Origin of the sequence: Microcoleus sp. B3-D7 (assembly GCF_036705305.1) — a bacterium.
Lineage (GTDB): Bacteria > Cyanobacteriota > Cyanobacteriia > Cyanobacteriales > Microcoleaceae > Microcoleus.
Genome location: NZ_JAUBUE010000028.1, coordinates 1 through 57671, shown reverse-complemented (window position 1 = coordinate 57671; position 57671 = coordinate 1). Strand labels below are relative to the sequence as shown.

Here is a 57671-nt window from a genome sequence, read left to right as displayed (position 1 = left end):
TCCCAACTCCCGGCAATGGCTGGAAGTTGGGTTTGCTTTTTTCAGCAGTGGGTTTGCTGACGGTGTTATTCTCAACTAAGCACTACTTTGGCGTCCGTCACGATATCGATTACGATACTTATGAACCTACCGATCGCTGGGTAATTCTTTTCAGCCTCGCGATCGCCATCCTAGGGGCTGGGGTAATTTATTATATGTTCACCGTTCCTTCTAGCTCATTTGGTTTGATGGCACCTGAATAATGGTGGCGGTTTAATATGAATATTAAAGAGTTCGACCGCGTGCAATTATCGTTCAAACCGATGCAAGTAGATGATGAGAAACCAAAGCAGCAAAATCTGTCGCGGGCGATCGATCGATCGGCAAATGAGCGCACCTTCTTAGCCTGGATGCGGGCCGCGATCGCCCTCATGGCTTTTGGCGTCGTCATCATCCGACTTCGCGTCGTGCAAATGCCCGTAGATTACCGTCAGGCGATGGGGTGGAAGTTGGGTTTAATCTTCTCTCTAATAGGTTGGGTGACAGTCTTAATCTCAACTGTGCATTACTTCACCGTTCGCCACCAAATTGACCACGATACCTACAATCCCCCAGACGCCATGGTTTTATTTTTCAGTTTCGCTGTGGGCTTATTGGGAATTGGAGTAATTTATTCGATTTTGGCAATCGCCCTGAGCCCAAGTAGTTCTGTCATACCCGATTGATTGTCAACAGGAGTTAATTATGAACAGCGATACAGTTGCCACGATCGCTTCCATTATCATCTTAGGTGCTGCTATCTGGGCAGCATTCGTAGTGCTGGAGACTGTCGCGAAAATAGTCCCTAAATTGCTGGGCGTGACAGTCGCGATCGGGCTTTTGCTCGTTTACCTGCAATATTACTGGGGCATCGATACTGCATATCTTTGGCAAACTGTCAAGCATTTGCCTGAAACTTTCAATTTCTCGATCGGCGCTTAAGTCATCACCAGCCAGCATTCTCAACAAGCTCTCCCGGATAGATATTTTTGTACCGGGAAAAAACTAGATTTAGCCGATTGCCCCGGAAATACGGTAACTTTATCGACTTACTAGACATAACTGATTTGGGCTGTTAAACTACGGTAAGTCGATCGAGTAATGAGCTATTAACGTGGAAAACGCTAAAAAAGTCATTGAAGAGTACCAGCTTGCAGGACAACTGACCCAACAGTTGCCAGAAGCTAAGGGCTTTAACGAAGTCTGGTTTAAAAAGATCCGAGGCGGGTTGCTTCTGGCAATTGGATATTTGCTATCACCCCTGTGTTGGTGGAACGACATATTTTTCAATCTGCCAATTGCCTACGCCTTTGGGTATATCTGTAGTTGGCTTTCCCCAGACTTACTATTTCCTTGCACGATTGTCGGCTACTGGCTTTCCAATATTGTGGGAATTCTGTTGATGCAGCTAGGAACTTTAGATGTTTTTACAGACAAACCCAAGGACAAAAACCTCAAAAAAGAGTTATTGACGGGTTTAGTATCATCAACCGCCTTCACTCTTGTCATTGTGGCATTGATTCATTTTAATGTTCTCGAAACTCCCGATTTCTTTGCCGGCCAGCAGTCGGTTAACCTCAGCTCTGCTTTACCTGTGACGCTCGTCACTTCAAGGTAGAACGCCGAATATACACCCCATAAATGAATCCAGGGTTTTTCATCAGTTACACAGGTACATATAAGAAAATCAGGGAGCTTTGACACTACAATTTCTGTAGTCTTGTTTATTTGCATTTACTTACTTTTACCAATAATATTGTTCCTGAAAACGCGGCTAGTCAAAAGCCTTGAAAAGACAAATTTTTGGTAAGACTTATTGAAATGCAAGTGAGATTTAGCCTGTGTAGCTGTGTTGTTGTAGCCGCCCAAGTTATCTATTTGTTGGTTGGCAGCGCTTAAATACACAGTTTTTGGGCATAACAGTGAACTACTTATTACTATCATTTCTCAGCTTTTTTGTGGGCATTATCGTTGGTTTGACCGGAGTTGGCGGAGCCTCGCTCATCACCCCAATGTTAATTTTTGTTTTCCATATTCCAGCATCAATTGCTATTAGTTCGGATGTCGTAGCTGCTACACTGATGAAAGTTGTTGGTGGCTTCAAACACTGGCAGCAAAAGACCCTCGACTTGCAAATAGTTAAGTGGTTGGCTTTGGGCAGCGTGCCCGGTTCGCTGACTGGCGTGTGGATTTTACACTGCATCAAATCCAGCGGCAGTCAGGACTTAGACAGCATATTGCTGCGTGTTCTTGGAGTAGGGATCGCCCTAATTGTCGCTTTATCGCTGACCCAATTAGTGGTCAAAACATTTTTCCCTAAGTTTAAATTGCCTGCAACCCCAAAATGGGACTTAAATACTAATTATGGCCGTATTTGTACTGTGAGTGCGGCAGCAATTTTAGGCTGCATAGTGGGAATCACTAGCGTGTCTTCCGGTTCGATGTTTGCACTGTTGCTGATTGCTTTTTTCCGCCTGGATACTTCTAAATTGGTGGGTACAGATATTTCCCAGGCGGCAATTTTGTTGATGTTTACATCTCTGGGACACCTCAGCCTCGGAACAGTAGACTGGAGTTTAGTATTGCCAATTTGGTTGGGTTCGGTGCCGGGAGTTTTGGTAGGTGCTAAATTCTGCCAAATTATGCCTCAACGCCCGCTAAAGTTTGTTATTTACGGAATGTTGGCGATGGCTAGTTGGAAGTTGTATCAAGTCTGAAAAGTAGGCTAAGGTCAGCAGTATTGCTGTCAACAAATATGCGCTTTCGGTGCAGTCCGGCAGGGGTTTAAACCCCTGCCTCAAAGCTGAAGTACTCTGAAGAGGACTATTAACTCATTAGTCCTCTGAAGAGGACTTTCGCTTTGAGCCAGGGAATTAATTCCCTGGCGGTCTTTCGGGTTAAGCTGATAGCAATGTCGCTGTAATGAAGCTCGCCCCTACTACTATTTAATAATTGCTGACTAATGATTCGAGTTCGCGGATCGTCGGCAATTCTAAATCTTTGAACAAGGCTGTACTGAGGTAGCGTTCGCCATAAGAAGGCTGCACAAAAACTATCAATTTTCCAGCATTTTCGGGACGCTTGCCGACTTGAATTGCGGCACACAAAGCGGCGCCGGCAGAAATTCCTGACAACAATCCTTCTTCTCTGGCAAGTCGGCGGCTGTAAGCGATCGCATCTGCGTCGCTAACTGCGAGCACCTCATCAATTAACTCTGGTTTCAACACTTCCGGGATGAATCCTGCACCAATCCCTTGAATTTTGTGAGCACCAGATTTGCCTCCCGAAAGCACGGGGCTGCTTGCGGGTTCAACTGCAATTACCCTAAAACTAGACTTTCGCGGTTTAATTACTTCAGCAACTCCAGTAATCGTACCGCCGGTGCCAACTCCAGCAACTAAAAAATCTACTTTACCCTCTGTATCTTCCCAAATTTCCTCGGCCGTTGTTTCCCGGTGAATTTTCGGATTAGCGGGGTTGCGAAACTGTTGCAGCATGAAAGCGTCGGGGGTTTCTTCTACAATTTCTTCCGCACGGGCGATCGCGCTTAACATCCCTTCATGTCCCGGAGTTAATTCCAACTGAGCTCCGTAAGCTTTCAGCATCGATCGGCGTTCCGTACTCATCGTATCCGGCATCGTTAAAATCAGACTGTACCCTTTCGCCGCTGCGATCATTGCCAAAGCAATTCCAGTATTGCCTGAAGTCGGTTCAACTAAAATAGTTTTACCCGGTTGAATTAACCCCGCATCTTCTGCCGCCTGAATCATGCTCGCTGCAATCCGATCTTTCACCGAAGCAGCCGGATTCATCCCTTCCAATTTGGCCACAATTTGAGCAACTACTCCTTCGGATTGGGGAATTTTATTGAGCTGAACTAAAGGAGTTCTGCCAATTATTCCTGTAACATCCTTAGCAATTCTCATGGCTTAATTTCTCTCCATTTAAATGTAGTACATGGGATGTGCTTGTTTGCGAACATCCCGCTGTTCGCACAAATCTTGTAATGTATATTTCCCCAAAACAGACCAAGATGCCTGTTGAGCTTCCTGCCATATTTCTAGCACCGCAGTTTTTTCTATTGTTACAGATTCCGAAACTTTTTGGGTCGGACCGCTGCCGTCGCCTTCGAGTGTCGAAAACACCTCTAGCAAAGTAATCTGCCAGGGCTCTTTCGCCAGCAAATAACCGCCTTTAGCACCCCGCAGACTCTGGACAATACTTGCACGCCGCAGCACGGCAAGAATTTGGTCTAAATAGCGTTCCGGTATCTCTTGAGAAGCAGTAAGTTCGCTTACTGTTAGGGGCGAATCCTTCGGGTGGTGGCTCGCCAGTTCCAAGAGGGCTAACAGGGCATATTGTACTCTAGAAGATAGTTCCACATTCCCCACTGGCGATCGAGTTTAAATTGTACATTATATAATAGTACATAATTCCGGTAGGTATACAGGTGTTAGTATATTTTTATTACAAAAACGGTTGGAGAAATCCCGTGAGCAACGTAAATGTAGGTTTAAGCTGTCGGCATTGTCGGTATTACGAGCAGCACGGGCACAGGGGCGGAAACTGCCTGATGCTCGGCGTGGGGGTACAGGGTGGGTGGAAAGCTTGCCCATTCTTGGTTCCACCCTTTGCACCGTCTTGGGAAGACCCAGAAGCGGGTAGAGCAGGAGAGTCTCAAATGTTGCAGGGAGCGAGTATATTAAAGGCAATACCGCCGCCTTAAAGTAACTATTAAGTAGGTAGGTGGATATATGCTGTCTCATCGTTAAGTTTATTCATACTCACCTACTTAAGGGTAGTCAACAGGTGCGAGATATCGCATCTGTCGGCAGTGAGAAGAAAGAAATCAACCCAAAGAAAAAAGCAAGTGCGATCGTCGCCTTTGCTTTTGAACTTATTGACGAGTCGATGAGAAAACTTAATTAACGCCAATTCGATACAAATTATCTGTTGTCTAGAAAACTCTGAATTGGCTCTAATATCGCATTGTCACCAAATAAATTCTTTTGCACCGCATTCCTATCACCTACATCGGCGCTCGTAAAATATTAACAGTTAATAACCTTTTATATTTCGTAGTGCCACACCTCAGAAGGTTGCAGAATAATCCGGTGGAGTGGCAGACGATCGATCAAGCCTTGCTGCTCAAAATGACCCAGGGTGCGAGTGACAGTTACGCGACTTGTACCGATGATTTCTGCAATGTCCTGATGCGTTAAAATCATATCGATCAGATGTCCTCGCTCTACCTCAGAACCAAACCTCTTAGCCAGCCAAGTTAATAGTTGATAGAGCATAAAATCAACTCTTTTGTAACCTCGCATTACCATAAAGTCTTCAGCCTGCTGAATGTGATTGAGCAAAATATCTCTATTTAGCCAGCGATCGCCCGATAGTAAAATTGCCTCGACTTTAGTGAGGCATTCAATTTGAAAAGGATCGCATTTTGATATCGCTTTGCCGATCGTATCACCAGGCCCCCACAATCCCAAGGTGATAATTGTGCCATCTTCAAGCCACGTTACAGTTCGCACTACTCCACTTTCAATTCGCCACAGAGCATTGCTTCTGTTGGGCAAGTGCGAGCGGCGAGAAAATATATGTCTGCTGGTTTCATCAAAAGTTTTAGTGGAAAGAGAAGCAATAGTCATAGCGAGTTACTTAAGGAACCAAAGTTAGTCTGTACAATGGCAGCAGGATAGTGTTGCGGGGAAAAATCTATATAAATTGAAGCTTTACTAGATTCCTGCACCGTCTAAAAACTGTGTAATAAATAAATCAGAAGACAGGAATAATTCATTTTTTTCTTTTTCTGCTTGCTCTAATTGAGTTGCTTTGTTCGGAGAGAGTTGAGATTTCAAAAAAGCAACTTGATCTTCTAAATCCTTAATTCTATCGAACAAAGCTCGAATAGCTTGAGCTTCCAAATCCGGTAGACCTTGAGAATTTTGAGCATCTTCCACCTGCTTTTTCCGAGAGATAATGCGGCCGGGAATTCCCACAACAGTGCAATCGCTAGGGACATCCCGCAGCACCACCGAACCCGCACCAATCCGAGCATTATTGCCAATTTGAATATTGCCTAAAACTTTAGCACCCGCTCCCACCACTACATTTTCTCCCAGCGTCGGATGCCGTTTTCCTATTTCTTTACCCGTGCCGCCAATGGTCGCTCCTTGATAAATTACAGCATAATCTCCAACGATCGCAGTTTCGCCAATTACCACCCCCATGCCGTGGTCGATAAACACGCCCCTACCAATTTTCGCGCCTGGGTGGATCTCAATACCTGTTAAAAAGCGGCTCAGTTGGGAAATCAAGCGCGGTACAAACGGCAGGCCAGCGGAATAAAGCCAGTTTGCTGTCCGGTGCAAAAAAAGTGCTTGCAGTCCGGGATAGCAAAATAATACTTCCAGCCAGTTGCGGGCCGCGGGGTCGCGTTCGTAAATAATTTGCAAGTCACTGAACATATTTACTCTCGCCGTGTTTGGGTTATACAGTATCGGCAGTGCCAACGGTTTAAGCTGCATAAAGCAGTATTGATTGTGGCATTATTACATATAATACTATAATCCGACCGAATTACAGTAGTTAATGAGAAAAAAATTTTTCTTCCCCAGCCCTTTCTAAGCTGCCTCGGATATTTTCCTCGAAACAAACGGTACAGCTTGTCTGACTTCTTGCCGCAGCGGAATCTCGATCGAGAATTCCGTCCCCAATCCCGGCGTCGAATCGCAGCGCAGCGCACCCTTGTGCTTTTCTACGACAATTTTATAGCTGATGGACAGTCCCAATCCTGTCCCTTTTCCGACCGGTTTCGTCGTAAAGAAGGGGTCGAACAGCCGTTTTTTGACATTTTCTGCCATACCGGGGCCGTTGTCAGATATCCGCACAATTATTTTGTCAGGAGTTGAATATTCTGTGGTTATGGCGATCGCGATCGGATTGGCTTTCGCTGCTTTGGGCCCGCGATCGAGGTTGTAACTCTCAAGGGCGTCGATCGCATTAGCCAGAATATTCATAAACACCTGATTTAATTGTCCGGCATAGCACTCTACTAAAGGTAAATTGCCGTAGTTTTTAACAATCTCGATCGGCGGGCGATCGCCTGTAGCTTTCAGGCGACTTTGCAGAATTAGCAGAGTGCTGTCAATGCCTTCATGGATGTTGACAGGTTTCATTTCGCTTTCATCTAAGCGAGAAAAATTCCGCAAAGATTGGACTATTTGAACAATGCGATCTGCTCCTATTTTCATTGAGGACAGCAGTTGCGGCAAATCTTTCCTGAGAAAGTCAAAGTCAGCCTTTTCTAAATACTCTAAAATTTCCGCCGGAGGGGATAAATAGTGTTTTTGGTAGAGTTTTACCAACTCCAACAAATCGCTAGTATATGCGCTGGCGTGGTGGATATTGCCGTAAATAAAACTAATAGGATTGTTCACTTCGTGGGCGACACCAGCGACTAATAAACCCAAACTAGACATTTTTTCCTGCTGAATCAGTTGACTTTGAGTTTGCTGCAACTCTTGCAAAGTTTGTTCTAGCCGTTGAGATTTAGCCGTGCGTTCTGCTGCTATTTTTTCAATTAGAGCGGTATAATTCCACAAGCTCATTAGATAAAGTGTCGCCGCCAAAGTTAAGATTGTCCCAAAAATTAAAACAGTCAAAGAACGCCAAAATCTTAGAGGATTAATGTACTCTGGCGTTAGCCGCAGTTGCAGCAACCACCTGCGATTTTCAATATTGAGAATGCGGGTGCAACTGCTGCCATCCGGGCAGTAAGCTCTTTCCCCAATTTGGAGTTGATTTTTAATGTTTTCGTCGGTGACGATCCTTTTAGTCTTTGCTTCGTAAAAAGCGAGAAATCTTTCTGCTTCAGGAGCCATAGCATCTTGAAGATACACATTAACAAAGTTGAGTTCAGTTTCCTGTAAAGCTGACTTAACAATAGCATCGACGAGCAAAATTCCCAAAGCAAAACCTTTCAAATTTTCTGGATTTCTAGCAGGTAATTTTTGTGACCATTCGGCAGTATCGCCAGCAGAAATTTGACTAAAAATTGGCAGAAATACGAAGACGCTTGGTTGATTTTGTGAAGACAATTTTTGGCGGTCAGTCGCGATAATTTCTTGTCTTTTGACGGCTTTTTCTAACGCTAGCCGGTTGGCAGTCAAATCTAAACCTAAATCTATTTCATCAGTCAGGAATTGCGGAGAGTCAGAAACACTGGGCAGCCACGCGATCGCCTTCAGGCTCGGATGGCGGTAGAGGGCAGAACCCACAAATGTCTCCATTTCTGGTTTTTTAACGCCGTCAAATACGCTGTAAAATGCTCCTGCAGCACGAATTATTTCTAAATTGCCGCTAACATCTCTCTGAATGTCTGTAGCTATTTTGTCCAGTCGGTCTTGCAGTTCGGCTTGCATGGATTTGTATTCCCAATTGTACGCAACTGAAGAGGCGATCGCAGACAGTCCAAATCCTGCACAAAGTGTTAATCCTGCCTGGAGGTAACGGCGATAACTAAGTAAAGTGCTAGTTGCTAAATTCTTGAATTTGTTAGCAGTCATATTCTTCACCTATCTTTTTTCTAGTTCTTCCAGCCTCTGCCTGGGGTTTCTCGTTTTTCTCGTTCTCAGGCTTTGCCTGGGAATGAATTTCAGGAGGCTTGGCCTCCGGTTTGGAGCCACGAGACAGCATTACCAGGCACGAGCCTGGTAACGATGTGGGAGCAGTGTTTTGTAGAAGCGCCCGGATAGTATTTTGAGTAAGAAGCAGTCGCTGATTTAAATTGAATAAGCAGGAAAAGTCATGGCGTGTTTGGGCTTGACGTAAACCTGCTGATCTCGCGTTAACTGTAGAGAATCGAAGCGCTCGCGACTGACGTAAGCTGTTACTACCTGCTCGGATTCTAACACTAACTCGGTTTGTATTTCCCGCCCTAAATGAATGATGCGGCTGACTTTTGCTAATGAAAAACCCGACTCCGGCTTAGTTTTAATTTCCACGTCGTGGGGGCGCAAAAACACTAATTCTGAATGAGCGGCACCATTATGGCGAGGCGTTGGGGCGTGGCTGGCAAACAAACCCGCAGCATTAGAGAGTACATTGACAGGCCCAATAAAACTCATCACAAAAGCTGACGCCGGTTTGTCGTAAATTTCAGCAGGAGTGCCAACTTGTTCGACTCTACCTTTGTTCATGACCACAATTTCATCGGCTACTTCCATAGCTTCTTCTTGGTCGTGAGTCACAAAAACTGTGGTGATGTTAACTTCTTTGTGAAGGTTGTGCAGCCACGATCGCAATTCTTTGCGGACTTTAGCATCTAATGCTCCAAAAGGTTCGTCTAGCAGCAGCACTTTTGGTTGAACTGCGAGAGCTCTCGCCAAAGCAACCCGCTGCCGCTGGCCGCCGGAAAGTTGCGAAGGATAGCGATCGCCCAAACCTGTCAACTGCACTAAATCCAAAAGTTCCTCAACCCGCCTGCTAATTGAACCTTTAGGAACTTTGCGAATTTCCATCGCAAAGGCAATATTTTTCCGAATACTCATGTGTTTAAATAAAGCGTAGTGCTGAAACACAAAACCGATATGCCGTTCCTGCACCGACTGATGAGTAGCATTTTCACCGATCAGGTAAATCTCACCGCTGTCCGGCGGTTCTAGCCCCGCGATCATCCTCAGCAGAGTCGATTTCCCGGAACCGGAAGGCCCCAACAGCGCGACTAAAGAGCCCCTTTTAATTTCCAAATTCACGTTGTCAATTGCGTGGAATGAGCCGAAGTGTTTCGATACGTTCCGAATTGTAATGCTCATGAGTTTATTTACCTATTTTTGGAGTTCCAAAAGTAAACTCCGCTTATCTGACAGATTTACAGTAGTATATCCTGAAAATAATATTTTGCAAGGTCTGTAACTTTTTGTATAGGATCTCGATGCCCTCCTGATGGGGACTGCGTTTCAAAGTTGAGGCTGGCGGGCCGTCCGAGTTAAGCCGTCAGCGTTTCGAGATGTGGCTGTAGCGGTAAATGCGATCGTTCCAGAATAAGCAATGCTGAAATTACGCAGAAACCGGGTTTGATGGACGAAAATACTGCATCAAAACCTTTAAAACCTTTAATCCGCGTAAAAAACCCGGTTTCTTTGCTGTCGCTCTATATTTTACGTCTGCCGACAATTCCCCGACTCCCGGCGATATTGAAGATTTCAGGTAGGAATTGCTCAATCTGAGGTGCGATCGCCCACAATTTATATGACAATAGTTAGTTCATAAGCATACAGGCTTCAGCTTTGACAAACTACCACAATAGTAAATTCTAACCAGAACACCACTATGGGAAAACCAACAGGCTTTATCGAATTCTTGCGCGAATTGCCCTCTGAACTCTCACCAGTCGAGAGAGTCCACAACTGGGACGAATTTCACCTACCGATGGAGGAGGATAAACTCCGCACCCAAGGCGCGCGCTGCATGGATTGCGGCATTCCGTTTTGCCACACGGGCACAATTATCAGTGGCATGGCAAGCGGCTGCCCCATTAACAACCTCATCCCCGAATGGAACGACCTCGTATATCGCGGACTCTGGAAAGAAGCCCTAGACAGACTCCACAAAACCAACAATTTCCCCGAATTCACCGGCCGCGTCTGTCCCGCACCCTGCGAAGGCGCTTGCGTGCTCGGCATCAACAACCCGCCGGTCACGATTAAAAATATCGAAGCCGCAATTATCGATAAAGGCTGGGATGAAGGCTGGATTACCGCCGAACCACCCGCCAAACGCACCGGCAAAAAAATCGCCGTTATCGGTTCGGGGCCTGCAGGTTTGTCCGCCGCCGCGCAACTCAACAAAGCCGGTCATTGGGTAACAGTATACGAAAGAGCCGATCGACCAGGCGGCCTGCTAATGTATGGCATCCCCAACATGAAGCTAGACAAAGAACAAGTCGTGATGCGCCGCCTCAAAGTCCTCGAAGACGAAGGCGTGACATTCGTCTGCAACACCGAAGTCGGCAAAGACTTACCAGCCGAACAACTGCTAAAAGAATACGACTCCGTTGTGCTCTGTACCGGCGCCACCAAACCCCGCGACTTGGACATCCCCGGCCGGGAATTAAAAGGCATCCACTTCGCAATGGACTTCCTGACAGCGAACACCAAAGCACTTTTAGACAAGAGCACCAACGATAACTTCATCTCCGCCGAAGGCAAAGATATCGTGATCATCGGCGGCGGCGACACCGGCACCGACTGCGTGGGTACATCCATCCGCCACGGCTGCAAAAGCCTGGTACAGCTAGAAATCCTGCCGAAACCGCCCTCTGAACGGGCGGCCAACAATCCCTGGCCGGAATGGCCGAAAGTCTACCGCCTCGACTACGGCCAAGAAGAAGCCGCAGCCAAATTCGGCGACGACCCGCGCGGCTATCTCACCACGGCGACCAAGTTCGAGGGCGACGAAAACGGCAATGTCAAAGCTGTGCACACCGTTGAGGTGGAGTGGACGAAAAACGAGAAAGGCCAGTTTATTCCGAAGCACATCCCGGGTACGGAAAAAGTGTTGCCGGCACAGCTTGTGTTGCTAGCGATGGGCTTCCTCGGCCCGGAACAGCCCTTGCTGGATGCGCTGGGATTGGAACGGGACGCGCGCAGCAATGTGAAAGCCGAGCACGAAAAATATACAACCAGCATTCCAGGAGTTTTCGCGGCTGGTGACTGTCGCCGGGGACAGAGTTTGGTTGTTTGGGCGATTAATGAAGGGCGCGGCGTGGCCCGGGAGTGCGACCTTTATCTGATGGGGAGCACTGATTTGCCTTAGCCCAAGCGGGAGCGGGTTTATTAGATTGTTGGTTTCTAACATAAATGGTTGGTAAAACCCGCCCCTACGATCCGCTGTAGGGGCGGGTTTTACCAACAATATTTGATGAATACAAACAATCTATAAAAACCCGCCCCCACCCAACCAATAACCCAGATTAACCTGATGTTTGATCGCATAAAAAAATGTAGATTCGGATTTACCGTTGGGCGGGGCGGGTTTATTATATTGTTTTTTTAGGCATAGAGGGTTGGTGAAACCCGCCCCTACAAATCCATCGACATAATATTACAGGACGATCGACTGTATATAAGATTTACCATTCCATTCGATCGCCAATGGACTAGATTCATTAATTTTGACTGAAGTATGAGGATACAATTCATCTTTTCCCCACAACAAAGGATTATTAATGATATATTCGCGAATGGCCAATAATGATTCTTCATTGCGGATGATATGTTCGTAATAACCGCGCTGCCATACCGATACGCCACTCACATATCGAATTTGGTTAATTCGCCGTGCTGAAGATGTTTTCAAACCCCGCACAATTTCCGACAAAGGATGGATTTTTGATTTTATCAGCCCCAATTTATGTGATTCTGTATAATTTGTTTCTGAGCTGCCTTTCAAAACAATAATTCCATGAAGGTGATTTGGCATCACAATAAAATTGTCTAATTCTACGTTTTGGTAACGTTTGGGAAGAAGACTCCAATTGAATAAAACAGTTTTACCATAGGGACTCAATTGCATTTTATCATTAATAACTTCGCCGAATAAACATTCGCGCTGCCAACTGCAAATAGTGATAAAATAAGCGCCGGGAGTCCTATAATCATATCCTGGTAGGCGAATTGAGCGGCGGTGGTGTTTGTTGCGATCGTATTTCATAATTTTGTCCCCATAAAACATTTGTTCGTTGGGCGGGGGCGGGTTTATTAGATTGTTGGTTTCCGCCATAGATGGTTGGTGAAACCCGCCCCTACCAGTTATCGTAGGGGCGGGTTTTACCAACCATATTTGAGGCTGACTAACAATCTATATAAACCCGCCCCCACCCAACCAATAACCCTCAACCAAAATTCAACGGATCGACATCAATAGTTAAACTAACAGAACGCGGCGTGCGATCGCGCAACCCGATCAAATCCGACAAATCCACCGACTCATCCAAAGGCAACTTCAGCAAAATCTGCCACCGATACCGATTTGCCACCCGCATAATCGCCGCAGGTGCAGGCCCCAACAACTCACACCCCGGTACAGACAATCGCTCCATATACTCCTGACAAACAGACGCCAATTGTACCGCCGTGACCGCCACTTCTGCTGCATCTACACTGCTCAACCGCAACAAAATCAGCCGCCCCGAAGGAGGATAATTCAGCGCCGCTCTTTCTGCTAATTCGGTTTCCACAAAATCTGCATATTCGTGCCGCCTAACGGCTTGAATTACCCGGTGTTCGGGAGTGTAAGTTTGAATAATTACCCGCCCCGGATCGTCGCCTCTGCCTGCACGGCCCGCGACTTGAGTTAATGTTTGAAAAGCTCGTTCGCTTGCCCGATAATCCGATAAGTTCAGCAACCCGTCAGCAGACACAACTCCCACCAATGTGACTCCAGCTAAATCTAACCCTTTGGTCAGCATTTGCGTACCCAACAAAATATCAGCTTCCCCATTAGCAAATTGCGTTAACAATCGGCGGTGATCGCCCTTATTTCTAGTCGTATCGCTGTCAAATCGGATTGCCCGCAATTCGGGAAACAATCTCGTTAATTCCTGTTCGACTCGCTGAGTACCGCTGCCAAAGTTTTTAAAGTAAGGAGAACTGCATTCCGGGCAGTTTTGGGGGTGTCGTTCCGTGTGGTTGCAGTAGTGACAGCGCAATATTTCTGCGGTTGCTTCGCCGACGTGGTGATAAGAAAGCGAAACATCGCAGTTCGGGCATTCCATCACATAGCCGCAACTCCGACAAGAGACAAAGGTACTGTGTCCTCTTCTGTGAATAAACAGGATACCTTGCTGTTGTCTTGCTCGCAATTGTTCCAGCGCATTTTGCAGGGAAGCGCTGAAAATTGAGCGGTTCCCTTGCCGCAATTCTTGGCGCATATCGACTATTTCCACAGGCGGCATCGGGCGCGAATAAATGCGATCGGGCAATGATAAATAATGGATATTTGGTAACGAGTAATAATCTCTTCGCGTCCCGACAAAAGTCTCTAAAGCTGGCGTTGCGGAACCTAAAATTAAGGGACAATTTTCTAATTCGGCGCGCCATTTGGCAACGGTGCGGGCGTGGTAGCAGGGGGCTGGTTGGTCTTGTTTGAAACTGCTGTCGTGTTCTTCATCGAGGATAATTAAGCCGAGGTGAGGTAAAGGAGCAAAAATGGCCGATCGCGTGCCAATGACAATTTGCGGGGTTCCAGTCAGCATCTGACGCCATGTATCGTAACGTTCGCCGTCGGATAGGGCGCTGTGGTACACGCAAATTTGCTCGCCAAAACGGGCCCGGAATCTGTCTGTAAGTTGCGGTGTGAGACCGATTTCGGGAACGAGTACGAGGGCGGATTTGCCGCTGGCTAAGATGGGGGCGATCGCCTGCAAATACACTTCGGTTTTCCCGGAACCTGTAACGCCGTGCAGCAGCACTTGACGAAATCCCGAAAAAGAGTTAATAAACGCTAAGGCTTGAGCTTGAAAATGAGTTAAAGTTTTTGGTGCATCGGGCAATTGAGAAATTCCGCGATCGCGCCTGAGAACTTCCCTTTGATCGATGACAACGCTACCTTTTTGTTCCAAATTTTTGACAACAGAAGAACTCGCGCTGCAAATTCTCAGCAAATCGTTCATCCACATTTCACCGCCACCGCGCCGCAAAACTTCCAATACTTCTTGTTGCCGCTTGGTTAAATCTGCGACAAACGCACTAGCAATTAATGTCACTGCCGGTTTGAGTTGTGGTTTGGGAGGATTGGGCGGTTCTAAATAACTTTCTACCCAACCGCGTTTCAATAAATCTTTCAATCCCCGATAACTTCCCTTAACTTGGCGCTGGAGGTATTGCCAAGTGTAATCGCCGTTTTTTTGAGCTTGCAGCAATTGCAAAATTTGACTCGCGGCGGGATTGAGAAATGTTTCGGCATTCGGAGAAATAGCACTTTTAATTAACCGAATTCGGCGCACGGAACGGCTTAACAAACCGGGTGGCAGCGAGGCTCTAATTACTTGAATTAAAGGTGTGCAATAATAGGTGGCAGTGCGTTCGAGCAATTCCCAGTAAGTCGGTGGGAAAAAGCCCGTACTGACAACATCTTCGACATCTTTAACCCGCGCCGGATCTAAGTCTGGCGGCAGTTTAGAAATGAACCGAATCGCGATCGCGCCTACCTGTTGACTTCCAAAGGGTACACTCAAAATATCCCCTGGTTGCACGGTAAGTTCCGCAGGTAAACGATAGGTAAATAACTTATTTTCCTCCCCAGACGAGTCCCCCGCAACCCTGAAAGGAGAGTCCACCAATACCTCGATCCACTCTGCCCGCACGGTGGGGCGCTGTGGCGGTTCGCTGCTGCCGTAGGATGCCCCGGCCTCTGCCGCTATAGGGGTTGACAAACCAAAAGTGACAGTAGACATAGGGTTGCACATCAAACTAGGAGGAGCCGCGGTCAAAGGGAGTTTTCATTATCCCTCAGTTTAGCTCGATCGATCGATCTTAGCTGCGGGAATTGGCGATCGGAATCTCGATCACCAATTCAGTCCCTTCTCCAATTGCGGAGATGCACTCCAACCTCCCGCCGTGTTTGTCCACAACGATCTGATAGCTAATTGACAATCCCAAACCCGTCCCGTGACCAACTGTTTTGGTGGTGAAAAACGGATCGAAAATTTTCGCTTTTACAGCTTCATTCATTCCCATGCCATTATCTTTGATGCTAATTCTTGCCCAATTTTCGGAAATAATAGAAGTAGTAATTTTCATCTGCATAGGGTTTGCTTCTATCTCGTCCAGTGAAGACTTTTGCTCTCGCTCCCGCAGGGCATCAACAGCATTATTAATGATGTTCATAAACACCTGATTTAATTGTCCCGCATAACACTCTACCTTGGGCAAAGCTCCATATTCCTTAATAAATTTTATAGCCGACTGACCTGATTTTTCTTTAGTTAAATGCTGCAAAATTAACAAAGTGCTGTCAATTCCTTCGTGAATGTTAACTGGTTTCTTTTCACCTTCATCTACCCGCGCAAAGTTGCGTAAAGTCAGCACTATTTCGCGGATGCGCTCGGAGCCAACTTTCATTGACGAAAGAGTTTTTAACAAATCTTCGCGCAGAAAGTCGATGTCAATTTTTTCCAGAAAAGCTTCAATCTCTGCATCTATTTCGGGATAACGATCCTGGTACATTGCGAGCAATTTTAAAATGTCGCCTGCGTAGTCATTGACATAGGTAATATTGCCGTAGATGAAGTTAACGGGATTGTTGATTTCGTGGGCAATACCAGCTACCAAAATGCCCAAAGCCGACATTTTTTCGGCTTCGATCAATTTGAGCTGCGTTGTTTGCTGATTTTCCAGAGCTTTTTCTAGTGTAGACATTCTTGCTTTTAAAATATTTTCGGAATCTCTAAATTCCTGCGTGAGCTTTTTTAGCAAAGATTCTTTTTTTTGATTAAGGGCTTGTAATTTGCTGCGTTCGGTTTCCGAATTTTCGAGTTTTTCCCGCAGGAGTCGATTTTCCTTTTCCAGCTCTTTGATTCTTTTTTCCCAGTCTCTTGGTTCCATCGGCTATTATTTTGAAACTCTAAATAGTGTCCGAACAGTTTTATTAGAAAATTTAGTTGCACCCTTTACCTAGTTACAATTTTGGAACACATCGCCTCGCCAATTGTGTCCGAAAATTTCAACAGTTCCTTTATTTTGGTCGATCTAAAAATCTTATCTAAGATACCTTCAGAATGTCAACATATTAATAACAAATCTGGTTAAAACCGATCGCTACTTTTATTCCGCGCTCTCGCATTTGCAGGGTTTTTATCCGATTATTGGTAAATAAGCAGGGCGATCGCAAACTTATAAAGGCGGGCCCAGCGCGAAAAATTGCCCGATGCAGACAACCTTTGTACAAAACCCGTCGGCAATGCAAAGCGAAAATATTAAATGTGAGTGCGATCGACCGGGGGCGACGGGAAAAGTGCGATCGGCTGGGCGCGCGATCGCGCACAAGCAATCTCAAGTAACAAGCTCATTGCTCTCTCCCAGAACGCAATCACACTATAGCATTGCTGAGAAATCTCGCTTTAATGTGTCGATCGTACTCACACACCCGCACCATTTTGTGCTAAGAACTACTACTTGTGACAACATCGACACAGCCGTTTATATTTGGAGAGTAATTGATGTCAGGTAGCGAAGTTCGTGCCGATTTTTGGATGAGCGAGTACATTACCCCTTGGGATATTTACGTTCACGGCGTCATCGCGGTGCTCGCTTACAAGAAAACAGCCTATCAAGAAATGTATGTCGTTCAGACCGGTACTTACGGCAAAGGCTTAGTTTTAGACGGTAAGTGGCAATCTTGTACAGGCGACGAGTTTCTGTACCACGAACCCCTGGTGCACCCAGCCATGATTTGTCACGGTTCACCCAAAAAAGTCCTCGTTCTCGGCGGCGGAGAAGGAGCTACAATTAGAGAAGTGCTGCGCTGGAAAACAGTTGAAAAAGTCGTGATGATCGACATTGACGGCGAAGTAGTAGAAGCTTGCCGCGAACACCTGCCCGAAATGCACCAAAATGCCTTTGATGACCCCCGATGCGAAGTAGTAATCGGCGATGCTTTGGACTATTTAGATAAAACTGACAATGATTGGGATATTGTCATTTCTGACTTGTCCGATCCCATTGAAGAAGGCCCATCTTTCCAGTTGTTTACCAAAGAGTATTTTGAGAAAGTTCGCAAGGTAATGTCGCCTAACGGATATTTCGTAGTGCAAGCGGGTCCAGTTTCTCCGGCAGAAATGAAAATGCACGCTCGCATTGTAAATACCCTGAAATCTGTTTTCCCCAACGTTCAATCCTGCACCAGCTTTATTTCTACTTACGGAGCTCCTTGGGGTTTTGCGGTAGCTTCAACTCAAGAAATAAATACGCGGCCCGAACCCGAAGTTACTGACAAATTACTCGCCGAGAAAACAACTGGCGGGTTGCGGATGTTGGATGGGATTACGCTGTTGGGATTGATGCAAGTTCCCGGTCACTTGCGGCAGGTAATCGCCGCTGAAACCGAAGTTTACACTATGGCAGCACCTCCTAAGTTTTTCGGGAAAGGCTCTGTCAGTCAGTGAAGTTAAATTGAAAGAGAAAACTTGTTGGGAGTAACTGAGATGAACAATTTAATTCGCATAGTCGCTGCCATTTTTCTTCCCCCTCTGGGCGTATTTTTGACTGTCGGCATCGGTACTGATTTTTGGATCAACCTGGTTCTCACGTTTTTGGGCTTTATTCCCGGCATCATTCACGCTGTTTGGGTGATTGCTAAGCACGATCGACCTTAACTTGAGATCAAATCCAGTTTTGGGATAATAAATAGGCAAGAGAAAATAAGTTTTCTTTTGCCTGTTTCCACCAATTAATCTGTATTAAATCTGCGTTCATCCGCGTTTATCTGCCGACATCTGCGGTTAAAAATAAATAAATCTAATTCTTATCAGAATTTGATTGCACCTCAATTTCTTCACAAACCAATTCAGCAATTTTTTTCGCCGCCCCCGATTCTCCTCGAACCGCACGCAAACGATCGCCCATTTGTGCTAATTTTTCAGGATGGCTCAAATAGTCGATCGCCAATTGAGCCACAGCATCGGGTTCCAGCTTCCCAATTAACTCCGGCACAATCTCTTCCTGTGCCCAAATATTCGGCCAAGCATAAAGCTTTCCCTTTCCCAATTGCCAGATTAGCCAATTAATCGCAGTCGCAAAAGCTGAACCGACTAACGGCAAATTTGCCAGCAATCCCGGCAATCCGTCCCAAGCTTTCATCGCATCCAATTGCTGCGTCGGAATCAAAACAATCATCGGTACGGCTAACGAACCCAATTCGGCAGTATTCGCTCCCACAGTAGTTAAACACAGGCTGCATTCTGATAGCAAATCGTAGGCGGGCGTCTGCGTCCAAAGTTCTACTTGCAAGTTATTTGCTGTCTGCAAAAACGGTCGTTCTGTTAAATGAAGTTCGGCGCTGGCGTTCTCAAATAAATGCAGGCAAGGATTTTGTTCAGGGTCGGCAAAACCTGCTAAAGTTTGCACATCTATGGTAGGAGCAACGGGAATTACAAAGCGAGTATCAGGGCGGAAGCGGTGGATGGATTGGGCGATCGACAAACATAACGGTACACCTAAAGCTAATTTGGCGGCTTTAGAACCGGGCAACAATCCAATTAATTCTATTTTCCGTAGGGGCGGTGCCCCCGTGCCCGCCCTGCCCGATTTCCCGTTCCCTACTTCCGCGATCAAATCTCCGACAACTGTAAATTTCTTAGCATATTTTTCGGGAATTTTAGCAAAAACTTCCGGTTTCATCGCCGCAAATTTATCAATCCAGCGATACCACCGCGCGTCCCATTCAGCATAAATAACAGTGCGATATTTGAGTCTTTTGCCAATCACAACCGTAAAAAATTGATCGCCGCCTAAAAACAAAACAACTCCTGTTTCGTGCCAATCCCAATTTTCAGCAGTTTTGCCAGATAATAGGAATGGAAAAAAATGCTCCGGCGCCTGCACTCTGTCCACTTCAGGGTAGGAACAGGCTATTTCTGCTTCTTTCCCGGTGGCGTGCGGACAGGGAGACAGCACCACAGAGATTCGCGCTTGAGTGCCCGCGTTTCCCAATTGCTGGCGCAAAGCTTGCACGGCGGGACGCACCCAAGTTGCCAATTCTCCGGGGCCGTTGGAGAGGATTAAAATATCGACTGTCATAGGATTTAATATTTGAGAGGATACAAGGGAGAATTTATGACAGATTTAATTAATGCCGTCAAGACGGGTGATGTTGCGGCTGTAGAAAGTGCGATCGAACAGCGTGCAGATATCAATGCCAAAGATGAGGAAGGTGCGACGGCTTTGACGACGGCGGCTGAGGCTGGCAATTCGGCGATCGTCAACAAATTGCTGGGGGCTGGTGCGGATGTCAACAGTCACGATAATGACGGGTGGACGCCGTTAATGAGTGCCGCTGCTGCCGGACATACGGAGATTGTACAGCTTTTGCTGGAGGCGGGGGCGGATGTGAATGCTAAAACTAATTTTGGTTTGACGGCTTTGATGAGTGCAGCAGGTAGCGGGCGCACTCAAGTTGTGGAATTTTTAATCGATAAAGGAGCTGATATCAAAGCTAAGGATAATAATACTTGGACTGCGTTAATTTGGGCGTCTTCGGAGGGGCACAAAGATGCGGTTGAGCTTTTGAAGCTAGCGCGCGATCGGGCTTAATTGTCGGGCTAAATTTTTGAGAAACCCGGTTGCTTGGTTCGTTCGGGTTTCTCATTAAGATTAATAGCTTTCTAGCCTAGCAAGAAAGGATTGATATTCCCAAAATCAGCGTTAGGAAATGTCAGTTGTCTCAAATTTAAGTCCGCACCTCCCTCAAGAATTGCAATTCTATCTCCTTGTAGTGAGATGACTAAATCTGCACCCACTGGAGATATTTGATGGTAATCCAGTTTTCCTGCTAGCTGAAGAGTATCTCCCCGATCGGGGTTGAAGTCACGAATGCGAGCCTCCCCCGGACCATAATACAATACATCACTTCTGTCAGTGTAGCTACCAGCGCTCGGTCGCGAAAGAATGTTATGAGCCAAAATAAAAGTATCAGCACCTTCGCTGCCAATCAAGGTATCAAATTCGTTGCTGCCGGAGCTCAAATAACGGCCCTCAAAGTCAACTCCAATAACTGTCGATTTTCCCTTGCCAAAAGCAGTCACAACATCATTCCCAGAAGTCCCGACAAAAGTTGCAGAGCGATTTGTTTCAAATTGCCCAACTTTTGTATACTGATCGAGACCTGAAGCAAAACTTCCTGCTTGAACAGCCGCATCAACATCGGGATTGTTTGCTAAATATCCAGCTTCCCAAAAGTTATCCAATACAGCAACTCGATCGAAAATCAAGAAATCAGGTTCCCGATTTTCTAGAAACGGCATATTCGCAACACCCTCGACTTCAGCAATCACTGGGACAACCCTAGAGCTTGGTAGTCCCTCAATCTGAAAATTTCCAGAAGCGTTAAACTGATAATTGTAGCCGCCTCGCGTTCCCGCTACGCGGATCTTATCGGCTTGCGGGTCAAAGTTTTTAATCGTAGCTGCGCCACTGGCGACGATATACGAGCTGTAGAATCGATTCCCCTTCACACCGAGAACGAAAGTATCACTACCTTGACCGCCAATGAGCGTATCGCGATCGTTACGAGCGGGTAAACTTTTTTCATAAACTCTATTTCCCGCTGCATCTAAAGATACTTCAACGCCAGTGATTTCAACTTTTCCTACACCAAATCCCGTTACAATGTCAGTGTCTTTAGTCCCGACAAATGTAGCCGATCGCGCTGGCTCAAATTGTCCAAATTTTCGGTAGTGTTCCCCACCTGTTTTGAAAACTCCCGCCTTGACTGCTGCTGCTACATCGGGGTTTTTCAGCAAGTATTCGGGTTCAAAAAAGGTGTTCGCATAAAGACCTTCTTGGGCTCCGAATTTGATAAAGTGTTCCAAGCCCGATTTGAAAGTGCCGTTCTGTACAAACGGCACAAGTACGGGGTATCGTTTTAAATAAAATGCTTCGTCATAGTCAGGCGATACTTGGGTTCGGCCTTCATCATAACCAAACTGGATAAAGTGGTCTAAACCAGAGGCAAAAGGCGCATTTGGATTGTTTGGGGTGCGAACCAAGCGAGCAATATCTGGATTTTGAGATAGATAGTTTTCTTCGTCAAAGTACCGCGATACTTTGGTCAGACCGCCGGCTTGACCGGACTTTTCAAAGTGTTCTCTGCCGGATTTTATAATTCCTGCATCAATAGCTGGTTTCACCCAAGGATATTGCGAAAGGTAGTATGTTTCGTCAAAAATGTCATAGTTAGTCATAAGTTTTTCTCCAAGCTTAGTCTGCTTACTTGTCGGTTAAACTTGATCCACTATAACTAACTCTACTAACTCAGTATGTCAAGTTAATTATTATTAAGCCTGTTTTATTATTTTTAAGGCAAACACAAAAGTACGATCGCCCTTTTTGCGAATGTGCGATCGTACTCCCCAGCAGCAATCAGGCAAATCCCCACTAGCTTAGAGATTTCTAGCCAAGTAGAGATAGAGAAACTCTAGATTCTGGTAATAGATTCAACTTGAGATTTCCGCCGCCTTCAATAACAGCGATCGTGTCAAAGCTACTAATTCCCGAACTTCCATCTGGAAAGTAGACGAACAAGCCGTTCGTTTGGATAGCTAAATCTCGATTGTTGTTGATGGGAAATATCAAGAATTTATCTAAAGAAGGTTGGATATCGCTTGTTGCTAGCTGAATGGTATCCTGACCTTGGGTAAAGTTCCGAATTGTAGCAAAACCCGGCCCGATATATAACTTTGTTGGGGAACTGTATAGCTTACCACCACCGCCTACTAAAAGGTCTCCGAGCATGAATTTATCGCGGCCGCTACCGCCAGTGAGAGTATCGAATTCATTACTGCCCTCACTTTCATAATTTCGGCCGGGGATGGAAAAGCCATCACTGTTTGCAACATAACCTACTTCAACTCCAATTAATTCGGTATTTCCCACCCCAGCACCGGTAATCATGTCATTTCCAGAAGTTCCGATAAAAGTCGCAGAGCGGTTGGGATCGGAAGTTCCGAAATTGAAGTAGTGTTCGCGACCGGTTTTCAAGGCTCCAGAGTTAACAAACGGCACAATATCGGGGTTTTTCAGTAAGTATTCCGTTTCAAAAAATGAAGTCCCAAACTGACCGTCTTTGATGCCGAATTCAATGAAATGCTGGTAGCCGTTTTTAAAAGTTCCATTCTGAATAAACGGCTGCAACTGTAGGTTATTTGCTAAATAAAAAGTTTCGTCATACTCAGGCGATACGCGAGTGCGACCTTCTTCGTAACCGTATTGGATAAAGTGGTCTAGGCCCGTCGCAAAAGGTGCATTTGGGTTGTTGGGGGTGCGGACTAAGGCAGCGATATCTGGGTTGCCAGCGAGGTAAGTAGCTTCGTCAAAATACCGCGATACTTTAGTTAAGCCGCCGGCTTGACCGAATTTTTCAAAGTGTTCTAATCCCGATTTGATGACTCCTGCATCAATGGCTGGTTTGACCCAAGGATATTGAGCAAGATAGTATTTTTCGTCAAAAATTGCGTAACTAGCCATGTTTTTAGACTGCGGCTTTAATGAGCTGTTTATGCAATTTATCAATCATCAAGAACTGACACAATACCCGATAGGGTGATTTTTCCCAAGTTCAGTAGGGTGCGTTATTAACGCACCTACCATGTTAATTGAGAAAGAGATAACCGAGGTTCCGGTTATTTAAGGAATAAGTAGAAAGTGTCGTTCCCGTTTTGCTGAATTGTAGACACGACTAAATCTCCTCCCCCCTCAATCCTACCAATTGTCTCAGATCCTGGGCTTAGGATTAACAGCTCGTTACCACCACCACTTGTTCTGTAGGTAGCGGGTGAGCCTGCCAACTGGATCTTGTCATTGTCTTTATCAAAGTTCCGAATTGTAACTATACCGGGGATACCCGCATAGAGGCTACGGGATGTGGGAGTACCGGAGGTAGCAGGAACTCCGAGTACGAATGTATCCTTCCCAGGGCCGCCGATGAGGACATCAGATTCATCACTTCCAAAGCTTTCATACTGCCGATTGCCTTGGAGATCGATACCTACTTCAACTCCAATCAGTTCGGTATTCCCCACACCAACGCCTGTGAGGATGTCATTTCCGGAAGTTCCGACAAAAGTAGCGGATCGGTTTGGCTCGTTTTTTCCGAAATTGAAGTAGTGTTCCCGACCGGTTTTCAAGGCTCCAGAGTTGACCAACGGCACAATGTCGGGGTTGTTCCTTAAGTATTCCGGTTCAAAAAATGAAGTCCCAAAACGACCGTCTTTGATTCCGAATTGAATGAAATGCTGGTAGCCTGATTTGAAAGTTCCATTCTGAACGAAAGATCGCAGTTCTGAGTTGTTTGCTAAATAAAAAGTTTCGTCATACTCAGGCGAGACGCGAGTGCGACCCTCTTCGTAACCGTATTGGATAAAGTGGTCTAGCCCTGTAGCAAAAGGGGCGTTTGGGTTGTTGGGGGTGCGGACTAAGGCAGCGATATCTGGGTTGCCAGCGAGGTAAGTAGCTTCGTCAAAATACCGCGATACTTTGGTTAAGCCCCCTGCTTCACCGAATTTTTGAAAGTGTTCTAGTCCCGATTTGATAACTCCTGCATCAATGGCTGGTTTGACCCAAGGATATTGAGCAAGGTAGTATTTTTCGTCAAAAATTGCGTAACTAGCCATGTTTTTATCTGGCGGTATTAATGAGCTTTTTACGCACTTTATCACTTATCTGGAACTGACACAATATTCGATCGGCTGATTTTTGCTAACAGTCAAATCTCACTTAATCTCTATGCTTTCTAGCCCAGGAAAGTGAGACCGACTGGAGGACTAAATGGATTTATCATCCCAATCGGTTGCAAAGTTAGATTTGATCCGCCCTGAATTATGGCAAGTGTATCTCCCGATTTTTGAATTAATAAGTCCGCCCCTGATGGAAATATATTCAGTTCATTAAAGCTTTCCACCAACTGAATAAAATCTTTTCCTTTTTCAAAATTGACAATCCTGGCCTCCCCACTGCCCGTATAGAAATCTACCCGGCTGATCAAACTACGTCGGTTGTTGGGAACAGCATCTCCGAGCACGAAGTAATCAATGCCAGAAGTGCCAATCAATGTATCGAATTCAGTGGTAGTCAGAAAAGGCTCTCTCGTGATGTCATCCAATTTCAAAGCGTCATACTTATTCTTATTAATGCCAAAAGGTGGATTTGGGCCGGCGAAAGCTACTTGCAGTCCGATAATTTGATTTTTTCCCGCTGTAAATCCCGTGACGATATCATTACCGTTGGTTCCTGTAAAAAATCCGTATCGATTTGACTCAAATTGCCCAAATTTTAGATAGTGTTCTCGACCAGTTTTTAAACTTCCAGCCTCCACAACTGCCGCCACATCTGGGTTATCTCCCAAGTAACGTGGTTCAAAGAAACTTGTCCCGTACCTACCTTCTGTTTTTCCGAATTGGATAAAGTGTTGAAAGCCGGATTTAAAAAGTCCGTTCTGCACGAAGGGAGTTATTTCCGGGTGGCGCTTTAAATAAAAAACTTCGTCGTAGTCAGGCGATACTCGCGTGCGGCCTTCTTCGTAACCAAACTGGATAAAGTGGTCTAAACCTGAAGCAAAGGGTCGGTTTTGGTTGTTGGCTGTGCGAACAAATGGTGCAATATCTTGATTTTGAGCTACATATGTATCTTCGTCAAAATATCGCGATATTTTTGTGAGGCCGGCGGCTTGACCAAATTTTTCAAAGTGTTCTCTTCCAGATTTGATGATTCCTATATCAATCGCTGGTTTCAGCCACGGATATGAAGCAAGGTAGTATTGTTCGTCAAAAATTGCGTAACTAGCCATGTTTTCCTCCTGCGGCTTTAATGAGGTATTTATGCAATTTCTCAATAATCCTGAACTGAGACAATACCCGATAGGGTGATTTTACCCAAAAGTCAAATCTCACTTAAGCTCTATGCTTTCTACCCGAGGAAAGTGAGACCGACTGGAGCGCTAAATGGATTTGTCATCCAAATCTGTGGCAGATTTAGAGTTGCTCGGCCCTGACTTGTGGCAATTGTATTTACCGATTGTTGAATTCATAAATCTCCACATGAGGGACTAACGCAAACCATACCTAGCTGCGATATTTCTACCCAAGGAAAGATCTGATAACACTCGATTCTGGTAATAGATTTAAATTGAGATTGCCGCCACCTTCAACAACAGCGATTGTGTCAAAGCGACTGGCTATGAAAACTCCATTTTCAACTGCGGGAAAGCCATTCGTTTGGATAGCTAAGTCTCGATTATTGTTGATTGGAAATACCAATAATTGATCTAAGGGAATCCCTATCTGGATGATATCCTGGCCTTGAGTAAAGTTCCGAACTGTAGCAAAACCTGCGCCAATGTAGAACTGTCTGGATGAGAGGGTTCCTCCCCTGAAGCCAACAATGTCACCAAGCACGAATTTATCGCGGCCGCTACCGCCAGTGAGAGTATCGAATTCATTGCTGCCGTCACTTTCATATCGTCGGAGACCGTTAGGGGCTTCTACGTCAACTCCAATTAATTCCACATTCCCCGCCCCGGAACCGGTGAGGATGTCATTGCCAGAAGTTCCCACAAAAGTCGCAGAGCGGCTTGGCTCAAATTGTCCAAACTTGAAGTAGTGTTCCCGACCAGTTTTCAAGGTTCCAGATTCGACAAACTGCCCAATGTCGGGGTTGTTCCCTAAGTATCCCTGTTCCAAGAAAGAAGTAGGCAACCGACCGTCTTTGGCACCGAATTGAATGAAATGCTGGTAGCCATTTTTAAAGGTTCCATTCTGAATAAACGGCTGCAAATCTTGGTTAGTTCCTACATAAAAACCTTCGTCATACTCAGGCGATACGCGAGTGCGACCCTCTTCGTAACCGTATTGGATAAAGTGGTCTAGTCCGGTCGCAAAAGGCGCGTTTGGATTGTTGGGAGTGCGGACAAATGGTTTAAGGTCTGAATTTGCCTCAAGGTAAGTATCTTCATCAAAATACCGGGATATTTTCGTGAGGCCGGCGGCTTGACCAAATTTTTCAAAGTGTTCTCTTCCAGATTTGATGATGCCTGCATCAATGGCTGGTTTCAGCCACGGATATTGCGAAAGGTAGTATTGTTCGTCGAAGATATCGTAATTCATAGTTTGCTGTTTAAAGTAAAGTGCTATCGTACTTTTTTATAGAACCATCGCCCACCGCCAATAAAAAATCATTAATCATCAGCATTAGCTAATGACTAATGACTAATGACTAATGACTAATGACCAATCAGCAATGACCAATGACCAATGACTATCCAATCAAGAAAGTACCATTACCGTTAGATTCTTGGAAAGTTAAACCCAAGCTTGCTCCTCCTTCAATCACGCCGAGCACATCTCCAAAACGCTGGATTGACAAATTGCTGCCAATGGGAATCAGATTGTAGCCGTTTAAAGAAGTTCCTTGCAGTTGGATAAAATCGCTTTCTATGTCGAAGTTGCGAATCGTAGCTTGACCGTTACCTAAATACAGCGGTGTCGGGGTGACATTCCCGGCTGTAGCAGGAACTCCGAGTACGAATGTATTGGTTCCCGGAGCACCAATCAAGACATCGAATTCATTGGTGCCAAAGCTTTCATACTGGCGGTTGCCTTGGGGATCTATACCTACTTCCACTCCCACAAGTTCGACATCGCCCACGCCAACACCAGTTAAAACATCGTTGGTACGGGTGCCGACAAAAGTCGCGTCGCGGGCCGGCTCAAATTGCCCGAAATTGAAAAAGTGTTCGCGGCCTGTTTTCAAGTTTCCAGAGTTGACAAACGGCACGATGTCGGGGTTTTCTTTTAAGTATTCCGGTTCAAAAAATGAAGTTCCGAAACGACCTTCTTTGGCCCCGAATTGAACGAAATGCTGGTACCCTGATTTGAAAGTTCCGTTCTGAATGAACGGTTGGAGTTCAGAGTTGTTTGCTAAATAAAAGGTTTCGTTGTATTCGGGTGATACTTGGGTGCGGCGCTGTCCTTCATCGTAACCGAACTGGATAAAGTGATCGAGGCCGGTCGCAAAAGGCGCGTTTGGGTTGACTGTGCGGACGAAAGGTGCGAGATCTGGATTCCCAGCAAGGTAAGCATTTTCGTCAAAATAACGCGATACATTAGTTAGACCGCCTTCTCGCCCGAATTTTTCAAAGTGTTCTCTTCCAGATGAAATGACTCTTGCGTCAATAGCTGGTTTGATCCAAGGATATGAGGCGAGGTAGAATTGTTCGTCGAAAATTGCGTAGTTAGCCATGTTTTTTCCTTCAAGTTTGGATGAGTTTGAGATTCTATAGCAATTAGTTTTCCTTGAACTCGATCGCCGATCAGGAATTTACACAAAACAGACGTTACGAAATGGTTTTAAATTCCTGGTAAAATGTCAATCTTGATGACGCAGCAATTATCGCAAGGCTACATTCTGCTTTCAGAAATTATGCCTTTTTCCCCTCAGTTAATTGCTCGATCGTCAGTTTGATCAATTCTACAAAACTTGGAACTTTTTTCAGGATTTTTTTCTCAATTGTTGGGTAATTTTTAATTATTTTTATCCAACTTATTAATCCTATACATATAATAAATAATATGTCAAGTAAATTTTTGTAAATAAAAACTGGAGTATTTGCTCAAGGAATTTATAAAAAAATGTAACGAAAATCTGACCTAAATTTGTCGAATTGTGTCATGTGCAGGCTCAAATCGCCTAATGGCAAGCGTTTTCTGGTAAAAATGCTTATGGGATAAAAAAATTCCCGATTCCCGAAAACAGCATCTTAAAGGAGCCTAACCGGATGTTCACTCACGTCAAGCCCACCATTCGCCACGTTGTGCCGGAAAACTTGCAGGGGCGATCGCTCATGAAGGTGGTCTATGTCGTACTGGAACCGCAGTATCAAAGCGCCCTGTCGGCAGCGGTTCGATCGATAAACCAGAAAAATCCGAATCTGGCAATAGAAATCAGTGGCTACCTAATCGAGGAACTCCGCAGCCCGGAAAATTACGAGGCCTTCAAGCGGGATGTGGCAGATGCCAATGTATTTATTGCTTCTCTAATTTTCATCGAAGATTTAGCCGAAAAAGTGGTAGCGGCAGTTGAACCGCTGCGCGACAGCTTGGATGTCGCGGTCGTCTTCCCATCGATGCCTGGGGTGATGCGACTCAATAAAATGGGCAGTTTCTCGATGGCACAGTTGGGACAAAGCAAAAGTGCGATCGGCGAATTCATGAAAAAACGGAAGGAAAAATCCGGGAGTTCCTTCCAAGACGGAATGCTGAAACTGCTGCAAACTCTGCCGAAAGTGCTGAAATATTTGCCCATCGACAAAGCCCAAGATGCCCGCAACTTCATGCTGAGTTTCCAGTATTGGCTGGGAGGTTCCCAAGAAAACTTGGAAAACTTCTTGCTGATGCTTTCACATAAATATGTATTCAAAGGCCAGGAACAGCTAACTTTTCAAGAGCCCGTTGTCTACCCGGATATGGGAATTTGGCATCCTTTGGCACCCTCGATGTTTGAGGATGTAAAAGGATACCTCACCTGGTACAACGCCCGCAAAGATATTTCTGCTGACCTCAAAGACCCCCTCGCACCTTGCATCGGCTTGGTGTTGCAGCGGACTCACTTAGTCACCGGAGATGACGCGCACTATGTAGCAATGGTGCAGGAATTGGAGGCAATGGGGGCGCGGGTGGTGCCGATTTTTGCCGGCGGTTTGGACTTCTCGAAACCAGTCGAAACTTTCTTCTTGGAAGTTGGGACCAAAGGTGTTGCGCCGCTGCCCATAGTTGATGCGGTGGTTTCTCTGACTGGTTTTGCTTTGGTGGGCGGCCCGGCTAAACAAGATCACCCGAAGGCGATCGAGACTTTGAAAAAATTAAATTGCCCTTACATGGTGGCTTTGCCACTGGTTTTCCAAACGACGGAAGAGTGGGAAAATAGCGATTTAGGCTTGCACCCGATTCAAGTTGCTTTGCAAATTGCCATTCCCGAGTTGGATGGCGCGATCGAACCGATTATTTTGTCGGGAAGAGATGGCGCAACTGGCAAGGCGATCGCCCTACAAGACCGGATCGAAGCAATTTCCCAGCGCGCTATGAAGTGGGCAATGCTGCGCCGCAAACCAAAATTAGATAAAAAAGTTGCGATCACAGTTTTCAGTTTCCCGCCAGACAAAGGCAACGTCGGAACAGCCGCTTATTTGGACGTTTTCGGCTCGATTTACCAAGTATTGAAAGCCTTAAAAGGCAACGGTTACGACTTGCCAGAATTGCCGGATTCCGCCGAAAAACTGATGCAAGAAGTCATCCACGACGCAACAGCCCAATACCAAAGTCCGGAATTAAATGTTGCTTACCGGATGTCGGTAGCTGAATACGAAGAATTCACTCCTTACTCGGAACGCTTGCAAGAAAATTGGGGCCCGCCTCCGGGACATTTGAACAGCGACGGACAAAATTTGCTGATTTTCGGCAAACATTTCGGCAATGTGTTTATCGGAGTGCAACCTACTTTTGGATATGAAGGCGATCCGATGCGGTTGTTATTCTCTCGTTCCGCCAGCCCGCACCACGGTTTTGCTGCTTACTATACATATTTAGAACGCATTTGGGGTGCGGATGCGGTGCTGCACTTTGGCACTCACGGTTCGCTAGAATTCATGCCCGGTAAGCAGATGGGAATGTCTGGGGATTGTTATCCCGACAGTTTGATCGGCAAGATTCCCAATATCTATTATTACGCTGCCAACAATCCCAGCGAGGCAACAATTGCCAAGCGCCGCAGTTATGCTGAAACAATCAGCTATCTGACTCCTCCGGCAGAAAATGCTGGTTTGTACAAAGGTTTGCAGGAACTCAGCGAGTTAATTGCTTCTTATCAAACTTTGAAAGAGACTGGGCGCGGTGTGCCGATTGTTGATGCGATCGTCGAAAAATGCCGTTTGGTAAATTTGGACAAGGATATCGCCTTACCTCCGGAACAAGAAAGAGGGGTTGTGGCGGGAATGACTTCGGAAGAACGGGACAATTTAGTTGGCTTGGTTTACCGCAAGTTGATGGAGATTGAGTCGCGGTTGTTACCTTGCGGTTTGCACGTTATTGGTAAGCCGCCGACTGCGGAAGAGGCGATCGCAACTTTGGTGAATATCGCCAATTTAGACCGCGAAGAAGACGGGCTGATCAGCTTGCCGCGGATTATTGCTAACAGTCTCGGACGCGATATCGGCGAAATTTACACTAACAGCGACAAAGGCATTTTAAGTGATGTCGAATTGCTGCAAAACATCACCTTGGCCTGTCGGGATGCCGTTGGCGCTTTAGTGAAGGAACAAACCGACGCTGAGGGCAGAGTTTCCCTTGTTTCTAAGTTGAATTTCTTCAACATGGGCAAGAAAACACCTTGGATTGATGCGCTGCACGCCGCCGGTTACAAAAAAATCGATTCTGAACCGATTAAACCGCTGTTTGAGTATCTGGAATTCTGCTTACAGCAAGTTTGTGCCGACAACGAATTAGGCGCTTTGTTGCGCGCCTTAGAAGGCGAGTATGTTCTGCCTGGCCCCGGTGGCGATCCGATTCGCAACCCGGATGTTTTGCCGACGGGCAAGAATATGCACGCTTTGGACCCGCAGTCAATCCCTACAACGGGGGCGGTTAAGTCTGCTAAGCTTGTAGTCGATCGGCTGTTAGAAAGACAGCGCGTTGATAACGGCGGAAATTACCCAGAAACGATCGCCGTTGTGTTGTGGGGAACCGACAACATCAAGACTTACGGCGAATCCCTCGCCCAAGTAATGTGGATGGTGGGAGTGAAGCCAGTTCCTGACGCATTGGGCCGGGTAAACAAACTCGAATTGCTTTCTTTAGAAGAGTTGGGACGCCCTCGGATAGACGTAGTAATTAACTGTTCGGGCGTATTCCGCGACTTGTTCATCAACCAAATGAATTTGTTAGATAAAGCCGTGAAAATGGCAGCGGAAGCCGACGAACCGTTAGAGATGAACTTCGTCCGCAAACACGCCTTGAAGCAAGCGGAAGAAATGGGAATCAACCTGCGGCAAGCAGCAACCCGGGTATTTTCTAATGCCTCTGGTTCCTATTCATCTAACGTCAACTTGGCGGTGGAAAACAGCACTTGGGAAAGCGAAGCCGAGTTGCAGGAAATGTACTTAACTCGCAAATCCTTCGCCTTTTCTTCCGACAATCCAGGCACAATGGAACAAGACCGGAAGATTTTTGAATCATCCTTGAAAACTGCGGAAGTCACCTTCCAAAACTTGGATTCGGCGGAGATTTCCCTAACCGATGTGTCGCACTATTTCGACTCTGACCCGACTAAATTGATCGGCAGTTTGCGCGCAGATGGCAAGAAACCAGCATCCTTTGTTGCTGATACAACCACAGCCAACGCGCAGGTGCGGACGCTATCAGAAACCGTGCGTTTAGATTCGCGGACTAAGCTGCTGAATCCGAAGTGGTACGAGGGGATGTTGTCGCACGGTTATGAAGGCGTGCGGGAGATTTCTAAGCGTCTGGTGAATACGACTGGATGGAGTGCGACGGCGGGCGCGGTGGATAATTGGGTGTATGAGGATGTCAACACTACGTTTATCCAAGATGAGGAGATGCAGAAGCGTTTGCTTAACTTAAATCCTCATTCTTTCCGCAAGATTGTCAGCACTTTGCTTGAGGTGAACGGCCGGGGTTATTGGGAGACTTCGGAGAACAATTTGGATCGTCTGCGTGAGTTGTATCAGGAGGTGGAAGACCGGATTGAGGGGGTCGAGTAAGGTTCCCAAATTAGTCTAGAATTGTGTAGGGGTAGCGGATACCCCTGCACTGTTTTGAAAAGGTCAAGTTTATGTAAATAAATTTAATAGAATTGGTATAGCTTAAGAGTAGGGATTACCGTACTCCTACCACCTTCATCAGTAGGGAAAACTTTACACAAACTCTCGGTGAAAATCTCTAGTTAGTGTGTTATCATATATTTATATATAAAATTTTTAGTAAACAATCAATATATTAAAGTAAATTAATGACTCAAATAAACAAACTCCTAGGCAAGCTGATGCTTGGTGCATCTGATGCTAATTTTTCCTTTAGCGATTTATGTCAAATACTCCAGATTTTAGGATTTGAGGTAACCATTAAGGGGAGTCACCATATTTTCACGAAGGAGGGAGTCGCAGAAATTATCAACCTCCAACCCCAGAAAGCAGATAAATCAAAAGCTAAAGCTTATCAAGTAAAGCAAGTTCGGGCAGTAATTCTGAAATATAAATTGGTTAACCAAGATGACAATGAAGTATGAAGTAATCATTTACTGGAGTGAGGAAGACCAGGTATTTATTGCGGAAGTACCTGAATTACCGGGATGTGCTGCTGATGGTGAAACTTATCAGGAGTCATTGGAGAATCTAGAAATTATTATGCAGGAGTGGATAGAAACGGCTAACGCACTGGGTCGTCCTATTCCACAACCGAAAGGTCGCTTGATGTTTGCGTAGTTCAAATAGAATCACAGGCGCTCGCCCTTTTTTTTCCAAGTCCGCGCGACCAAAGCTATCTTCGCGTAGGGGTTCCAGAAGGGTAGGGAATCGCCCATCTTTCTTAAGCCTCAAACGGGTTAATCAGTGTGAGTTCAGCAATCCAGAGAAAATCCCCTATATTTCTTGTTACTAAAGTTCTGTCATATACCAAAGCTGTTGCCGCAATAATAGCATCCCCAAGTGTCATTTCCCTTATCTCTCGCAACAGCACTGCGCGATCGAGTACAGCGTTAGAAATTGGTACAACCTCCACCACACCAAAGAATTCCTCAAAGTACAATCTATACTCTTCAGTTAGCCGATGATAACCCAAGACTTCAAGGTAACTTATTGCCGATACAACTATGTCATTTTCGCCAATAAAATGCCTAATCTGCGAGTTTTCTGGCTGGGAAGCGTAGATAATAATATTACTGTCTAGCAGCATTCATTATTCACCCCTACCTGGAAGTGGACGGTCTTGACGCAAATCTCGCTGCCATTCCACGGGATCGCTAATCTCAGCAAAGACATTATTAGCTGCAATTTTTTCCAATATTTCAACTATTCTCTGACGGCGAAACTCAGCGCTTAAAGTCGATCGCTCTTCTTGTAAAATAACATAAACTCTGACAGGGCGATCGCCCTCTGTTGGAACCTCATTAGCCCATTCTAAAACGTTTCCCTTTAATATAGCCTCAAATATTCGCTGCATAGCTAATATCAACTATTCTTTATTTTTACTATTAAAACAATTTTGATCATCAAAGCTAAGAACGACTGAATAAAACTTTAGACTTTCATCAGTATTTTCGTTTGAGTTGCTCAACCGAAGTCACCTTACCTGCTGCTACATCTTTTTTGGCTTTATTAAATACTTCAATAAAACCGGGAATTTTTAATCATCCCACCGTAGCTTCATTGCTTTTATGTTCTGCTAATAAATAAGCTAAGAAATCATCCACAACGAGCAGCCGTTCAGGAGATAAGCGATCTATGGATTGCTTAAGCTTCTGGCGAAGTTCTTGAGTTTTCATAGTTCATAGCTATTGAAAATTATTAGATCTGGCTGTTTGATTATACCAGATAGTCTGAAATTTGGCTCCAGCGGCCCTAATTTTCCCTGCATTGCGATCGCCCCGATATTGCCTGCATTGCGATCGCCCTGAACTTCCTCTGCATGGAAATTTAGTTTTGAGGAATGTTGCCAGTACCTTGAATATTATCACCTACGCTTCAAGCTCAGCACGCTGAGAAAAAAGCTCGACAAAACCATCTGCAAACCAACAGTCAGGCAAGTGAGCGAGGGAATAACCAAACGCAGAGTTTTAGAAGGGTCGAGAGAACCGAAAGCCGTTTCGCTCCAGATAGTTAATGACAAGAACGAGCCAACTATTCCGATTATAATCAGCGTGACTCCGACAATCAATCCTGTCTCTAGGGTGACATAGCGAAATATTTTGTTGAGTTTGGGGTCTTCGGGCAGGAATTTCTCGCTGATGGCGAAAATTTTGGTAAAAAAAGCGAAAGTTACTGCTTGAAAACCGATGATAATTGCGATCGCACCATACAGCAGCGTGTGTACATCAAAGCTGATACCCCCGATTTTTTGAGTACCGGGCAACAGCCAAATGCTAACAATTAGACCCCAAATCATCAGCGCAGTACCCGGATACAAAAACAGCCAGCGAGGACTGTAAAGCAGCAAAAATCGGAGGTGCCGCCAGCCATCTCGCCAAGTTCGCAAGTGCGGCGGGCGCGATCGGCCGTCGGGAGAAAGTACGGTTGGGATTTCAGTTATCCGCAGCTTGTATACAGAGGCCTTGACCACCATTTCGCTAGCAAATTCCATCCCCGTTGTTTGCAAGTCGAGTTTCAAAATTGAGTCTCTCCTAAAACCCCTGAGTCCGCAGTGAAAATCGCCGACGGGACTTGCAAAGAATAGCCGCCCAACCCATGTCAGCACCGGATTTCCTAAATATTTGTGCAGCGGTGGCATTGCACCCGGTTTGATGCCCCCTTGAAAGCGGTTTCCCATTACTAAGTCGAAACCTTCTCGCAATTTGTTGACAAAAGCACCGAGGTTGGAAAAATTGTAGCTATCGTCAGCATCGCCCATGATAATATAAACTCCGCGCGCTGCGATGATGCCTCCCATGAGGGCGCTGCCGTAGCCTTTGGCTGCTACGGGCACGACTCTCGCTCCCATTCTGGTAGCGATAGCTTGAGAACCGTCAGTGCTGCCGTTGTCTGCTATGATGACCTCGCCGGCAATATCAAGTTCGCGCAGGGACTTCTGCGCCTTATCGATGCAGATTTCTAAAGTTTCTGCTTCGTTCAGGCAAGGCATGAGTATCGATAGTTCTAAAGTGTATTCTCCGCTTGGATTGGTCTGCTCTGCCATATATTTGTTTTACTCTCGATCGCGATCGACCATACTTGATTTTCCCGTATCTCTGCTTAAAATATTAGTGGTGAATAAAACCTCACAAAACTCTATTAAAGTTTTTAGGTTTTTGGGAACGGCAATTTTTGATTGTACTATAGGTTAGTAAATTTATGAATAGAAGCGTTTTTATGTTATTGCTTGCTGCAATTTTATGTGGTGTGGCAGGTCAATTCAGTCTGAAGGCAGGAGCTAAAATATTAGGGCCAATTGGCGCAGCTAATTTAATAGAAAAAATTATAGCAATGGCTACTCAGCCGTTGATAGTAGGCGGTCTTTCTTTGTATGCAATTTCTTCGATCGGGTTTATTGTAGTTTTGTCGCGGGCAAACCTTAGCATAGTCTCGCCTTTACTGTCAATTAGTTACCTGTTTACTGTTTTAGGGGGCAAACTGATATTTCACGAGCCTTTGCCGCCGCTGCGGTTAGTAGGGGTGGCGCTAATTATGACGGGAGTAATTTTTGTACTCAGAGGTCAAGCTGGGGGAGTGACTGGAGGCAACTAGCGATCGCTTTTGATATTGATATTTGAGTCCTGAACTCATAAATTAAGCTAAAGAGTGCGTCCAAGTATTACCTTATGAATCGATACCGAACTCACAATTATGAATTATTATTTTCTTTCTTTTGCATGGGGAATTTGCATTCTTGTATCCCTGATTGGCTGGGGTGGAGCGGTCAACCGCATCCTTTTTCCCGATTACACAGTTGACTGGGGGCAAAGAGCCGCTTGGGGGATAGCTTGGAGTGTTATATTTGGGGGTTTATTAAATGTGACATGGACTATTTCACAAGCAACTATTTTAATATATATATGCTTGGGCGCACTTTACGGAATAATAGAGGCCTGGGGCCAGAAAACTGCGATCGCCGACGAGCTGAATCGATTAATTAATGCTTTCAAAGAAAATATTTTTTTTGCGATCGGGACTGTTATCGCTTGCCTTATGACTGCTGTGCAATACAGTGGTTCGGTTTCTTGGCATAAATTTAATCTTCACGATGACTACCACGCCTATTTTGTATTTCCCCATAAAATGCTTCAAATAGGTTCTCTTGGTTCCGATCCTTTCAGCGAAAGAAGACTGGTATCTGCACTGGGAGGACAATCATTCTTGCATACGTTCAGTCTCAGCGTGTTGGATGAAAGAAGTTTATATCTTATCGATCCCGGCTGCGCCTTAGTCATAATGATAGGGCTAATTATCGGATACTGTCAGCAAAAAAAGATTTCAAAAAACTCGACACTAATGATTGTGTTCGGCTTTTTATCGATTAGCCGCGTTCCTCATATAAATATAACGGGTATATTAATTCCGGTATGTCTTTTCTTGAGCTTATTTAGAGTTTTTGAGTGGGAGCACCTCAAAGGAACAAATATCGAAAGTAATGCTGCGATTATAGGATTGCTTGCAGCCGCCATCTGCGCTTTAAAAAGCACATTTATTCCCCCGTGTATTATTTTCTTCACTTGTAGTTATTTTTTTTATATCCTTGGAGGAAGCCACATAAAGCATAAAGCAATTTACGAATTTTGTTTGGCTAGTATTTTATTGGCTATGTTTATTTTACCCTGGTCAATCTCACTCTATCAGTCATCAGGGACTTTACTATATCCCATATTTGGTAGAGGTTTTCATGGTTCTGTATACGGAGGCTCGGTCAAGCTTCCTAACAGTGAAATCCCCCCAAACCTAGCAATTCAACTCACGCTGTATGCAATTTTAACAATTATTTCTATACCGACTGTATTGGCAATTAGATTTGGTATAATTGGTCTCGGTAAAAAGCCAATTGTTCGGGAAGCAACCCTGTCTCTTTTTATTGGTGCAGTCACGGGAAATGCGGTGATATTATTTTCTACAGGAGGGTCAGATATCTACCGCTATTCATATCCGCTATTAGTAGTGATGTTCGTCATATTCCTCTCAGTTTTGGGGGAAAATATCCAGCCAAATAACTTAAATATAATAAAAATTAAAAAAAATGCCTTTAGCGGAGCACTAATTTTGTCTTTATTAGTAGCACTCGGTTTTCAGAGTTACAAGAATTTGGGAAAAGTTCCTAACCCCCTAGATAGAATATCCAGGCGGTTAAATAATCTACCTTTAGTGATACCACAAGAGCGCGATAAATATGCAAGAATGCTAGATTCGGTTCCGGAAAAAGAAATAGTTTTAACAAGACTTGACAAACCTTTTTTAATGAATTTTAGGAAACATACAATCTGGATTGCCGACTACCCAGGCGGGGCTAGCCTTCCGCCCGGTATGCCTTCATTTAAAGGAGAAGAAAAGCTAGCAGATTATCTAATTTCACAATCGATTAAATATGTTGCATATTCTTACGCTAATGAAGCGAACTTTCCTAGGAAATCTTTACAAGTTAGACTCAGCGCAAAATGGCCTTTCTGGCTACGAAATCAGGCGTTGAACACTTTTGAATTTCAAGATAGCTTACAAAAGCTTGGCGCAAGCCGAAAGCGGATTTATGATGATGGAGAAAATTTTGTAATTGATTTGTCAAGCAATAAAAGCCCGTAGTGACATCAGTTTGATTTTTAGCAATTAAAATAGATGAGCCAACATCAATTATTGAACGATCGCACCGCAGTTCTTGCTACCATGCACCAAAAAGAACGGGTGATGGCTCCCGTTTTGGAACGAGAATTGGGTGTAAATATCCTAGTACCGGCGGCGCTTGACACAGACAGTTTCGGCACCTTCACCAGAGAAGTTAAACGCTTAGGAACACAAATAGAAGCGGCTCGCCATAAAGCACAAAAAGCCCTAGAAATTGCCGGCGAAACTCTTGCCTTTGCCAGCGAAGGTACTTTCGGCCCTCACCCAATGATGCCGTATCTGCCAGCTAACAGAGAAATCGTAATTTTATTAGATCGAGCCAACAATCTAGAACTCATCGGCGACTCTTTCTCCGTTGAAACTAACTACAGTCACGAGTTAGTTTCCAGTATAGAAGAAGCAGATGATTTTGCTAAAAAAGCTGGATTTCCAGAACACGCACTGGTGGTTATAGTTGGCGACACTGCACTCGGTAACGGCGAAATTGTCAAGGGCATTAGGACAGAAAAACAACTTTTTGACGCTGTGACAGCAGGCTTAAAAAAATCGTCAACCGGCCGAGTTCACATCGAAACAGATATGCGGGCGATGTACAATCCAACTCGGATGAAAAACATCGAAAATGCAACTCTCGATTTAGTTAAAAAATTCAAGCAATTCTGCCCGGAGTGCGGTTGGCCGGGATTCGATATTGCTGAGATGAAAATCGGATTGCCCTGCGGACTGTGCTATTTTCCGACTCAGCTAGCGCGATCGGCAATCTATAAATGCAAAAAGTGCGGTTATACTAAAGAAAAACTATTTCCCGACGGTCGAGAGACTGCCGATCCTTCCCTTTGTCAATATTGCAACCCTTAGAAAAATAATTAATTGCACAAAAATAGTAAAGTTTGTCACAATATTATTGATAGTTCCCTAATTAAATTCACTAATGATAGCCCTAGAAACAGAACGCAACTGGAAACCCGTTATTAAAGAATTCGAGGCTGTAGTTGGCAAAAATGGCGTCGTACAGCGCCGCGAAGAATTGATTGTCTATGAGTGCGACGGACTCGCCAGCTACCGCCAGCGCCCCGCCGTGGCGGTATTGCCTCGAACTACGGAGGAAGTGGCGCAAGTGGTCAAAATATGCGATCGCAACTCAATTCCCTGGGTGGCTAGAGGCGCAGGAACAGGCCTTTCCGGCGGCGCTTTGCCTGTAGAAAACTGCGTGCTGATTGTCACTGCCTTGATGCGAAAAATCCTGAAAGTAGACTTAGAAAATCAGCAAGTAGTCGTGCAACCGGGAGTAATTAATAACTGGGTAACGCAAGCAGTTAGCGGCGCAGGTTTCTACTACGCGCCCGATCCTTCCAGCCAAATTGTTTGTTCAATTGGTGGCAACGTTGCCGAAAATTCTGGCGGCGTTCACTGCCTCAAATACGGAGTCACAACTAATCACGTTTTAGGATTAAAATTGGTAGTTGCGGACGGTTCAATTGTCGATGTCGGTGGCGAAATTTCCGAAATGCCCGGTTACGATTTAACTGGTGTATTTGTCGGTTCCGAAGGCACTTTAGGAATTGCCACAGAAGTTACTCTGCGAATTCTCAAAGCGCCGGAATCGATTTGCGTTCTCCTAGCGGATTTTTCCAGTATAGAAGCAGCCGGCGAATCGGTTTCCGATATTATCAGCGCTGGCATTATTCCCGGCGGCATGGAAATCATGGACAACATCAGCATCAATGCTGTGGAAGATGTGGTGGCAACTGGATGTTATCCCCGCGATGCGGCGGCAATTCTACTTGTAGAAATCGACGGTTTAGAAGTGGAAGTTGCCACAAACAAACAGCGGATTGCCGATATTTGCAAGCATAACGGAGCACGAAATATCACCACGGCAAGCGACCCGGAAACGCGCCTAAAAATTTGGAAAGGGCGGAAAGCTGCTTTTGCGGCGGCGGGCCATCTCAGCCCGGATTATTACGTGCAAGATGGCGTAATTCCGCGAACGCAAATGGCTTATGTTTTGAAAGAAATTGAGGGTTTGAGCGAGAAATACGGTTATCGAATTGCCAATGTATTTCATGCCGGAGATGGGAATTTACACCCGCTAATTTTGTACGATAACTCGGTAAAAGGTGCGCTGGAAAAGGTGGAAGAATTGGGCGGGGAAATTCTCAGGCTTTGCGTGAAAGTTGGGGGAAGTCTTTCGGGCGAACACGGCATCGGCGCTGATAAGAAGTGTTTTATGCCGGATATGTTTTCGGAGGTAGATTTGGAGACGATGCAGTGGGTACGTCAGGTGTTTAATCCGAAAGGTTTGGCGAATCCTGGGAAGATGTTTCCGACGCCGAAGACTTGCGGGGAAGCGGCGAGGGCTAAGGTTGAAACTTTTAAGAAGTTGGATGGTGTAGAGGTTTTTTAATTCCCTATTTATGTGGGTAATGTGAACAGAAAAGCACCCTGAAATTGTCTCTACAATGGGGAGGCGGAGCATCTAAATATGCGTTCCCCGACTCGGGCTGGGAACGAGAAAAAACGAGAAAAATCGTTTTTTAGGAGTGCGAACGTCCCGATCGCTTGTTTGCCTGTATATCAAGTTGGTAAAGGGCGGATTGCCCCTTCTGCGCTAAGGTGCGATCGGAATTTTGATAGTAAATTCCGTGCCCTTGCCCAATTCCGAAGTACAATATAATTCCCCTTTGTGTCTTTCTACAATAATTTGATAGCTAATTGACAATCCCATTCCCGTGCCTTTACCAATGGGCTTGGTAGTAAAAAATGTATCGAAGATCTGCTGTTTGACTTGCTCAGTGATTCCCGGGCCGTTGTCGGCAATTTTAATTTCTACAAAATTGCCGACCACTTCCGTACTAATCCTAATCTGGCTAGGATTTTCTAGCATTTCTTGACAATTTTTCCTATTGTTCGCATCTTCTAAAGCATCGATCGCATTGCTGAGAATATTCATAAAAACTTGATTGATTGGCCCAGCAAAACACTCAACAAGCGGTAATTCTCCGTATTGTTTTACAATTTGAATTGGCGGCTTTTCTCCGTTCCCTTTCAAACGATGATTGAGAATTAACAGCGTGCTGTCAATACCTTCGTGGAGGTTAATGGGTTTCATCTGCGAATCGTCGTGCCGCGCAAAGTTTCGCAGCGACTGCACAATCTGGCAAATCCTCTCGACACCAACGCTCATTGAAGATAGTATTCTAGGTAAATCTTCACCTAAAAAATCCAGTTCATTCTCTTCTCTTTCCTGTTGAATTTCCGCGACTGGATCGGGATAATGCTTTTGGTAAAGTTCAAGGTGGTGAAACAAGTCTTGAGTATAATTTGTGAGATGAGTGAGATTGCCGTAAATGAAGCTGACTGGGTTGTTAATTTCGTGAGCGACGCCGGCAAGTAGCAATCCCAAACTAGACATTTTTTCGCTTTGAACTAATTGGGAATTAGTGGCTTTGAGTTCGTTAAGTGTGGCTGCTAGTTGAGCGGCTTGTTCTCTGCTTTGTGCTTCAGAATTATGCAAGGCTTCTTCGGCTTGTTTGCGCTCAGTGATGTCTCTCTGTACACCAATAAAATGAGTTAATTTGCCCAGTCGATCGCGCACAGGAGATATTGAGAAACAATTCCAGAACGCGGTTCCATCTTTGCGGTAATTCTTTAATATTACCTTGCACTCGCTTTCTGTTTGCAAGGCTTGGCGAATTATTTCTACTGCCGCCGGATCAGTATCACTTCCGTGCAAAAATCGGCCGTTTTTCCCGATAATTTCCTGCCGCCGATAACCTGTCATACTTTCAAATGCGGGATTGCAATAAATAATTGGATTTTCGGGGTCAGTGGCGTCAGAAATCGTAACTCCGGTGCTCGTAGCTGCTATAGCTCGATCGTACAACCAAAGCATTTCTTCTGCGCGCTTGCGATCGGTAATGTCCCGCAGCGTAGCTAAATAAGCCATTTCTCCATCCCATTCCGTTTCCACCACCCGCATTTCTACTACAGCATTTGCTTTTTGCTTGCGAATAGCTTCAACTTCTGTTTGCACGACGCGAGTTCCTGGTGCTTCTGTTTTTCCAACTTGGGGAATAATATCCGTGGCCATCTCAAGGTCGCAAGCTGAAACTTCTACTACTAAATTGCCAAAAAATGCTTGCCCTAGAAGTTCCTCAGCAGTGCAGTTAAACAGCGCTTCTGCTGACGGGTTGGCAAAACAAATAAGTCCTAGCTTGTTGACGATTGCGATGCCGTCGGCATTTTTTTCGATCACATTCCGAAACCGAGATTCGCTAGCTTTCAAATCCTGCTTTAGCTGTTCCATTGCTCGCTCCATCTGCTGCAATTCGCACAGGCTAAGACTATAAGCTTCGGAAATATTTGCCTCGGTCGAAGTCTCGGCTCTTTTTTTTGTCATCTGTTGGTAGCCTGTTCTCTTGGTCAGATTTGGAGCAGTTTTTTTGTTGTTCCTGCTAATATTACTGACTTTATTTTCTGGATCGGCTTCTTGAAAAAACATATTTCTACCCTACCCAATTATTTTTGACATTAACGTATTGCGCTCGCCCTATTTTCCGGGAAATTTAGGGAGGGAGCAATTTACACCCGATGCTAGCACATTACTTTTAGAATTCATCCTAAAACATCGTTAAAATTCAAGAGCGATCGCACTATAATTATCTATTAAGTTTTATTAAGTAATTTCAACAACATTGACACTTACGTAGCGACACGAACTGTGCAAGCTGGATATGGCTTCAATCCCCCTCGCACTCACAAAATAACCAGTTCCACGCGCAAGTTCTAGATATTTAGAAGCCACTGGTAAGTATAAAATATTATATAAGTTTGACAAAAAATATGGTCAAAAATAAGCGAACTCATCTTTAATTTATTAAAAATAATCATAATTAGCCATTATCAAATCATCTCCCTGCAGGCAGATGTGATATAGAATATAACCTATCTATTTTTGCGATCGCAACTTCAAACCAATGGCACGTCTAGCACTTCTGAGCACATCCAATAAAAGCGGACTAATCGACTTAGCGCGCAGTCTAGTAGAAGAATTTGAATTTGACATAATTAGTAGTGGCGGGACAGCAACAGCCCTCAAAGAAGCAGGCATCCCAGTGACCAAAGTTGCGGAATATACTGGTTCTCCCGAAATTTTGGGAGGGCGAGTCAAAACACTTCACCCACGAATCCACGGAGGTATTTTAGCACGCCGCGATGTACCGGAAGACCTCGCAGACTTAACAGCAAATCAAATTCGGGCGATCGATCTAGTTGTAGTAAATTTGTATCCATTTGAAGAGACAATTTCTAAGCTAGGAGTTACTCTAGCAGACGCAATTGAGCAGATAGATATCGGCGGGCCAGCAATGTTGAGAGCTTCCGCCAAAAACCACGCTCATTTGACAGTTTTGTGCGCTCCAGAACAGTACAATACTTATTTAAAAGAACTGCGGGAAAATGGCGGCGAAGCTTCCTTAGAGTTTCGGCAAAGATGCGCGCTAGAAACCTTCAAACATACAGCAAACTACGATCGCGCGATCGCAACTTATCTCAGCAGCAGCCAATCCGCTGAAAAATCAGCGCTACCAGACGAGTTTAATTTATCAGGAAAAGAGTTGCAAACTCTCCGCTACGGCGAAAATCCCCATCAAGCCGCCACCTGGTATCAAAGCGGAAGTACACCGACAGGCTGGACGACTAGCACCATCCTGCAAGGCAAAGAATTAAGCTACAATAATTTAGTAGATTTAGAAGCAGCAAGGCGGCTAATCGTAGAATTCCCGGACACACCCGCCGCCGCTATTCTGAAGCATACAAATCCTTGCGGCACAGCCTTGGGAACAACTATTTCTGAAGCGTATCAAAAAGCCTTCGACACCGATTCAGTCTCAGCTTTCGGTGGCATTGTCGCCCTCAACCGGCCCATTGATGCTGCTACCGCAACGGCGTTAACTCAAACATTTTTAGAATGTATCGTCGCGCCGGGGTGCGAACCAGAAGCCGAACAAATAATCAAGAAAAAGGCGAAAGTTCGAGTATTAATTTTGCCAGATTTGACTCAAGGGCCGCCACAAACTGTTAAAGTTATTGCAGGCGGTTTGCTGGTGCAAGACTCAGACAATATAGTAGAAGAAACTAGCAAATGGCGGGTGGTTACTGAGAAACAGCCGACGGCGGCAGAGTTGGAAGAATTGCTGTTTGCTTGGAAAGTAGCGAAACACGTCAAATCAAATGCGATCGTTGTGACGCGCGATCGCACTACAATCGGTGTCGGCGCCGGACAAATGAATCGCGTCGGCTCAGTTAAACTAGCATTAGAACAAGCAGGAGAGAAGAGCAAAGGAGCGATTTTGGCCAGTGACGGTTTCTTCCCCTTCGACGATTCAGTCAAAACTGCGGCTGAGGCTGGAATAATTGCGATCGTCCAACCAGGAGGAAGTATGCGCGATCGAGATTCGATTGAAGCCGCCAACCAACTCGGAATCACAATGGTTTTCACTGATATCCGCCACTTCTTGCATTAGGAATAATACCTAAAGCAATTCTCAATTGTGTATTTTATTGTAGGGATACAATAGTGTTCGCGGGTGTCAACTTAAGTCGAAAAGCTTTCATAAATCTCGTTTCTCCCCGAGTTTAGATCCCCCTAAATCCCCCTTAAGAAGGGGGACTTTGAGAAGAATCCCGTCCCGTCTTAAGACGGGAGACTTTGACACTCTTGTCTCCCCCTTAACAACGGGAACTTTTACACTCTTGTCCCCCCCTTTTTAAGGGGGGTTAGGGGGGATCGGGAAGCCTATGACACCACTCAACACTGTTATGTCGTACCAAATTCCCAGTTGCGTCCTTCAAAAATTATGACTTACACTCAACAGCAAATTAAACCCCAAGACATAAAAGTCAAAATCTTGCTCACCGGGGGACATCAGTGCACCGTCACGCTCAAATCTGATACACCATTATTGCACAGCCTGATCAAAACATTAGTCGATCGCACTCAACAAACACCCGGTTTTTCCACCTTATTTCAAATCCCTATAGACGGAGGTCGTTCCGCCCTTTCTTTTCCCGGCGAAAACCTAGTGGGATTAGTCACCGAACCCCCAATTTACTTGCAGGAACTGCAACCGCAGCAGCTTGCAACTCCCGTAGAAATTCCCGCCGCAGAAATTCCCGCCCCTGCGCCGCCTGTAAATGACGACTTAATATCTCGCTACGCCCAAATAGACAACTTTTTGACACCTGCAGAAAAGAACAAACTCATCAAATATGTCTTAGCAAAAGAATCAGAATTTGTGAGTACCAGCACCTCAACTAATGCCGAAGATTACCGCCGTTCGATGGTACTCCACTCGTTCCCCGAATTTTCGGAACTGATGATTAATCGCATCAAAGCAATTCTCCCCGACGTGCTGAAAAGTTTAAATATTCCGTCATTTCCCCTGGGTGAGATAGAAGCTCAGCTAACCATGCACAATGACAACAACTTTTATAAACTTCACAACGACAGTGGCTCGCCAGATACCGCCAGCCGATTTTTTACTTACGTTTACTATTTCTATCGAGAACCCAAGGGTTTTTCAGGTGGCGAGTTGCAGATTTATGACAGCAAAATTGAGAACAATTTTTATGTGGCGGACAAGACATTTAGAACCGTTGAGCCTCGCAATAACAGCATCGTATTTTTTCTAAGTCGCTATATGCACGAAGTTTTGCGAGTTAGCTGTCCCTCAAAAGCTTTTGCTGATAGCCGCTTTACTATTAACGGCTGGGTACGCAAAGCAAACTGAGGTTAATTCATAGTCTTGGACGCACTAATTACCTAATTTTGTCATTCTGAGTGAAGCGAAGCATCTCACATTCTTGCCACACCGTTACCATGCGTAAGTCCCGATATCTGAGATTCTTCACTTCCCAAAGCCTACCCTCAGAATGACAGAATTACCTTACTCAAAACTATTTAATTCTTACTCCAGTGCTCCAGCACTTTTGAGCAATTTCACAACAGTGGAATAACCCTTATACTCAGCCAGCATTAAAGCTGTATAATTTCCCGGATTTTTGTGGTTTAGTTCTGCACCCGCATCAATTAAAATTGTTACTGCATCAGCATAACCCCGATGTGCGGCCCACATTAAAGCAGTTGCGCCCGAATCATCTAGCAAGTTGACATCGGCACCTTTTTCGACTAATAATTGGACGATCGCAATATAACCGCGATCGCACGCCTTCATTAAAGCCGTTTTCCCCAAATCCGCCGGGACATTGGGATCGGCACCCCCGTCAAGCAAAGCTTTCACAGTCTCGGTATGTCCGTGAAACGCAGCCAGCGTCAAAGCCGTCTCCCCAAAGTTTTTAGCATTCAGAAAATCAGCCCGATTTGAGTTTACTTTTTGCAACAAAGCCGATACGATCGCACTATGGCCGTGAACAGCCGCCACCAGTAAAGGCGTATCGCCCAACCGATTTCTCGAACCGACGCTAGCACCTCGGTTTAAGAGCAATTCCACCACATCTTCGCAGCCTTCAATCACCGCAAAATTCAAAGCAGTTTCATCATCTTTATCCTTAGCGTTGATATCGGCGCCAGCATCGAGTAAGATATGGGCGATCGTCGCATTTCCCCCAGCAGCAGCGGCCATCAAAGCCGTGCCCCCATCTCCATTTTTCACATTCGCATTAGCACCCGCACCAAGCAAAGTTTGCACCACATCAGTATTGCCGGCATCCGCAGCCAAAGTTAAAGCAGTTTCTCCGTTTTTGTCGGAAATTTCGACATCAGCACCAGCAGCCAACAGCGCCTCGACACCAGCCAAATTTCCCGCCGTCGCAGCCAGCATCAAAGCAGTTTTGCTCTCTAGATTTTTAACATTAGCATCCGCCCCACACTTGAGCAAAATTCGCACAATTTCAGCGCTTCCTTGACGGACAGCTAAAAACAGCATAGAATTGTCAGCAACAGCACCCACATCTACCAAAGCTTTTACAACAGCTTGATGACCCGATAAAGCAGCTATTTTCAGAGCAGAATCTCCATCTTTATCTCGCACATTTACATCAGCATTAGCCTCAAGTAACATCCGCACAACATTGATATCGCCCTTCAAAGAAGCTGCCATTAAAGCCGTACTTCCATCATCATTTTTAGCATTAACATCAGCACCTGCAGCCAACAACAGCCGCACAGAGTCAGCTTGTTTGTGAGCCGCCGCCAGCATCAAAGCCGTTAGCCCAAAACGCCTGCTCACCTGGTTGACATTAGCGTCATTGTTTAGTAGAGTACGCACGATTTCTGTATAGCCCTTTTGGGCAGCAAACATCAAAGCCGTCGTCCCCTCAGAGTCTTTGGCGTTAGCGTTAACATTCTTAGCGAGTAAAGCTTGGACGTGAATAATGTTGCCAGTCTTGGCGGCTTGAATCAATACAGCGTCTTGTTTAGTGGCAGGCATAATAGTCTCTCATACCGTATATTTTTACCGTCGCACGAGACGGCCTGACTGGTATGCTAAGTTTTATGAAGTATGTTTGCTAATCCTCAGAACACTATGAATCTCGAAATTCCTCAGTCAGTGAAAGTTTGGAGCCAATTCATCCACCCAATTTTAATGTGGGTACTGCTGGCTATCTCATTTTATGCCTTGTATCTCGGCATTCAAATCCGACGTACCAGAAGTGCGGAAGGCGAACTCAAAAAAGAGTTAATTAAGGGCAAATTCAACGTCAAGCACCACCAGATGGGTTCTTTGCTGTTAGCCTTGATGGTTACAGTTGCGATCGTCGGGATGGCCGTCACCTACATCAACAACGGCAAACTATTTGTGGGGCCGCACTTGCTAGCAGGGTTGGGAATGATGGCCATAATTGCGATCGCAGCCTCGCTGACGCCTTTGATGCAAAAAGGCAGTGATTGGGCGAGAAACACTCACATCTTTCTGAATATTGTGCTTTTGGGGCTGTTTGGCTGGCAAGCCGTATCAGGCGTGGAAATCCTGCAAAGAATTATCAGCAAAATGTGAGGATTTGGGTAAGATTGCTAATTGCTAATTGCTTGAGGGCGATTAGTGATTAGCAATTAAGTTGTCATATTCGTTACGTGGGAGTGCCGAGCGATCGACCTTAAACATTGCTTTTTCTCAAACAAACATCTTGGTTATGCCGATCATTGGAAGCTTACATATTAATAGGCACAGTTTGCTTGATTTTGTTGGAAATAGGAGTGTAAATATCAACTTCAACATCATTTACAACTCGGAGCGAAACAATTAGAGCATATCTAGCGGTTTGATTCCATCCTTCCCATCTTGAATTATATCTCCACCAACCACCAACAGGATATATACCAATAGAATCTTTCTGAGCCAATTCAGCGGCCGTACCCTCCCAAATATCAGAATGAATTGAGCCACGAGTCCATGTTTTTGGGCCTAGAAACCACCCAATGTCAGGAGTTACAGTAGATGTTACGTTTTCTTCAGTTTCTCTCGCTTCCTTATTAATCCGTTGTCTAAAAGCAGCCAAAGTCTCTGTAGAACGCTTAACAGCAAGCCTCAAACCATAAGAGGCGTAAGAATGTTTATTTTGCCATCCTCGTTCTCCTGGGTTGGGTTCGATAAAATATGAAAGTGTTACCCGCATTTCTACTTTTGCTTCACGCAACTTTTCTAGCTCTTGTGTTGGCCAGGGGAGTATGTGAAGGTTCATTTCTTTTGTTTTTACCTTGCTATCCTCTTTGTGAAAAGGCTGCAACTGATCTTCACAAATCATTGTTAAGTCATTTTTGCTACTAAAAAGTGCCCTCTCCAGATTGGGAACACCATAACCATATCGACGCAATAATATAGATACTTTTTGACTCTGCGAAGGCTTTTTAGGTAAATTACTACGCATTGCATCAGTCCATTCTGCGGAGTGAACTATTAAGGCACGAACTGTTTCTGACCAGTATTCGGGATGTTTAGCCCAAATACGTGCTGCCATATAGCTACACAAAGCTGTTGCCGCGCTAGTATCTCCAAAAAGGTTAAATTTCCTTACATTTGGTTGATAATAAGTTGTCAGCAGTTGTAAATCATCAATGTCCATGCCAGGAGAATCAACATTATCAGTTGCTAGGTTGCCCCCCTCAAACGTTACATCCGGTCGGATAGGCCACAGGTCTGTCCATAAAAGAGAAGTTCTACTTCGAGGTGAAAGGTCGCCAGCAGGGGCAATAGTTTGCCATTTAGCATACTTTGGATCAACTATATTGACTTTATCGGTATAAGCACCAACAACAAGTGCATTCCACGCTTGCGAGGGATTTTCTGCGGGGTTCAAATCATTTCGATCAGGATACTCACTAAGCATGATGTTCCCTCGGATATTGCCAACCGGAATAACCATTAATCGTTGAAATTCAAAGCAGATTTGATCTACTGCTGCTGACCAAGAAGAAGGAACTCCTGTATTATTTTGGCCTGTATCATTGTGGATTTCACTGGTGACAGGCATACAAATAACACGCTGGCGCTTGGGGTTGCTAACTTCTGCACGAGAAACAGCTTCCTTCGTAATTGCTCCATAAAGCTTAGGGTCGTTTTTTCCTTGGTCTGGAAGTATTTTTACGGATTCCAACCGATGGGTAAGATATACTTTGCTTGATGTTGCTAGTGCATGGTCCAGGTAGCCATACAGGGCTATCCCAGCCATGTGAGTACCATGACCGCCCTGAGTGTCTTTGACTCCCCCGTTTGGATGGCAAGTCAACAAATCTTCAGAAGCAAGGGCTGGTTTAATTAGAGGATGCTCCCGTGTAACACCACCATCTAATAAACAAACAGCTAAATTAGTATTCGATGCTACGATAGTGCGATTTGCAAGTTCATCCACCCAACTATCCTGTTCTTCTTGCTCTATGTTCAAGAACATAGACGGTGAATCTTTGGCAAGGCGAAGTTCCGCAATTAAACCATTATTGTTAATAATTCGAGATAAGGTGGTTACAGATGTCAATGCCAAAACCACTTCTCTTTCCGGGAAAGTAATTGAGTGTTCTGTTACTCTAATATCAAGTATTTGTGCTATATGCTGGAAAGATTCACGACAACCATAACGTAACCAGACTTCCCACCACACTTCCTGGGATTCCGAGGGAAATAATGCAAAATTGTCTGTGAATAGCGCACTCACTGTACCTAAACTAATATCTTCCAATCGTGCGATTAAAGGCTCATTCTTAGGATTACCTTTTTTTGTTTCTTCATCACGGTAATCTTCGATTTTTGACGAGAAAAAATCTAATGCTGTCTCTGGTACAAATACAGTTGCTGATACGGTTTCATCCGCATCCTCAGATGAGCCGACGGCAAGCAACTCTATTTGCTTACGCTTATCCTCCAATTTTTCTACCGCTTCCAATTCACTTTTTGGCAACTGAAACTCTAAATAAATACCCGGTTTTCCAATAGCCAGTTCTGGCTCGCGCAATGATTTTTGTTGCTGATAATCTTCAATAGCTTTCTCAAAAGCTTTTAGCAAAGTTTCAGCGTGTTCTATACGATTACGCAGGGGGACGGATTTTTGACTCCCTCCTCTCGTAGGAGATGAGTAATTTTGGCTATTACCTTTTACAACAAGGTAAAAATTAGGGAGATTTATTTTGTAGTCAGGCATTAGATTGAGAGATTAATTTTAAAAAAATATTCAGCTCATACCGCACTTACTTAAAGATAGTGCTTTTTCGTTCCATAATCGCAGAAACTATATTTTCTTCAGATATTGAATCCCGATCAGAAATCACGGCTACTTTAGCAGCTTCATCTGCTGCTCTAACTAACTCTGCTTGGCTTAGTCCATCAGCAGTCTCGATAATATGTTGCCAATTTTGCCACTCAATATTAAAGAGGGATAAACGGGCTGCCAGCAACTTGCGAACAACTTCTCGATTTGGTAACTCGTATTCAATAACATCATCAAAACGTCTAAAAAGAGCCTTGTCTAATAAATCAGGATGATTAGTCGCCGCAATGATTAGACTTTGGCTATCATCATTCTCCAAAAACTGCAAGCATGAATTTAAAACTCGACGAATCTCTCCAACATCATTAGCCGCACCACGTTGCGAACCAATGACATCAAACTCGTCAAAAAAATAAACACCTCGTGTTACCGCCATTGCATCAAATATCAGTTTGAGTTGATTAGCCGTATCACCCATATATTTTGTAATTAACCCAGTGTAAGCAACAGTAAAAAGAGGGAGTTTCAGTTCTCCAGCCAGAGCAGCGGCGGTCATCGACTTCCCCGATCCTGGTGGCCCAACTAAAAGTATTTTACGGCGAGGCTTGAGATTATACTCAGCTAAACGATGCCGCTTAGCTTGTTCTATAATAATACGTTCTAATCTTTTTTTTAACGATATAGGAAGAACCATGTCAATAAATCGGGTGTCTGAATAGCAAACTGACACAAGGTTTACTAATTCTCCCTTGGGGTGGACGAGCGGCGTGGGTGAAGCTTTGTGTTCAATCCCAGATTTACGCTCTTTGGCTTTATCAATAAGAATTTGGATTTCTTGAGCAACTTTAGTGTGTCCTTGTCGTGCTTCATGTGCAGCCATCTGTAGAGCCACAGAAAAAAATTGTTGCTCCTCATCTTCGAGGTAACTCTTTAAGAGTGCAATAACATGGCGGGCTGTTGACATAATGGGTTCAATCTGGACAAATCTCCCAGGATTTAGTAAAGCTAGAAATCTGACTTTACAACTTTATTATAACCTGCAATCTGTAGATAAATATGCTAAACACTATTATTTCAATCATACCTTTATAACAATAAATGTAATATAAATTGTACAAAAATCAACTATTGCAACAGGAATTGATATCATGCCATGAACGTCAAAATACCCCCACAGTATTTGCTTTCAATCTATTCGGAGAATCCGAGTTAGGTCAATATTTTGGCAGATTACTGGCGAAAGAGATTGTTGCGATCGCACAAAAATACCCCGCTGACAGCAGGGACAAAACTCTGTCATCACTGACAAACAGTTTATTACTTTAGAAATTAAAAAAGGCGGCACCCAGATTTGAACTGGGGGTGGAGGTTTTGCAGACCTCTGCCTTACCACTTGGCTATGCCGCCGTTACGTCTGAAATTTGACGTTTTCTTATAGTACACCAAATCTCGAAAATTTTAACATACCTGTCAAAATTTTCGTGAAGCGCAGCTATCCCGTAGGGAATCGCCCTTTTTTCCCACACCTCCAAAACCCATCGGAGGCTATTCTAGAACTACATCGATCGCCCGCAACACCAGCCATGACACCCGTTTCTCCCCTACTCGTCGCCCAAATCACCGACACTCACTTGTTTGCAGAGATCGATCGAGAATGGAAAGGCCTCTCAACAACCCGCACCCTCCAAGCAGTTCTCGATCGCTTGCAACAGATACAGCCGCCGCCCGACTTACTCCTACTCACAGGCGACTTGTCCCAAGACGAAACACCCGAATCCTACCAGCGCCTCGTCTCCCTCATCGCCCCCCTCGGAATTCCCGCCTACTGGATACCTGGGAACCACGACAACATCCCAGTCATGTCAGAAATCTTAAATCAGTCGCCTCTTTCCCCAGAAAAATCATGGATGCTAGGAAACTGGCAATTTCTATTACTTTCGAGTGTGGAAGCGGGATGCGACGGCGGGCGGCTTTCCCCAGAAAGCTTGCATTGGCTCGACTCTCAACTGCAACAAACCGGCGATCGACCTGTTATCATTGCCTTGCACCATCATCCGCTGCCGATCGACTCTGAAATCATGGATGGAATGATGCTGCACAATGCCGATGAATTTTTAGCAATTGTCGATCGATATCCTCAAATCAAAATCGTTCTTTGTGGCCACATTCACCCAGAATTTCAACAACAGCGGGGCTCAGTTACCTACTTGGGGACACCCAGCACCTGCATCCAACTTTTACCCAAAAGCCATCCGATTATCCTTGACGAAATTCCGCCCGGATTTAGATTGCTTGAATTGGCGATCGACGGTACTTGGAACACCAGAGTTGAGCGAGTTGCCCAAGCATGGCCACCCTTTTAATAATTTGCTATAGCATGAAAATTATTAATATCAAATTTACATTTTTTTGTCAATCCATCAACAGATAGATTGTGTGGAGCAACCCCATCTATTATAATATTTGTTAACGATAGATTGCAGATCTACGTAAACTAGCAAGCTACGAACAAAAATCTATCTGGCAACATTACAAAATAAGAAAAACTAAATATATGTCTGAAGTCAATGGCGTGATGATGCAGTATTTCCACTGGTACAATCCCGCTGACGGGAACCTGTGGAATCAGCTAGCGGAATCGGCAAAAGATTTAGCCAAAATAGGCGTTACATCCCTTTGGTTGCCACCCGCCTATAAAGGAACTGGCGGTGGCATGGATGTAGGTTACGGCGTCTACGACTTATTCGATTTAGGCGAGTTCGACCAAAAAGGGTCGGTACGCACGAAATACGGGACAAAAGATGAGTATTTGGCCGCGATAAAAGCTGCCCAAGATGCTGGAATTCGGATTTATGCCGATGTAGTCTTTAATCACAAATTAGGTGCAGATGCAGAAGAAGAAGCCGAAGCCACACCCTTCCATCCCGATGACCGCAATGCCACAGTAGGTGAATATCAAAACATTAAAGCTTGGACGCATTTTACCTTCCCCGGCCGCGACAAAAAATATTCCAGCATGGAGTGGCATTGGTGGCATTTTGACGCCATTGATTACAACATTTACAACACAGAAACCCATGCGGTTTACCTCCTAAAAGGCAAAGAATTCGATCGAGGAGTAGACTTAGAAAAAGGCAACTTTGACTACCTGATGGGTTGCGATTTAGATATGGACCACCCAGAAGTCACGGGCGAATTAAAATACTGGGGTGAGTGGTATGTCGATACAACAAACGTTGACGGCTTTCGCTTCGATGCCGCCAAGCACGTATCAGCACAATTTTTCCAAGAATGGTTGGAACACGTCCGCCACTATGCCCAACGCGACCTATTTGCCGTCGGCGAATATTGGTCTTACGAAGTGGAAGCTTTGCACTACTTCATCGAAGCAACGGGCGGTAAAGTCTCCTTATTTGACGCGCCCCTCCACTACAACTTCCACGCTGCTAGCAAGGCCGGCAATAGCTACGATTTGCGAACAATTTTTGATAACACCCTCGTCCAACAGCAACCCGCGCTCGCCGTTACCTTAGTAGACAACCATGATTCCCAGCCCTTACAATCCCTAGAATCAGTTGTCGAGGCTTGGTTTAAACCTCTTGCCTACGCTTTAATTCTGCTGCGGCGCGAAGGATATCCGTGCATTTTTTACCCGGATTATTACGGCGCTAACTATAAGGATAAAGCAAATGATGGCAATGAATACGAGATTTGGTTAGACCAACATCAGTTTATGGTAGATAAATTCTTGTTAGCGCGCCAAACTTATTCCTACGGCAATCAGTACGATTACTTCGATCACGCCAACACTATTGGCTGGACGCGACTCGGTAATGAAGAGCATCCGGGCGGCATGGCTGTGGTACTCAGTAACGGAGGCGATGGCACCAAGTTTATGGAAGTCGGACAGCCGAATCGAACTTATATTGACATCACCGAACACATCCAAGAACCCATCACAACTAATGACGATGGTTGGGCTGATTTTAGGTGTAACGCCGGTTCAGTTTCTGTCTGGGTTCCGCAGCCGTAAGGACTACGTTAAAATTGACGTAATCCTCTGCCTAAAGTAGGGTGTGCACTGCACACCTTACCGCTATAATTAATACCTTAAACCACTTTTAACTTGCATGATTTTGATAAAAGAAACTTGTTTGTAGTGAGGGCTAAACAGCTCCCTCTAGTATTATTTTTATGCTATGCGATCGCGCGAAAAAATATTAATTTAAAAAAATATGAAACTTTCAGAAAAAGTTGCCGTTATTACCGGCGGTGGGTCGGGAATTGGTCATGCAGCAGCAATTTTAATGGCCAAGGAAGGCGCAAAAGTTGCTATTATCGATCGCATTTTGGAAACGGGGCAAGAAACCGTCCGCCAGTTGGTCAAGGAAGGAGGCTGCGGCCTGGCTATTGCCGCAGATGTTGGAGATTCTCAGCAAATGCAAAAAGCGTTTCAAACAATTTTTGATGAATATCAAAGAATTGATATTTTGTTTGCAAATGCGGGTATTAACGGTGTATGGTCGCCGATAGAGGAGATAGAACCCGATGAGTGGGATCGGACAATTAACACCAACCTCAGAGGAACATTTTTGGCTGTTAAGTATGCTGTTCCTCATCTGAAAAAACAAGGAGGTTCAATTGTAATTACATCCTCAATTAATGGCACCAGAAGTTTCAGGAAAGTTGGTGCCACGGCCTACGCTTGTTCAAAAGCTGCCCAAGTAGCCTTTGCCAAAATGCTGGCGCTAGAACTCGCAGCCTGCCAAATTAGAGTCAATGTGATCTGTCCGGGCGGGGTGCTAACTGCAATTGAAGAAAGCACCGTTAAGCGCCATCTCGATCGCATTCCAGTTGCCCCTGATTCCATTCAAGATATGATTCCTTTGACTGATAATACCGCCGGTTCTAGCGAAGAAGTCGCCCAATTAGTGTTATTTCTGGTATCACATTCCTCCAGCTTCATCACAGGTACTGAAGTCTGGATTGATGGTGGCGGTTCTTTGATTTAAAATCTCAATAGTTTATTTTTATTACTCGGCGGTTGAAACGGATTCTACACAAACCAAGTCCGCCTGCGCGGACTAAGAAATAAGAATTTCTAATGACTAACTCTCCATTGTTGAACAGCAGTTTGCAATGTCTGCGGCAGCCACTTATCGTACTGAGGATAAACAGGCAAACGCTGCACAAGTTGCCATCCCGATGTTGCTAAAATTCCTGTTAAAGTTTGGTGTTGCAGGTGAGGATAATCGGGATTAACTTCATCCCGCGGCCCAATTCCTCCTAAATCTCTAGCACCTGCTTCTAAACAAGCAAGTAATATGTCTGGCTGTGCAACTAAATTCGGCGGAATTTGCAACCTGATTTCAAATGGTAAAATGCTGCGGGCGATCGCAATTACTTCCGGCATTTTTGTAGCATCAAAAACTTCACCGTCCCAACTTTGCTGATTTCCCGGACTGTGTGGCTGGAGGATAACTTCTTGAATGTGATTGTAACGCGAATGAATCCGGGCGATCGCCTCCAGCGTCTCAATCCAATCTGCCTCACTTTCCCCAATTCCCAGCAGCAAACCAGTTGTAAACGGAATCTTTAATTCCCCAGCCCATTCTAACTGTTGCAGCCGCAGCGCCGGCACTTTACTCGGTGCGTGTCGGTGAACCGTTTGTAACAAATGTGGGGCAAGCTGTTCTAGCATCAGCCCCATCGATACATTTACCTCTTTTAACAGTGCCATCTCCTCAAAGCTGAGCGGCCCCACATTAGTATGCGGCAAAAATCCCAAAGCAAGTGCGAGTTCGCACAAATCGTAAATCCGCTGCAACCAAGCTTTTCGCCGTTGACTGTGAGGATGTACCTCGCCGCTGAGGATGAGAATTTCAATTACACCTTGAGTTTGCAGCAAGTTGAGCTGTTTTTCGGCTTCTGCGAGTGTTAGCCAAGGACTTTGCAGGGGTTCTGCCCGAAAATTGCAATAGGTGCAGCGGTTATAACACTCGTAAGTGGGAACCAGAGTATAAGCAGGGCTGTAAGTGACGTTGCGGGACATTCCTTGGGATTTTTATCGATCGGACTTACGCAACAACATATATCTGTGCAGTGCGAGTTTTGCGGTTTGCGATCGCAACCCTTCATCTATCTTAACACTGACGCAAGCCCGGAATCTCGTTGCCCAGGTAGATTATGAGTATTCTTCTTTCGTGGGCGATCGTCCACAAATTCCGCATTCTGCTTTTCAACTCCTTATACAGCAAGCCTTATGGCTTTTTAAAAGCATAATTTATGACACCTATAAGAAAAATTGTGCTTAAAAGGCCTTTACAAACTGAAATAAAAGCTTTATGTTTATTTACATGGCGGAACACAAAGCCGTCACGAACATTGAAAACCAAATAAAGCAATCATAAAACCATGACAACAACCTTACAGCAGCGCGAAAGCGCCAATGTCTGGGAACGCTTTTGTGAGTGGGTAACATCAACCGACAACCGCATTTATGTAGGTTGGTTCGGAGTCTTGATGATTCCTACCTTGCTCAGCGCCACCATCTGCTACATCATCGCCTTCATCGCTGCCCCTCCAGTGGACATCGACGGCATCCGCGAACCAGTAGC

49 protein-coding genes, 1 tRNA gene and 1 pseudogene (1 of these 51 running past the window's edge) are annotated in these 57671 nt (G+C 45.1%); 25 read left to right on the top strand and 26 right to left on the bottom strand.

The genetic code is table 11. The annotated features are described in order from the left end of the window. The 5 genes from QUB25_RS18855 to QUB25_RS18835 all read left to right on the top strand — a co-directional run. On the top strand, positions 1-242 hold the 3' portion of the coding sequence (locus QUB25_RS18855; protein ID WP_333037782.1) for a DUF202 domain-containing protein. The gene continues 181 nt to the left of window position 1, outside the view; only the last 242 of its 423 coding nucleotides appear in the window; its start codon lies beyond the left edge, outside the window; it ends in the stop codon at positions 240-242. Between the two features lie 15 nt (positions 243-257). Continuing rightward, positions 258-704 (top strand): DUF202 domain-containing protein, encoded by a 447-nt coding sequence (locus QUB25_RS18850; RefSeq protein ID WP_333062648.1) that lies wholly within the window; start codon positions 258-260, stop codon positions 702-704. Positions 705-723: 19 nt separating this feature from the next. Beyond that, positions 724-960, top strand: a complete 237-nt coding sequence (locus tag QUB25_RS18845) for a hypothetical protein (protein ID WP_333185072.1) — start codon at positions 724-726, stop codon at positions 958-960. A gap of 172 nt (positions 961-1132) precedes the next feature. Further along, a complete protein-coding gene (locus QUB25_RS18840) occupies positions 1133-1636 on the top strand; it encodes a hypothetical protein (RefSeq protein WP_333185070.1) in 504 nt (167 codons plus the stop codon). Positions 1637-1940: 304 nt separating this feature from the next. Further along, on the top strand, positions 1941-2735 hold the full coding sequence (locus tag QUB25_RS18835) for a sulfite exporter TauE/SafE family protein (protein ID WP_333185068.1): 795 nt from the start codon (positions 1941-1943) through the stop codon (positions 2733-2735). 228 nt (positions 2736-2963) lie between these two features. Here QUB25_RS18835 and cysK read toward each other — a convergent pair whose 3' ends face one another. Then, positions 2964-3944, bottom strand: coding sequence for a cysteine synthase A (gene cysK / locus QUB25_RS18830; RefSeq protein WP_333185066.1), 981 nt, complete (start codon positions 3942-3944; stop codon positions 2964-2966). Positions 3945-3962: 18 nt separating this feature from the next. After that, positions 3963-4400 (bottom strand): Rrf2 family transcriptional regulator, encoded by a 438-nt coding sequence (locus QUB25_RS18825; RefSeq protein ID WP_333037797.1) that lies wholly within the window; start codon positions 4398-4400, stop codon positions 3963-3965. A gap of 110 nt (positions 4401-4510) precedes the next feature. Between QUB25_RS18825 and QUB25_RS18820 the strand changes: the two genes are divergently transcribed. Beyond that, positions 4511-4744, top strand: coding sequence for a hypothetical protein (locus QUB25_RS18820; RefSeq protein ID WP_333037798.1), 234 nt, complete (start codon positions 4511-4513; stop codon positions 4742-4744). Positions 4745-5087: 343 nt separating this feature from the next. Here QUB25_RS18820 and QUB25_RS18815 read toward each other — a convergent pair whose 3' ends face one another. The 4 genes from QUB25_RS18815 to QUB25_RS18800 all read right to left on the bottom strand — a co-directional run bounded on the left by QUB25_RS18815 (position 5088) and on the right by QUB25_RS18800 (position 9839). Beyond that, positions 5088-5672: a Crp/Fnr family transcriptional regulator gene (locus QUB25_RS18815; RefSeq protein WP_333063198.1), complete on the bottom strand. Its 585-nt coding sequence runs from the start codon at positions 5670-5672 to the stop codon at positions 5088-5090. Positions 5673-5759: 87 nt separating this feature from the next. Then, positions 5760-6491 carry a serine O-acetyltransferase gene (gene cysE, locus QUB25_RS18810; RefSeq protein ID WP_445251966.1) on the bottom strand — a complete coding sequence of 244 codons (732 nt, stop codon included), beginning with the start codon at positions 6489-6491 and terminating at the stop codon, positions 5760-5762. 156 nt (positions 6492-6647) lie between these two features. Further along, positions 6648-8591: an ATP-binding protein gene (locus tag QUB25_RS18805; protein ID WP_333185061.1), complete on the bottom strand. Its 1944-nt coding sequence runs from the start codon at positions 8589-8591 to the stop codon at positions 6648-6650. A 216-nt stretch (positions 8592-8807) separates the two neighbouring features. Continuing rightward, complete coding sequence (locus tag QUB25_RS18800) at positions 8808-9839, bottom strand: sulfate/molybdate ABC transporter ATP-binding protein (protein ID WP_333185059.1); 1032 nt, start codon at positions 9837-9839, stop codon at positions 8808-8810. Between the two features lie 517 nt (positions 9840-10356). Here QUB25_RS18800 and gltD point away from each other — a divergent pair. Continuing rightward, the gene (gene gltD / locus QUB25_RS18795; RefSeq protein ID WP_333185057.1) at positions 10357-11841 is read left to right on the top strand and encodes a glutamate synthase small subunit; all 1485 of its coding nucleotides are present in this window, start codon (positions 10357-10359) and stop codon (positions 11839-11841) included. Positions 11842-12129: 288 nt separating this feature from the next. On the opposite strand, the gene QUB25_RS18790 is transcribed toward gltD, so the two are convergent. The 3 genes from QUB25_RS18790 to QUB25_RS18780 all read right to left on the bottom strand — a co-directional run bounded on the left by QUB25_RS18790 (position 12130) and on the right by QUB25_RS18780 (position 16631). Beyond that, entirely contained in the window at positions 12130-12807 is a 678-nt protein-coding gene (locus QUB25_RS18790; RefSeq protein ID WP_333185055.1) for a transposase, read from the bottom strand. Positions 12808-12919: 112 nt separating this feature from the next. Further along, a complete protein-coding gene (priA, locus tag QUB25_RS18785; RefSeq protein ID WP_333185053.1) occupies positions 12920-15481 on the bottom strand; it encodes a primosomal protein N' in 2562 nt (853 codons plus the stop codon). 79 nt (positions 15482-15560) lie between these two features. After that, entirely contained in the window at positions 15561-16631 is a 1071-nt protein-coding gene (locus QUB25_RS18780; RefSeq protein ID WP_333185051.1) for an ATP-binding protein, read from the bottom strand. Positions 16632-16953: 322 nt separating this feature from the next. Here QUB25_RS18780 and QUB25_RS18775 point away from each other — a divergent pair, with 322 nt between their 5' ends. The 3 genes from QUB25_RS18775 to QUB25_RS18765 are packed head-to-tail and all read left to right on the top strand — an operon-like array spanning position 16954 to position 18400. After that, positions 16954-17256 (top strand): hypothetical protein, encoded by a 303-nt coding sequence (locus tag QUB25_RS18775; RefSeq protein ID WP_333185049.1) that lies wholly within the window; start codon positions 16954-16956, stop codon positions 17254-17256. Next, a complete protein-coding gene (locus QUB25_RS18770) occupies positions 17246-18190 on the top strand; it encodes a fused MFS/spermidine synthase (RefSeq protein ID WP_333185047.1) in 945 nt (314 codons plus the stop codon). The genes QUB25_RS18775 and QUB25_RS18770 overlap by 11 nt, the downstream gene beginning before the upstream one ends. Positions 18191-18229: 39 nt before the next feature. Then, positions 18230-18400: a YqaE/Pmp3 family membrane protein gene (locus QUB25_RS18765; protein ID WP_333063209.1), complete on the top strand. Its 171-nt coding sequence runs from the start codon at positions 18230-18232 to the stop codon at positions 18398-18400. Positions 18401-18542: 142 nt separating this feature from the next. Here the strand turns inward: QUB25_RS18765 and QUB25_RS18760 are convergent, their stop codons facing one another. Continuing rightward, the gene (locus tag QUB25_RS18760) at positions 18543-19823 is read right to left on the bottom strand and encodes a lipid-A-disaccharide synthase (protein ID WP_333185045.1); all 1281 of its coding nucleotides are present in this window, start codon (positions 19821-19823) and stop codon (positions 18543-18545) included. A 36-nt stretch (positions 19824-19859) separates the two neighbouring features. Between QUB25_RS18760 and QUB25_RS18755 the strand changes: the two genes are divergently transcribed. Further along, positions 19860-20336 carry an ankyrin repeat domain-containing protein gene (locus tag QUB25_RS18755; RefSeq protein WP_333185043.1) on the top strand — a complete coding sequence of 159 codons (477 nt, stop codon included), beginning with the start codon at positions 19860-19862 and terminating at the stop codon, positions 20334-20336. A gap of 71 nt (positions 20337-20407) precedes the next feature. Here QUB25_RS18755 and QUB25_RS18750 read toward each other — a convergent pair whose 3' ends face one another. From QUB25_RS18750 to QUB25_RS18725, 6 genes are all read right to left on the bottom strand, one after another. After that, positions 20408-21985, bottom strand: a complete 1578-nt coding sequence (locus tag QUB25_RS18750; protein WP_333185041.1) for a hypothetical protein — start codon at positions 21983-21985, stop codon at positions 20408-20410. Between the two features lie 208 nt (positions 21986-22193). Beyond that, positions 22194-23267: a calcium-binding protein gene (locus QUB25_RS18745; RefSeq protein WP_333185039.1), complete on the bottom strand. Its 1074-nt coding sequence runs from the start codon at positions 23265-23267 to the stop codon at positions 22194-22196. A 155-nt stretch (positions 23268-23422) separates the two neighbouring features. Continuing rightward, positions 23423-24412 carry a calcium-binding protein gene (locus QUB25_RS18740; RefSeq protein WP_333185037.1) on the bottom strand — a complete coding sequence of 330 codons (990 nt, stop codon included), beginning with the start codon at positions 24410-24412 and terminating at the stop codon, positions 23423-23425. Between the two features lie 119 nt (positions 24413-24531). Continuing rightward, a complete protein-coding gene (locus QUB25_RS18735) occupies positions 24532-25584 on the bottom strand; it encodes a calcium-binding protein (RefSeq protein ID WP_333185035.1) in 1053 nt (350 codons plus the stop codon). Between the two features lie 289 nt (positions 25585-25873). Next, on the bottom strand, positions 25874-26899 hold the full coding sequence (locus QUB25_RS18730; protein ID WP_333185033.1) for a calcium-binding protein: 1026 nt from the start codon (positions 26897-26899) through the stop codon (positions 25874-25876). Positions 26900-27050: 151 nt separating this feature from the next. Then, on the bottom strand, positions 27051-28034 hold the full coding sequence (locus tag QUB25_RS18725) for a calcium-binding protein (RefSeq protein WP_333063218.1): 984 nt from the start codon (positions 28032-28034) through the stop codon (positions 27051-27053). A gap of 535 nt (positions 28035-28569) precedes the next feature. Between QUB25_RS18725 and QUB25_RS18720 the strand changes: the two genes are divergently transcribed. The 3 genes from QUB25_RS18720 to QUB25_RS18710 all read left to right on the top strand — a co-directional run bounded on the left by QUB25_RS18720 (position 28570) and on the right by QUB25_RS18710 (position 33285). Further along, on the top strand, positions 28570-32565 hold the full coding sequence (locus QUB25_RS18720) for a magnesium chelatase subunit H (protein WP_333185031.1): 3996 nt from the start codon (positions 28570-28572) through the stop codon (positions 32563-32565). 248 nt (positions 32566-32813) lie between these two features. After that, the gene (locus QUB25_RS18715; protein WP_333041489.1) at positions 32814-33089 is read left to right on the top strand and encodes a type II toxin-antitoxin system HicA family toxin; all 276 of its coding nucleotides are present in this window, start codon (positions 32814-32816) and stop codon (positions 33087-33089) included. Then, complete coding sequence (locus QUB25_RS18710) at positions 33073-33285, top strand: type II toxin-antitoxin system HicB family antitoxin (RefSeq protein WP_333041488.1); 213 nt, start codon at positions 33073-33075, stop codon at positions 33283-33285. The genes QUB25_RS18715 and QUB25_RS18710 overlap by 17 nt, the downstream gene beginning before the upstream one ends. Positions 33286-33388: 103 nt before the next feature. On the opposite strand, the gene QUB25_RS18705 is transcribed toward QUB25_RS18710, so the two are convergent. The 4 genes from QUB25_RS18705 to QUB25_RS18690 form a co-directional block, all read right to left on the bottom strand. Next, on the bottom strand, positions 33389-33754 hold the full coding sequence (locus tag QUB25_RS18705; protein WP_333063222.1) for a type II toxin-antitoxin system VapC family toxin: 366 nt from the start codon (positions 33752-33754) through the stop codon (positions 33389-33391). A 3-nt stretch (positions 33755-33757) separates the two neighbouring features. Beyond that, positions 33758-34021 (bottom strand): hypothetical protein, encoded by a 264-nt coding sequence (locus QUB25_RS18700; protein WP_333063223.1) that lies wholly within the window; start codon positions 34019-34021, stop codon positions 33758-33760. A 187-nt stretch (positions 34022-34208) separates the two neighbouring features. Further along, positions 34209-34343 (bottom strand): hypothetical protein, encoded by a 135-nt coding sequence (locus QUB25_RS18695; protein ID WP_333185028.1) that lies wholly within the window; start codon positions 34341-34343, stop codon positions 34209-34211. 188 nt (positions 34344-34531) lie between these two features. Continuing rightward, on the bottom strand, positions 34532-35710 hold the full coding sequence (locus QUB25_RS18690; protein ID WP_333185025.1) for a glycosyltransferase family 2 protein: 1179 nt from the start codon (positions 35708-35710) through the stop codon (positions 34532-34534). Positions 35711-35865: 155 nt separating this feature from the next. Here QUB25_RS18690 and QUB25_RS18685 point away from each other — a divergent pair, with 155 nt between their 5' ends. The 4 genes from QUB25_RS18685 to glcD all read left to right on the top strand — a co-directional run bounded on the left by QUB25_RS18685 (position 35866) and on the right by glcD (position 40741). Then, a complete protein-coding gene (locus tag QUB25_RS18685) occupies positions 35866-36258 on the top strand; it encodes a transporter (RefSeq protein WP_333041483.1) in 393 nt (130 codons plus the stop codon). Between the two features lie 99 nt (positions 36259-36357). Then, complete coding sequence (locus QUB25_RS18680; protein WP_333185023.1) at positions 36358-38295, top strand: hypothetical protein; 1938 nt, start codon at positions 36358-36360, stop codon at positions 38293-38295. Positions 38296-38328: 33 nt separating this feature from the next. Continuing rightward, a complete protein-coding gene (locus QUB25_RS18675) occupies positions 38329-39192 on the top strand; it encodes a DUF6671 family protein (RefSeq protein WP_333185021.1) in 864 nt (287 codons plus the stop codon). A gap of 73 nt (positions 39193-39265) precedes the next feature. Continuing rightward, entirely contained in the window at positions 39266-40741 is a 1476-nt protein-coding gene (glcD, locus tag QUB25_RS18670; RefSeq protein ID WP_333185019.1) for a glycolate oxidase subunit GlcD, read from the top strand. 204 nt (positions 40742-40945) lie between these two features. Here the strand turns inward: glcD and QUB25_RS18665 are convergent, their stop codons facing one another. After that, complete coding sequence (locus tag QUB25_RS18665; RefSeq protein WP_333185017.1) at positions 40946-42838, bottom strand: PAS domain S-box protein; 1893 nt, start codon at positions 42836-42838, stop codon at positions 40946-40948. A 475-nt stretch (positions 42839-43313) separates the two neighbouring features. Between QUB25_RS18665 and purH the strand changes: the two genes are divergently transcribed. Together purH and QUB25_RS18655 are read left to right on the top strand one after the other, a co-directional pair. After that, entirely contained in the window at positions 43314-44861 is a 1548-nt protein-coding gene (purH, locus tag QUB25_RS18660) for a bifunctional phosphoribosylaminoimidazolecarboxamide formyltransferase/IMP cyclohydrolase (RefSeq protein WP_333185014.1), read from the top strand. A 333-nt stretch (positions 44862-45194) separates the two neighbouring features. Continuing rightward, positions 45195-46127, top strand: a complete 933-nt coding sequence (locus tag QUB25_RS18655) for a 2OG-Fe(II) oxygenase (protein ID WP_333185012.1) — start codon at positions 45195-45197, stop codon at positions 46125-46127. Between the two features lie 177 nt (positions 46128-46304). On the opposite strand, the gene QUB25_RS18650 is transcribed toward QUB25_RS18655, so the two are convergent. Then, positions 46305-47786, bottom strand: coding sequence for an ankyrin repeat domain-containing protein (locus tag QUB25_RS18650; RefSeq protein ID WP_333185010.1), 1482 nt, complete (start codon positions 47784-47786; stop codon positions 46305-46307). A 96-nt stretch (positions 47787-47882) separates the two neighbouring features. Between QUB25_RS18650 and QUB25_RS18645 the strand changes: the two genes are divergently transcribed. Next, a complete protein-coding gene (locus QUB25_RS18645) occupies positions 47883-48353 on the top strand; it encodes a DUF4079 domain-containing protein (protein ID WP_333063238.1) in 471 nt (156 codons plus the stop codon). A gap of 154 nt (positions 48354-48507) precedes the next feature. Here the strand turns inward: QUB25_RS18645 and QUB25_RS18640 are convergent, their stop codons facing one another. The 3 genes from QUB25_RS18640 to QUB25_RS18630 form a co-directional block, all read right to left on the bottom strand. After that, positions 48508-50988, bottom strand: a complete 2481-nt coding sequence (locus QUB25_RS18640; RefSeq protein WP_333185007.1) for a S8 family peptidase — start codon at positions 50986-50988, stop codon at positions 48508-48510. Between the two features lie 46 nt (positions 50989-51034). Beyond that, positions 51035-52018, bottom strand: a complete 984-nt coding sequence (locus tag QUB25_RS18635; protein ID WP_333185005.1) for an AAA family ATPase — start codon at positions 52016-52018, stop codon at positions 51035-51037. Between the two features lie 372 nt (positions 52019-52390). Continuing rightward, a tRNA-Cys gene (locus QUB25_RS18630) sits at positions 52391-52461 on the bottom strand. A gap of 14 nt (positions 52462-52475) precedes the next feature. Between QUB25_RS18630 and cpdA the strand changes: the two genes are divergently transcribed. From cpdA to QUB25_RS18615, 3 genes are all read left to right on the top strand, one after another. Then, entirely contained in the window at positions 52476-53417 is a 942-nt protein-coding gene (gene cpdA, locus QUB25_RS18625; protein ID WP_333185003.1) for a 3',5'-cyclic-AMP phosphodiesterase, read from the top strand. A gap of 191 nt (positions 53418-53608) precedes the next feature. Beyond that, complete coding sequence (locus tag QUB25_RS18620; RefSeq protein ID WP_333185000.1) at positions 53609-55087, top strand: alpha-amylase; 1479 nt, start codon at positions 53609-53611, stop codon at positions 55085-55087. Between the two features lie 202 nt (positions 55088-55289). Continuing rightward, positions 55290-56066 carry an SDR family NAD(P)-dependent oxidoreductase gene (locus QUB25_RS18615; protein WP_333184998.1) on the top strand — a complete coding sequence of 259 codons (777 nt, stop codon included), beginning with the start codon at positions 55290-55292 and terminating at the stop codon, positions 56064-56066. A gap of 89 nt (positions 56067-56155) precedes the next feature. On the opposite strand, the gene cofG is transcribed toward QUB25_RS18615, so the two are convergent. Next, positions 56156-57106 carry a 7,8-didemethyl-8-hydroxy-5-deazariboflavin synthase subunit CofG gene (gene cofG, locus QUB25_RS18610; protein WP_333184996.1) on the bottom strand — a complete coding sequence of 317 codons (951 nt, stop codon included), beginning with the start codon at positions 57104-57106 and terminating at the stop codon, positions 56156-56158. A 362-nt stretch (positions 57107-57468) separates the two neighbouring features. Between cofG and QUB25_RS18605 the strand changes: the two are divergent. Beyond that, positions 57469-57671 (top strand): annotated as a pseudogene (locus QUB25_RS18605) (photosystem II q(b) protein); the annotation flags it as partial.

Coding starts and splice junctions, on each gene's coding strand:
- QUB25_RS18850 (WP_333062648.1), top strand. CDS start 258: ATGAATATTAAAGAGTTCGACCGCGTGCAATTATCGTTCAAACCGATG.
- QUB25_RS18845 (WP_333185072.1), top strand. CDS start 724: ATGAACAGCGATACAGTTGCCACGATCGCTTCCATTATCATCTTAGGT.
- cysK (WP_333185066.1), bottom strand. CDS start 3,944: ATGAGAATTGCTAAGGATGTTACAGGAATAATTGGCAGAACTCCTTTA.
- QUB25_RS18815 (WP_333063198.1), bottom strand. CDS start 5,672: ATGACTATTGCTTCTCTTTCCACTAAAACTTTTGATGAAACCAGCAGA.
- cysE (WP_445251966.1), bottom strand. CDS start 6,491: ATGTTCAGTGACTTGCAAATTATTTACGAACGCGACCCCGCGGCCCGC.
- QUB25_RS18805 (WP_333185061.1), bottom strand. CDS start 8,591: ATGACTGCTAACAAATTCAAGAATTTAGCAACTAGCACTTTACTTAGT.
- QUB25_RS18800 (WP_333185059.1), bottom strand. CDS start 9,839: ATGAGCATTACAATTCGGAACGTATCGAAACACTTCGGCTCATTCCAC.
- gltD (WP_333185057.1), top strand. CDS start 10,357: ATGGGAAAACCAACAGGCTTTATCGAATTCTTGCGCGAATTGCCCTCT.
- QUB25_RS18790 (WP_333185055.1), bottom strand. CDS start 12,807: ATGGCGGAAACCAACAATCTAATAAACCCGCCCCCGCCCAACGAACAA.
- priA (WP_333185053.1), bottom strand. CDS start 15,481: ATGTCTACTGTCACTTTTGGTTTGTCAACCCCTATAGCGGCAGAGGCC.
- QUB25_RS18780 (WP_333185051.1), bottom strand. CDS start 16,631: ATGGAACCAAGAGACTGGGAAAAAAGAATCAAAGAGCTGGAAAAGGAA.
- QUB25_RS18775 (WP_333185049.1), top strand. CDS start 16,954: ATGCAGACAACCTTTGTACAAAACCCGTCGGCAATGCAAAGCGAAAAT.
- QUB25_RS18770 (WP_333185047.1), top strand. CDS start 17,246: ATGTCAGGTAGCGAAGTTCGTGCCGATTTTTGGATGAGCGAGTACATT.
- QUB25_RS18765 (WP_333063209.1), top strand. CDS start 18,230: ATGAACAATTTAATTCGCATAGTCGCTGCCATTTTTCTTCCCCCTCTG.
- QUB25_RS18760 (WP_333185045.1), bottom strand. CDS start 19,823: ATGACAGTCGATATTTTAATCCTCTCCAACGGCCCCGGAGAATTGGCA.
- QUB25_RS18755 (WP_333185043.1), top strand. CDS start 19,860: ATGACAGATTTAATTAATGCCGTCAAGACGGGTGATGTTGCGGCTGTA.
- QUB25_RS18750 (WP_333185041.1), bottom strand. CDS start 21,985: ATGACTAACTATGACATTTTTGACGAAACATACTACCTTTCGCAATAT.
- QUB25_RS18745 (WP_333185039.1), bottom strand. CDS start 23,267: ATGGCTAGTTACGCAATTTTTGACGAAAAATACTATCTTGCTCAATAT.
- QUB25_RS18740 (WP_333185037.1), bottom strand. CDS start 24,412: ATGGCTAGTTACGCAATTTTTGACGAAAAATACTACCTTGCTCAATAT.
- QUB25_RS18735 (WP_333185035.1), bottom strand. CDS start 25,584: ATGGCTAGTTACGCAATTTTTGACGAACAATACTACCTTGCTTCATAT.
- QUB25_RS18730 (WP_333185033.1), bottom strand. CDS start 26,899: ATGAATTACGATATCTTCGACGAACAATACTACCTTTCGCAATATCCG.
- QUB25_RS18725 (WP_333063218.1), bottom strand. CDS start 28,034: ATGGCTAACTACGCAATTTTCGACGAACAATTCTACCTCGCCTCATAT.
- QUB25_RS18720 (WP_333185031.1), top strand. CDS start 28,570: ATGTTCACTCACGTCAAGCCCACCATTCGCCACGTTGTGCCGGAAAAC.
- QUB25_RS18715 (WP_333041489.1), top strand. CDS start 32,814: ATGACTCAAATAAACAAACTCCTAGGCAAGCTGATGCTTGGTGCATCT.
- QUB25_RS18710 (WP_333041488.1), top strand. CDS start 33,073: ATGACAATGAAGTATGAAGTAATCATTTACTGGAGTGAGGAAGACCAG.
- QUB25_RS18705 (WP_333063222.1), bottom strand. CDS start 33,754: ATGCTGCTAGACAGTAATATTATTATCTACGCTTCCCAGCCAGAAAAC.
- QUB25_RS18700 (WP_333063223.1), bottom strand. CDS start 34,021: ATGCAGCGAATATTTGAGGCTATATTAAAGGGAAACGTTTTAGAATGG.
- QUB25_RS18695 (WP_333185028.1), bottom strand. CDS start 34,343: ATGAAAACTCAAGAACTTCGCCAGAAGCTTAAGCAATCCATAGATCGC.
- QUB25_RS18690 (WP_333185025.1), bottom strand. CDS start 35,710: ATGGCAGAGCAGACCAATCCAAGCGGAGAATACACTTTAGAACTATCG.
- QUB25_RS18685 (WP_333041483.1), top strand. CDS start 35,866: ATGAATAGAAGCGTTTTTATGTTATTGCTTGCTGCAATTTTATGTGGT.
- QUB25_RS18680 (WP_333185023.1), top strand. CDS start 36,358: ATGAATTATTATTTTCTTTCTTTTGCATGGGGAATTTGCATTCTTGTA.
- QUB25_RS18675 (WP_333185021.1), top strand. CDS start 38,329: ATGAGCCAACATCAATTATTGAACGATCGCACCGCAGTTCTTGCTACC.
- glcD (WP_333185019.1), top strand. CDS start 39,266: ATGATAGCCCTAGAAACAGAACGCAACTGGAAACCCGTTATTAAAGAA.
- QUB25_RS18665 (WP_333185017.1), bottom strand. CDS start 42,838: ATGTTTTTTCAAGAAGCCGATCCAGAAAATAAAGTCAGTAATATTAGC.
- purH (WP_333185014.1), top strand. CDS start 43,314: ATGGCACGTCTAGCACTTCTGAGCACATCCAATAAAAGCGGACTAATC.
- QUB25_RS18655 (WP_333185012.1), top strand. CDS start 45,195: ATGACTTACACTCAACAGCAAATTAAACCCCAAGACATAAAAGTCAAA.
- QUB25_RS18650 (WP_333185010.1), bottom strand. CDS start 47,786: ATGCCTGCCACTAAACAAGACGCTGTATTGATTCAAGCCGCCAAGACT.
- QUB25_RS18645 (WP_333063238.1), top strand. CDS start 47,883: ATGAATCTCGAAATTCCTCAGTCAGTGAAAGTTTGGAGCCAATTCATC.
- QUB25_RS18640 (WP_333185007.1), bottom strand. CDS start 50,988: ATGCCTGACTACAAAATAAATCTCCCTAATTTTTACCTTGTTGTAAAA.
- QUB25_RS18635 (WP_333185005.1), bottom strand. CDS start 52,018: ATGTCAACAGCCCGCCATGTTATTGCACTCTTAAAGAGTTACCTCGAA.
- QUB25_RS18620 (WP_333185000.1), top strand. CDS start 53,609: ATGTCTGAAGTCAATGGCGTGATGATGCAGTATTTCCACTGGTACAAT.
- QUB25_RS18615 (WP_333184998.1), top strand. CDS start 55,290: ATGAAACTTTCAGAAAAAGTTGCCGTTATTACCGGCGGTGGGTCGGGA.
- cofG (WP_333184996.1), bottom strand. CDS start 57,106: ATGTCCCGCAACGTCACTTACAGCCCTGCTTATACTCTGGTTCCCACT.